At 56.7% G+C, this 56015-nt stretch carries 54 protein-coding genes, 4 tRNA genes and 1 riboswitch (1 of these 59 running past the window's edge); of the genes, 23 read left to right on the plus strand and 35 right to left on the minus strand.

Annotated elements, in window-relative coordinates:
- Nucleotides 1-615 precede the first annotated feature (615 nt).
- A tRNA-Arg gene (locus ASC74_RS11070) sits at nt 616-692 on the minus strand.
- Between the two features lie 292 nt (nt 693-984).
- Between ASC74_RS11070 and ASC74_RS11075 the strand changes: the two genes are divergently transcribed.
- Nucleotides 985-1218: a hypothetical protein gene (locus tag ASC74_RS11075; protein ID WP_056741413.1), complete on the plus strand. Its 234-nt coding sequence runs from the start codon at nt 985-987 to the stop codon at nt 1216-1218.
- Between the two features lie 22 nt (nt 1219-1240).
- Nucleotides 1241-1420: a PA3371 family protein gene (locus ASC74_RS11080; RefSeq protein ID WP_056741414.1), complete on the plus strand. Its 180-nt coding sequence runs from the start codon at nt 1241-1243 to the stop codon at nt 1418-1420.
- On the opposite strand, the gene phnN is transcribed toward ASC74_RS11080, so the two are convergent.
- Together phnN and ASC74_RS32060 are read right to left on the minus strand one after the other, a co-directional pair.
- On the minus strand, nt 1395-1967 hold the full coding sequence (gene phnN, locus ASC74_RS11085) for a phosphonate metabolism protein/1,5-bisphosphokinase (PRPP-forming) PhnN (RefSeq protein WP_056741415.1): 573 nt from the start codon (nt 1965-1967) through the stop codon (nt 1395-1397). The two genes, ASC74_RS11080 and phnN, sit on opposite strands and share 26 nt — an antisense overlap.
- A gap of 120 nt (nt 1968-2087) precedes the next feature.
- The gene (locus ASC74_RS32060) at nt 2088-2243 is read right to left on the minus strand and encodes a hypothetical protein (RefSeq protein ID WP_236713269.1); all 156 of its coding nucleotides are present in this window, start codon (nt 2241-2243) and stop codon (nt 2088-2090) included.
- A gap of 110 nt (nt 2244-2353) precedes the next feature.
- On the opposite strand from ASC74_RS32060, the gene ASC74_RS11090 reads away from it, so the two are divergent.
- The gene (locus ASC74_RS11090; protein WP_003178899.1) at nt 2354-2680 is read left to right on the plus strand and encodes an Arc family DNA-binding protein; all 327 of its coding nucleotides are present in this window, start codon (nt 2354-2356) and stop codon (nt 2678-2680) included.
- A gap of 105 nt (nt 2681-2785) precedes the next feature.
- Here the strand turns inward: ASC74_RS11090 and mgtE are convergent, their stop codons facing one another.
- A complete protein-coding gene (gene mgtE / locus ASC74_RS11095; protein ID WP_056741416.1) occupies nt 2786-4228 on the minus strand; it encodes a magnesium transporter in 1443 nt (480 codons plus the stop codon).
- 320 nt (nt 4229-4548) lie between these two features.
- On the opposite strand from mgtE, the gene ASC74_RS11100 reads away from it, so the two are divergent.
- Nucleotides 4549-5067: a hypothetical protein gene (locus ASC74_RS11100; RefSeq protein ID WP_056741417.1), complete on the plus strand. Its 519-nt coding sequence runs from the start codon at nt 4549-4551 to the stop codon at nt 5065-5067.
- 19 nt (nt 5068-5086) lie between these two features.
- Here the strand turns inward: ASC74_RS11100 and ASC74_RS11105 are convergent.
- The 7 genes from ASC74_RS11105 to ltaE all read right to left on the minus strand — a co-directional run bounded on the left by ASC74_RS11105 (nt 5087) and on the right by ltaE (nt 11058).
- Nucleotides 5087-5163: transfer RNA gene (locus ASC74_RS11105), tRNA-Arg, on the minus strand.
- A gap of 71 nt (nt 5164-5234) precedes the next feature.
- A tRNA-Arg gene (locus ASC74_RS11110) sits at nt 5235-5311 on the minus strand.
- Between the two features lie 107 nt (nt 5312-5418).
- Nucleotides 5419-5509: transfer RNA gene (locus ASC74_RS11115), tRNA-Ser, on the minus strand.
- A gap of 62 nt (nt 5510-5571) precedes the next feature.
- Nucleotides 5572-5760 carry a carbon storage regulator CsrA gene (gene csrA / locus ASC74_RS11120; RefSeq protein ID WP_002554426.1) on the minus strand — a complete coding sequence of 63 codons (189 nt, stop codon included), beginning with the start codon at nt 5758-5760 and terminating at the stop codon, nt 5572-5574.
- 187 nt (nt 5761-5947) lie between these two features.
- Nucleotides 5948-7189 carry an aspartate kinase gene (locus tag ASC74_RS11125; protein ID WP_046045479.1) on the minus strand — a complete coding sequence of 414 codons (1242 nt, stop codon included), beginning with the start codon at nt 7187-7189 and terminating at the stop codon, nt 5948-5950.
- A 93-nt stretch (nt 7190-7282) separates the two neighbouring features.
- Entirely contained in the window at nt 7283-9907 is a 2625-nt protein-coding gene (alaS, locus tag ASC74_RS11130) for an alanine--tRNA ligase (protein ID WP_056741418.1), read from the minus strand.
- Between the two features lie 146 nt (nt 9908-10053).
- Nucleotides 10054-11058 (minus strand): low-specificity L-threonine aldolase, encoded by a 1005-nt coding sequence (ltaE, locus tag ASC74_RS11135; RefSeq protein WP_056741419.1) that lies wholly within the window; start codon nt 11056-11058, stop codon nt 10054-10056.
- A gap of 195 nt (nt 11059-11253) precedes the next feature.
- A riboswitch (FMN riboswitch) is annotated at nt 11254-11424 on the plus strand.
- Nucleotides 11425-11538: 114 nt separating this feature from the next.
- Between ltaE and ASC74_RS11140 the strand changes: the two genes are divergently transcribed.
- Nucleotides 11539-12048, plus strand: a complete 510-nt coding sequence (locus ASC74_RS11140; RefSeq protein ID WP_007943897.1) for a 6,7-dimethyl-8-ribityllumazine synthase — start codon at nt 11539-11541, stop codon at nt 12046-12048.
- A gap of 151 nt (nt 12049-12199) precedes the next feature.
- On the opposite strand, the gene astE is transcribed toward ASC74_RS11140, so the two are convergent.
- The 7 genes from astE to ASC74_RS11175 all read right to left on the minus strand — a co-directional run bounded on the left by astE (nt 12200) and on the right by ASC74_RS11175 (nt 20068).
- Complete coding sequence (astE, locus tag ASC74_RS11145) at nt 12200-13210, minus strand: succinylglutamate desuccinylase (protein ID WP_056741420.1); 1011 nt, start codon at nt 13208-13210, stop codon at nt 12200-12202.
- Between the two features lie 12 nt (nt 13211-13222).
- A complete protein-coding gene (locus ASC74_RS11150; RefSeq protein WP_033056735.1) occupies nt 13223-13510 on the minus strand; it encodes a hypothetical protein in 288 nt (95 codons plus the stop codon).
- 19 nt (nt 13511-13529) lie between these two features.
- Entirely contained in the window at nt 13530-14876 is a 1347-nt protein-coding gene (astB, locus tag ASC74_RS11155; protein WP_056741421.1) for an N-succinylarginine dihydrolase, read from the minus strand.
- Between the two features lie 139 nt (nt 14877-15015).
- Complete coding sequence (gene astD / locus ASC74_RS11160; RefSeq protein ID WP_177338850.1) at nt 15016-16485, minus strand: succinylglutamate-semialdehyde dehydrogenase; 1470 nt, start codon at nt 16483-16485, stop codon at nt 15016-15018.
- Nucleotides 16482-17507, minus strand: a complete 1026-nt coding sequence (gene astA, locus ASC74_RS11165; RefSeq protein WP_008154313.1) for an arginine N-succinyltransferase — start codon at nt 17505-17507, stop codon at nt 16482-16484. The genes astD and astA overlap by 4 nt, the downstream gene beginning before the upstream one ends.
- Before the next feature lie 95 nt (nt 17508-17602).
- Complete coding sequence (gene aruF, locus ASC74_RS11170; protein ID WP_056741423.1) at nt 17603-18622, minus strand: arginine/ornithine succinyltransferase subunit alpha; 1020 nt, start codon at nt 18620-18622, stop codon at nt 17603-17605.
- A gap of 225 nt (nt 18623-18847) precedes the next feature.
- Nucleotides 18848-20068 carry an aspartate aminotransferase family protein gene (locus ASC74_RS11175; RefSeq protein WP_056741424.1) on the minus strand — a complete coding sequence of 407 codons (1221 nt, stop codon included), beginning with the start codon at nt 20066-20068 and terminating at the stop codon, nt 18848-18850.
- A 287-nt stretch (nt 20069-20355) separates the two neighbouring features.
- On the opposite strand from ASC74_RS11175, the gene ASC74_RS11180 reads away from it, so the two are divergent.
- Nucleotides 20356-25221 (plus strand): leucine-rich repeat domain-containing protein, encoded by a 4866-nt coding sequence (locus ASC74_RS11180; RefSeq protein WP_056741425.1) that lies wholly within the window; start codon nt 20356-20358, stop codon nt 25219-25221.
- A 31-nt stretch (nt 25222-25252) separates the two neighbouring features.
- On the opposite strand, the gene argR is transcribed toward ASC74_RS11180, so the two are convergent.
- From argR to acs, 7 genes are all read right to left on the minus strand, one after another.
- Entirely contained in the window at nt 25253-26233 is a 981-nt protein-coding gene (gene argR, locus ASC74_RS11185; protein WP_056741426.1) for a transcriptional regulator ArgR, read from the minus strand.
- A 113-nt stretch (nt 26234-26346) separates the two neighbouring features.
- A complete protein-coding gene (locus ASC74_RS11190; protein ID WP_056741427.1) occupies nt 26347-27111 on the minus strand; it encodes an ABC transporter ATP-binding protein in 765 nt (254 codons plus the stop codon).
- 27 nt (nt 27112-27138) lie between these two features.
- On the minus strand, nt 27139-28251 hold the full coding sequence (locus ASC74_RS11195; protein ID WP_056741428.1) for a M14 family metallopeptidase: 1113 nt from the start codon (nt 28249-28251) through the stop codon (nt 27139-27141).
- A 1-nt stretch (nt 28252) separates the two neighbouring features.
- Nucleotides 28253-28951 carry an ABC transporter permease gene (locus ASC74_RS11200; protein ID WP_056741429.1) on the minus strand — a complete coding sequence of 233 codons (699 nt, stop codon included), beginning with the start codon at nt 28949-28951 and terminating at the stop codon, nt 28253-28255.
- Entirely contained in the window at nt 28948-29637 is a 690-nt protein-coding gene (locus ASC74_RS11205) for an ABC transporter permease (RefSeq protein WP_008154330.1), read from the minus strand. Before ASC74_RS11205 ends, ASC74_RS11200 begins: the two co-directional genes overlap by 4 nt.
- A 91-nt stretch (nt 29638-29728) precedes the next feature.
- Nucleotides 29729-30502, minus strand: a complete 774-nt coding sequence (locus ASC74_RS11210; RefSeq protein ID WP_008154331.1) for an ABC transporter substrate-binding protein — start codon at nt 30500-30502, stop codon at nt 29729-29731.
- Between the two features lie 730 nt (nt 30503-31232).
- Nucleotides 31233-33188 (minus strand): acetate--CoA ligase, encoded by a 1956-nt coding sequence (acs, locus tag ASC74_RS11215; RefSeq protein WP_056741430.1) that lies wholly within the window; start codon nt 33186-33188, stop codon nt 31233-31235.
- Nucleotides 33189-33635: 447 nt separating this feature from the next.
- Here acs and ASC74_RS11220 point away from each other — a divergent pair, with 447 nt between their 5' ends.
- From ASC74_RS11220 to ASC74_RS11230, 3 genes are all read left to right on the plus strand, one after another.
- The gene (locus tag ASC74_RS11220) at nt 33636-33899 is read left to right on the plus strand and encodes a DUF2790 domain-containing protein (protein ID WP_056741431.1); all 264 of its coding nucleotides are present in this window, start codon (nt 33636-33638) and stop codon (nt 33897-33899) included.
- 188 nt (nt 33900-34087) lie between these two features.
- A complete protein-coding gene (locus ASC74_RS11225; protein WP_046045455.1) occupies nt 34088-34363 on the plus strand; it encodes a hypothetical protein in 276 nt (91 codons plus the stop codon).
- Between the two features lie 517 nt (nt 34364-34880).
- Entirely contained in the window at nt 34881-36131 is a 1251-nt protein-coding gene (locus ASC74_RS11230; protein ID WP_008034875.1) for a ribonucleotide-diphosphate reductase subunit beta, read from the plus strand.
- Nucleotides 36132-36279: 148 nt separating this feature from the next.
- Here the strand turns inward: ASC74_RS11230 and ASC74_RS11235 are convergent, their stop codons facing one another.
- Genes ASC74_RS11235 through ASC74_RS30980 form a run of 3 tightly spaced genes read right to left on the minus strand, consistent with a single transcriptional unit; the run spans nt 36280 to nt 39581 of the window.
- Nucleotides 36280-37353, minus strand: a complete 1074-nt coding sequence (locus ASC74_RS11235; protein WP_056741432.1) for a serine/threonine-protein kinase — start codon at nt 37351-37353, stop codon at nt 36280-36282.
- On the minus strand, nt 37350-38432 hold the full coding sequence (locus ASC74_RS11240) for a serine/threonine-protein kinase (protein WP_056741433.1): 1083 nt from the start codon (nt 38430-38432) through the stop codon (nt 37350-37352). The genes ASC74_RS11235 and ASC74_RS11240 overlap by 4 nt, the downstream gene beginning before the upstream one ends.
- A 3-nt stretch (nt 38433-38435) precedes the next feature.
- On the minus strand, nt 38436-39581 hold the full coding sequence (locus ASC74_RS30980) for a PP2C family protein-serine/threonine phosphatase (RefSeq protein WP_082555798.1): 1146 nt from the start codon (nt 39579-39581) through the stop codon (nt 38436-38438).
- Nucleotides 39582-40104: 523 nt separating this feature from the next.
- Between ASC74_RS30980 and ASC74_RS11245 the strand changes: the two genes are divergently transcribed.
- The 3 genes from ASC74_RS11245 (at nt 40105) to ASC74_RS11255 (ending at nt 42780) form a co-directional block, all read left to right on the plus strand.
- Nucleotides 40105-40638, plus strand: a complete 534-nt coding sequence (locus ASC74_RS11245; RefSeq protein WP_056741434.1) for a BRO-N domain-containing protein — start codon at nt 40105-40107, stop codon at nt 40636-40638.
- Nucleotides 40639-40758: 120 nt separating this feature from the next.
- Nucleotides 40759-41472 carry an HNH endonuclease signature motif containing protein gene (locus ASC74_RS11250; protein WP_056741435.1) on the plus strand — a complete coding sequence of 238 codons (714 nt, stop codon included), beginning with the start codon at nt 40759-40761 and terminating at the stop codon, nt 41470-41472.
- Nucleotides 41473-41790: 318 nt separating this feature from the next.
- On the plus strand, nt 41791-42780 hold the full coding sequence (locus tag ASC74_RS11255) for a hypothetical protein (protein WP_056741436.1): 990 nt from the start codon (nt 41791-41793) through the stop codon (nt 42778-42780).
- A gap of 14 nt (nt 42781-42794) precedes the next feature.
- Here the strand turns inward: ASC74_RS11255 and ASC74_RS11260 are convergent, their stop codons facing one another.
- From ASC74_RS11260 to ASC74_RS11270, 3 genes are all read right to left on the minus strand, one after another.
- Entirely contained in the window at nt 42795-43499 is a 705-nt protein-coding gene (locus ASC74_RS11260) for a DUF6933 domain-containing protein (protein ID WP_056741437.1), read from the minus strand.
- 33 nt (nt 43500-43532) lie between these two features.
- Entirely contained in the window at nt 43533-43901 is a 369-nt protein-coding gene (locus ASC74_RS11265) for a hypothetical protein (RefSeq protein WP_056741438.1), read from the minus strand.
- A gap of 71 nt (nt 43902-43972) precedes the next feature.
- Nucleotides 43973-44788 (minus strand): sulfite exporter TauE/SafE family protein, encoded by an 816-nt coding sequence (locus ASC74_RS11270; protein WP_056741439.1) that lies wholly within the window; start codon nt 44786-44788, stop codon nt 43973-43975.
- A gap of 110 nt (nt 44789-44898) precedes the next feature.
- Between ASC74_RS11270 and ASC74_RS11275 the strand changes: the two genes are divergently transcribed.
- The 3 genes from ASC74_RS11275 (at nt 44899) to ASC74_RS11285 (ending at nt 46349) form a co-directional block, all read left to right on the plus strand.
- Nucleotides 44899-45666, plus strand: coding sequence for an AraC family transcriptional regulator (locus ASC74_RS11275; protein WP_056741440.1), 768 nt, complete (start codon nt 44899-44901; stop codon nt 45664-45666).
- 93 nt (nt 45667-45759) lie between these two features.
- Nucleotides 45760-46077 (plus strand): helix-turn-helix transcriptional regulator, encoded by a 318-nt coding sequence (locus tag ASC74_RS11280; protein WP_046045462.1) that lies wholly within the window; start codon nt 45760-45762, stop codon nt 46075-46077.
- Nucleotides 46078-46088: 11 nt separating this feature from the next.
- Nucleotides 46089-46349, plus strand: a complete 261-nt coding sequence (locus tag ASC74_RS11285) for an XRE family transcriptional regulator (protein WP_082555799.1) — start codon at nt 46089-46091, stop codon at nt 46347-46349.
- A 51-nt stretch (nt 46350-46400) separates the two neighbouring features.
- Here ASC74_RS11285 and ASC74_RS11290 read toward each other — a convergent pair whose 3' ends face one another.
- Complete coding sequence (locus ASC74_RS11290; protein WP_056741441.1) at nt 46401-47459, minus strand: MBL fold metallo-hydrolase; 1059 nt, start codon at nt 47457-47459, stop codon at nt 46401-46403.
- Between the two features lie 213 nt (nt 47460-47672).
- On the opposite strand from ASC74_RS11290, the gene ASC74_RS11295 reads away from it, so the two are divergent.
- Both ASC74_RS11295 and ASC74_RS11300 read left to right on the plus strand, forming a co-directional pair.
- The gene (locus ASC74_RS11295) at nt 47673-48284 is read left to right on the plus strand and encodes a TetR/AcrR family transcriptional regulator (RefSeq protein ID WP_056741442.1); all 612 of its coding nucleotides are present in this window, start codon (nt 47673-47675) and stop codon (nt 48282-48284) included.
- 124 nt (nt 48285-48408) lie between these two features.
- Complete coding sequence (locus tag ASC74_RS11300) at nt 48409-48948, plus strand: DUF1003 domain-containing protein (protein WP_056741443.1); 540 nt, start codon at nt 48409-48411, stop codon at nt 48946-48948.
- A 7-nt stretch (nt 48949-48955) separates the two neighbouring features.
- Here ASC74_RS11300 and ASC74_RS11305 read toward each other — a convergent pair whose 3' ends face one another.
- Complete coding sequence (locus tag ASC74_RS11305) at nt 48956-49897, minus strand: LysR family transcriptional regulator (RefSeq protein ID WP_082555800.1); 942 nt, start codon at nt 49895-49897, stop codon at nt 48956-48958.
- A gap of 15 nt (nt 49898-49912) precedes the next feature.
- Between ASC74_RS11305 and ASC74_RS11310 the strand changes: the two genes are divergently transcribed.
- Nucleotides 49913-50620, plus strand: a complete 708-nt coding sequence (locus ASC74_RS11310) for a CTP synthase C-terminal region-related (seleno)protein (RefSeq protein ID WP_056741445.1) — start codon at nt 49913-49915, stop codon at nt 50618-50620.
- Nucleotides 50617-50940, plus strand: a complete 324-nt coding sequence (locus tag ASC74_RS11315) for an antibiotic biosynthesis monooxygenase family protein (protein ID WP_056741446.1) — start codon at nt 50617-50619, stop codon at nt 50938-50940. The genes ASC74_RS11310 and ASC74_RS11315 overlap by 4 nt, the downstream gene beginning before the upstream one ends.
- Nucleotides 50941-51066: 126 nt before the next feature.
- Here ASC74_RS11315 and ASC74_RS11320 read toward each other — a convergent pair whose 3' ends face one another.
- Nucleotides 51067-51393, minus strand: coding sequence for a DUF2025 family protein (locus ASC74_RS11320; protein ID WP_056741447.1), 327 nt, complete (start codon nt 51391-51393; stop codon nt 51067-51069).
- A gap of 234 nt (nt 51394-51627) precedes the next feature.
- Here ASC74_RS11320 and ASC74_RS11325 point away from each other — a divergent pair, with 234 nt between their 5' ends.
- The 3 genes from ASC74_RS11325 (at nt 51628) to ASC74_RS11335 (ending at nt 54483) form a co-directional block, all read left to right on the plus strand.
- A complete protein-coding gene (locus ASC74_RS11325) occupies nt 51628-52755 on the plus strand; it encodes a glycerophosphodiester phosphodiesterase (protein ID WP_056741448.1) in 1128 nt (375 codons plus the stop codon).
- 109 nt (nt 52756-52864) lie between these two features.
- Complete coding sequence (locus ASC74_RS11330) at nt 52865-53170, plus strand: PepSY domain-containing protein (RefSeq protein WP_056741449.1); 306 nt, start codon at nt 52865-52867, stop codon at nt 53168-53170.
- A 134-nt stretch (nt 53171-53304) separates the two neighbouring features.
- Nucleotides 53305-54483: a GAF domain-containing sensor histidine kinase gene (locus ASC74_RS11335; protein ID WP_056741450.1), complete on the plus strand. Its 1179-nt coding sequence runs from the start codon at nt 53305-53307 to the stop codon at nt 54481-54483.
- Here ASC74_RS11335 and ASC74_RS11340 read toward each other — a convergent pair.
- Complete coding sequence (locus ASC74_RS11340; protein WP_056741451.1) at nt 54480-54917, minus strand: hypothetical protein; 438 nt, start codon at nt 54915-54917, stop codon at nt 54480-54482. The two genes, ASC74_RS11335 and ASC74_RS11340, sit on opposite strands and share 4 nt — an antisense overlap.
- Before the next feature lie 386 nt (nt 54918-55303).
- Here ASC74_RS11340 and ASC74_RS11345 point away from each other — a divergent pair, with 386 nt between their 5' ends.
- Nucleotides 55304-56015, plus strand: partial view of a transporter gene (locus ASC74_RS11345; protein WP_008145929.1) — the 5' portion only. 311 nt of this gene lie beyond the right edge of the window; only the first 712 of its 1023 coding nucleotides appear in the window; its start codon is at nt 55304-55306; its stop codon lies beyond the right edge, outside the window.

Below are 56015 nucleotides of genomic sequence, written 5' to 3' on the forward strand. Positions count from 1 at the left end.
TCTCGCGGAGTAACTTGCGATGCTGATAATCTTGTTGACTATCAGTCTGACTCCACAAGCACCCACACGAATTGCTTGATTCAGTTGTTAAAGAGCGGCTGGTTAAGATCTTTCGTCTCAACCGAGGAGCGTACTCTACAGCACACATCCCTAAGTAGCAACCTTAAAAGTTTCTGATTTTTTAACAAAATCAATTACTTAGACTAAAAGCAACATCGTGCTGCTCGTTAGCGGGAGGCGAATAGTACAGGATTAAAATACGCGGTCAACCCCCGTCTCAAAATTCTTTTCCTTATAAAGGAGCCTAGGGTGCCACTATGAAAACGCCCAAGGCCTGATGCTAACGTTCAGGCGCTCCACTACCCCAGGCCCCGAACAACCATTCAAGGATGGCCAATAGAACAGCACTGCCCCCGGCAGACGCAATTGTGGCCAGAGCGAACTCATCAGCGCATCCATACCTCTCCTTAATAGAAGGGAACGGTTATGAAAAAGCCCCGCCAGATATTTATCTGAGCGAGGCTTTTTTATACCTGAAGCAATCCGCTTGCACCCACGCTGTACCCATGAGGGTTTACCGGAGGGGTCATGAATTTCTAGAGGCCTTGAGTTATATGGTGTCCCAGGGCAGGTTCGAACTGCCAACCTTCCCCTTAGGAGGGGGATGCTCTATCCAATTGAGCTACTGAGACACAGATCGACCACGAAGAAGCGCGATGCGATGGACGGCGTGCATGGTAACGGGCAGGCCTGCTTTTGTCATGTCGTCCGTTGGGCTTTTTAAGTGTAGGCAGACGCCTCGCAGGAGCGTGGCTTTGTTTACCGTGCAAATTGCATCACCGCAAAAAGCCATCATTGCAAAATGCAATGCAGGCACCTCGATTAAATATCTTAATTCATTGTTTTTAAAGGATTTAATTACCGTTAGACTCTTGGCATGCCGGCTGCTTTAGCTGTTCTCGAAGAACAACGGAGGCCAGCCTCATGAACAGCGCCCTTTTACTCTCGATCGCGATCGCTCTGGCGATTATGTTGGGCTTTCATTTTGTCCCCGAGAGCGGTGTAGATCCGGTTGCTCAACAAATGCCTCATTATCTTCAGGTGCAAAGAGCGCCTCAACTGGCGGTAATGAGCGATCAGCGCAGCTTTGTCAGCCAAGAGGTGAGCCAGGAGGGCATCCTGCTGCCGGCTCAGTCTTCAGAACGTTTGGTATTTTGAATCACCCCATCAGGAGCACCGCATGTCCAAATCAGCCGCAGGGTTTTTCATCCTCGCCTTACTGAGCGGCATTCTTCATCTATCAGTGGTCCAGGATACGGTCCTCACCCTGCCTTTGATCGCCAGCGGTGTGTTCGGTGCGCTGTTTGTGCTGGCGCTGATTGCCGGGCGCAAGATCAAGTTCGATCCGGTACTGCGTTAATCCTCAACAGGTCCAGCAAATTGGCAACTGTGGTGGACAGTTCGCCTGAATTGTCGAGTCGATGGATCTGCGTGTCACCGATTGAACCCGCGGCCGTGAATAACCCATTGCGATGCAGCCTTGCTTCAATCTCAGCAAAACTCTCGCGACCACGGCGCAGCAGGCGCTCTCGCAGAACTTCATCCTTGACCGTCAAAAGAACCGGCAACAGTGCTGGATACCTGTGCAGCGCTTCAGCCAGATGGCCGCGAGAACCGTTGACCAAGACATGCCGACCGTCATTGAGCCATTGATCTATTTCGATCGGAATACCGTAATCCAGGCCATTGGCGTTCCAGCACAGCGCGAAATCGCCCTGGACTCTGTGTTGCTCGAACTCTTCCCGCGAAACGCCAATCGCATCTTCGCCCACTGATTCGGCCGAACGCGTGATGACCCGACGCACCACTTCGCAATTGAGCGTCTGCAACGGCACTCGAGCGGCTTCGATAAGGCTGTCCTTGCCGGACCCAGAAGGCCCCATCAAGTAAATCAGCCTGCCATCCATCTTGAAATCACCTCGCACTGCACGTCTTCCCCTAGTAAATCGGCCAATTGCCACTATCCTGTACAAGTAAGGAACACTGATCGAATCTGCACAGCATGCGCCTTCAGGCGTCCCAGGGCATCACCTGCCGGGCAAGAGGAGGCGGTCAGCAATACGGACCTGGACAAGCTTTTCAAACCAGTCCGCATTTCTGATAATTGGTGCTGGCATAACGCCTTTATCCAGTTCAATATTTGTCACAGAATTGACGCCAATGAACTGGCTGCTTTGAGGCATGATGCGAGCCTCTATCAATTCAGGTTGAACATTTGGCCAGACCGCTTGTCCTATCAGACATCCTGCGGCCAATCCCGAGAACCGCTCCCCTGAACTAACCGGTTAAATATATGCGCCCATTGAAACAGGCAATTTATTCCAGCCGTACGGCTGACAAGTTCGTCGTACGTCTGCCAGACGGAATGCGTGAACGCATTGCCGAGGTGGCTCGCAATCATCATCGCAGCATGAACTCCGAAATCATCGCGCGCCTCGAGCAGAGCCTTATTCAGGAAGGCGCGCTGGGCGAAGAATTGAGCATGCGCCTGGACAGCCCGGAGCTGTCATTACACGAACGCGAACTACTGCAACGCTTCCGCCAACTCTCCCACCGTCAGCAGAACGCTCTTGTTTCGCTGATTGCGCATGATGCCGAAATGGCCGCAGACGCTTCCTGATTTCATCCGAAAGTTCAAGCCAGCTTAATCGCTGGCTTTTTTTTGCCTGAAATTCGGGCATAAAAAAACCCGCCGATTGATTGGCGGGTTTTTAATGTCGGTAAGTCAGAGCAGGAAGATCGTTGCCAGCCCAAGAAAGATGAAGAACCCGCCGCTGTCCGTCATGGCGGTGATCATCACGCTGGCGCCCATCGCAGGATCGCGCCCAAGCCGCGCCAGGGTCATGGGAATCAACACCCCCGCCAATGCCGCCAGCAACAGGTTGAGCGTCATGGCAGCGGTCATCACTACCCCCAGAGACCAACTGCCATATAGCAGATAGGCGACGACACCGATTACACCACCCCAGACCAGGCCATTGATCAAGCCTACCGCCAATTCCTTGCGCATCAGGCGCGAAGTATTGCCGGTGCTGACCTGATCCAGCGCCATGGCCCGAACGATCATGGTGATCGTCTGGTTACCCGAGTTACCACCGATACCCGCCACGATTGGCATCAGTGCCGCCAACGCCACCAATTTCTCGATGGAGCCTTCGAAAAGACCAATCACCCGGGATGCGATGAATGCGGTGATCAGGTTAACTGCCAGCCAGGCCCAACGGTTACGCAGGGATTTCCAGACTGACGCAAAAATATCTTCCTCTTCACGCAGACCCGCCATGTTGAGAACTTCGTTTTCGCTCTCTTCACGAATCAGGTCGACCATTTCATCGATGGTCAGACGGCCGATCAGCTTGCCGTTCTTATCGACCACAGGCGCCGAGATCAAGTCGTAACGTTCGAACGCCTGAGCAGCGTCATAGGCGTCTTCATCCGGATGAAAACTCACCGGGTCGCTGGCCATGACTTCCGAAACCTGTTTTTCCGGGTCGTTGACCAGCAAACGCTTGATCGGCAACACACCCTTGAGCACGCCGTCGTAATCGACCACGAACAGTTTGTCCGTGTGGCTAGGCAACTCCTTGAGGCGCCGCAGGTAACGCAAAACCACTTCGAGACTGACGTCCTCACGGATCGTCACCATCTCGAAGTCCATCAGCGCACCGACCTGCTCCTCGTCGTAGGACAACGCAGAGCGGACGCGCTCACGCTGTTGACCGTCGAGGGTTTCCATCAGCTCGTGGACGACGTCTCGCGGCAGCTCGGAGGCCAGGTCAGCAAGTTCGTCGGCGTCCATGTCCTTGGCTGCAGCCAAGAGCTCGTGATCGTCCATGTCGGCGATCAGCGTTTCACGAACCGAATCGGATACTTCGAGCAGAATGTCGCCGTCGCGATCGGCCTTGACCAATTGCCAGAGCGTCAGACGATCGCCCAGCGGCAAGGCTTCAAGGATGTAGGCGACGTCGGCGGAGTGCAGATCATCGAGCTTGCGTTGCAACTCGACGAGGTTTTGCCGGTGAACCAGGTTCTCGACCCGGTCGTGATGCGGACCTTCCTGGCGGTGAGTCAGGTCTTCGACCACCCGCTGACGTTGCAGCAGCTCAACAACTTGAGCGAGGCGGTCCTGCAAGCTTTCCTGCGTTTTCTTTACTTCAACTTCAGACATAGGCGAACTCCACTCCCAGCAGCGGGGCACGCCGGAAGGATCAATCAGTCAATTCATGATTGGAAAAACGGGGTACTGAGTAACTACTGGGTAAGTCCATGGAGGTATTCCACAAGCCCCGGCGGGGCTGACGGGCGCAATGATACACCGCCCGACGGTTTTAAACGTTAAAAAATCGTGGCTGAAACAAGCGCTTGCAAGACAAACCTGAGCACCGCCCTGATCCATGAAACTGCGACGACTCATCCTGAAAAGAAAACACACCACGGCCGAAAAATGTAACGACTACCCTTCAGATGGACCGTCATGGAGGACGTTTGATGCCATCGAATGCACATTGTTTTTTGTTGATCACCCTGCTCTGCCCGTCGCCCTGGGCGCTTGCGACGACCGTTCACCGCTGTGAGGCGGCCGATGGGCGCACTACCTTCACTACGTTGAGTTGTGCGGCCGGAGACAGCCTTTCGCTTCAGGATGTCCGCACCTTCACCCCGGGCAGCACGACCGCTCTCATGCCAGAAGCCGAGAATCGCGAAACATCGGGTATGAAAATCAAAAGGAGAGATCCGACTGTCGTCGGCAAGACCGAGGACAAATGTGGAAACCTGATCAGCGCCAAAGAACGCCGCGAAGCGATCATCAATCAGCGGGTTGTTGCCGGCATGAGTCAACAGGATGTCGAGAGCGCCCTTGGCAAGCCAGACAAGATCAATATTCGCAATTCGGCCACGAGCTACCGTTACGACACCAAGCGAGGTCGTAGCGCACACGTTGAATTCGATGAGAGAGGATGCACCAAAGGAAAAGCCAAATCCCAGACGGCAAAAAGCCCGCGTTAAACGCGGGCTTTTTGTTGTTTGGTGCACTCGACAGGATTCGAACCTGTGACCGCTCGGTTCGTAGCCGAGTACTCTATCCAGCTGAGCTACGAGTGCATTTGTGTTTTTATACCAGATCACAACTGGTTGAAGCCAAGTCATTCACATTACTGCAGATGACTCTTAAATGGTGCACTCGACAGGATTCGAACCTGTGACCGCTCGGTTCGTAGCCGAGTACTCTATCCAGCTGAGCTACGAGTGCATTTGTTGCCGCGCATTATAGGCCGTCTAATCTCTATGTCAAACACTTTTTCTAGTAATTTCAACAACTTACCGAAGAAGCCAGATTACAACGTACTACGCAAATAATGGCGGAGAACGGGGGATTCGAACCCCCGACACCCTTTTGAGGTGTACTCCCTTAGCAGGGGAGCGCCTTCGGCCACTCGGCCAGCTCTCCGCAACACGGGGCGTATATTAACCAGCTTCTTCCCCGTTTGCAAACATAAAAAACGATAAAAATTAATGGCTTGGTTCTTCGTCCTTCTCTTTCTTTATACGCAGGTAAATTTCCTCACGGTGGACCGCAACCTCTTTCGGGGCGTTGACACCGATACGCACTTGATTTCCTTTGACGCCGAGCACGGTCACGGTGATTTCGCCATCACCAATAATCAGGCTTTCTGCGCACCGACGAGTCAGAATCAGCATACCTTTCTCCTCACGCATTTCATTTCAGGGACAACAGTCTGCAAAAAAAAGGCACTCGACCTACAACCGGAGCGATCGCAGCCCTACATGCCTGAGTATTGACTAGCGCGAGCAAAAGAACAGCCTCAGGTCGCACCATTCAAAAAAACAAAAGGGCGCGGTCAGACCGCGCCCTTCGGCAAACGCATCACTCGCCCTGACGGACCGGTGCGTCCAGTTCGAAAGCCGTGTGCAGAGCGCGCACAGCCAGTTCCAGGTACTTCTCTTCGATCACTACGGAGACTTTGATTTCCGAAGTCGAGATCATCTGGATGTTGATGCTTTCTTTCGCCAACGATTCGAACATGCGGCTGGCCACGCCTGCGTGGGAGCGCATGCCGACACCGACGATCGACACCTTGGCAATCTTGATGTCGCCAACGACTTCACGGGCACCGATCTCGCGAGCGGTGTTTTCCAGCACGGTTTGCGCGGCCTGGAAGTCATTGCGATGCACGGTGAAGGTGAAGTCGGTGGTGTTATCGTGCGCAACGTTCTGCACGATCATGTCAACTTCGATGTTCGCGGCGCTGATAGGGCCGAGAATCTTGAATGCAACGCCCGGGGTGTCTGGCACGCCACGGATGGTCAGCTTGGCTTCATCGCGGTTGAAAGCGATGCCGGAAATGATCGGCTGTTCCATGGTTTCCTCTTCATCAATAGTAATGAGGGTGCCCGGACCCTCCTTGAAGCTGTGCAGTACGCGCAGCGGAACGTTGTACTTGCCGGCGAATTCCACCGCACGGATCTGCAACACCTTGGAACCGAGGCTGGCCATTTCCAGCATCTCTTCGAAGGTAATCTTGTCCAGGCGCTGAGCCACGGACACCACTCGCGGGTCGGTGGTGTAGACGCCATCGACATCGGTGTAGATCTGGCATTCATCAGCCTTCAGGGCTGCTGCCAGCGCCACGCCGGTGGTATCGGAACCGCCACGACCGAGGGTGGTGATGTTGCCGTGCTCGTCGACGCCCTGGAAGCCGGCGACAACAACCACACGACCGGCCTTCAGGTCGCCACGAATCTTCTGGTCATCAATCTGCAAGATACGCGCTTTATTGTGCGCACTGTCCGTCAGAATCCGCACCTGGTTGCCGGTGTAGGACACCGCTGGCACGCCACGCTTGATCAGCGCCATGGCCAACAGTGCAATCGTCACCTGCTCACCGGTGGAGACGATCACGTCCAGTTCACGAGGAACTGGCTGACCGTCGCCACTGATTTTCTTGGCCAGATCGATCAGACGGTTGGTTTCGCCGCTCATTGCAGACAGCACAACCACCAGGTCATCGCCGGCTTCGCGGAATTTCTTAACCTTGTCGGCGACCTGCTCGATTCTCTCGACAGTGCCGACCGAGGTGCCTCCAAATTTCTGTACGATCAAAGCCATTTCAAAGCCGCCTCTGCCCATGAAGGGCGCCCAAATAATCACTCAAACAGCGTTCGGGCCCGCCACTAGACTGCGGGCCGGACACACACTGCCTTATAAACCCTGCTCTACAAATGGAACAGTCAGGGCCAATGCCGCATCCAGTGCGCCAGCGTCAGTACCACCGCCTTGCGCCATGTCTGGACGACCACCGCCCTTCCCGCCCACTGCCGCAGCGGCTTGCTTCATCAAATCACCGGCTTTGAGTTGGCCAGTCAGGTCTTTGGTTACGCCTGCAACCAGAACGACCTTTTCCTCATGGACACTGCCGAGCAGGATCACTGCGCGGCCGAGTTTGTTTTTCAGTTGATCGACCAGCGCCAGCAGCGCCTTGCCGTCCTGACCGTCCAGACGCACAGCCAGCACCTTCACGCCTTTGACATCCAGGGCAGAAGCCGACAGATCGTCGCCCGCCGCGCTGGCAGCCTTGGCCTGCAACTGCTCGAGTTGCTTCTCCAGCAGACGGTTGCGCTCCAGCACAGCCGACAGCTTGTCGATCAGGTTGTCGCGGCTACCCTTTACCAGGTTGGCCGCTTCCTTGAGTTGTTCTTCAGCAGCGTTCAAGTATGCCAGCGCCGCGGCGCCGGTGACCGCTTCGATACGACGCACGCCGGAAGCCACACCGCCTTCGCTGATAATCTTCAGCAGGCCGATGTCGCCGGTACGGTTGGCGTGGATACCGCCGCACAGTTCGACGGAGAAATCACCGCCCATGCTCAGTACGCGCACGCTGTCGCCGTATTTTTCGCCGAACAGCGCCATGGCGCCCTTCTGCTTGGCGGTTTCGATATCAGTTTCTTCGGTTTCAACTTCGGAGTTCTTGCGAATCTCGGCGTTGACGATGTCTTCCAGCGCCTTCAACTGCTCAGGCTTGATGGCTTCGAAGTGGCTGAAGTCAAAGCGCAGGCGCTGACTGTCGACCAACGAGCCTTTCTGCTGAACGTGGTCGCCCAGCACCTGGCGCAATGCGGCGTGCAGCAAGTGAGTTGCCGAGTGGTTCAGCGAAGTCGCGTGACGCACTTCGGCATCAACATGAGTTTCTACCGGCGCGCCGATGGTCAGGCTGCCCGACGCCAGCACGCCGTGGTGCAAGAAGGCGCCACCGGTTTTGGTGGTGTCGCGTACGTCAAAGCGCGCGTTGCCGACCTGAAGGAAACCGCAGTCGCCAATCTGACCGCCGGATTCAGCGTAGAACGGCGTCTGGTTCAGTACGACCACACCCTCTTCGCCTTCACTGAGCACGTCGACCGACTGGCCATCTTTATAGAGACCAACAACTTTCGCCGAACCTTTAGTCGCTTCATAGCCGGTGAATTCGGTGGCCACATCAACCTTGACCAGGCTGTTGTAGTCCATGCCGAAGGAGCTGGCGGAACGGGCACGGACGCGCTGGGCTTCCATTTCGCGCTCGAAGCCTTCTTCGTCGATGGTCAGGCTGCGTTCGCGAGCGATGTCGCCGGTCAGGTCCATCGGGAAACCGTAGGTGTCGTAGAGTTTGAACACTACGTCGCCCGGCACCACGTCGCCTTTGAGTTCGGCCAGATCCTGCTCGAGGATTTTCAGGCCCTGCTCCAGGGTCTTGGCGAACTGCTCTTCTTCAGCTTTCAGTACGCGCTCGATGTGCGCTTGCTGGGATTTCAGCTCAGGGAAGGCTTCGCCCATCTCGGCGACCAGTGCCGCAACGATCTGGTAGAAGAAGCTGCCCTTGGCGCCCAGCTTGTTGCCGTGACGGCAGGCGCGACGAATGATCCGGCGCAGCACGTAGCCGCGGCCTTCGTTGGACGGCAGCACGCCGTCGGCAATCAGGAAACCGCACGAACGAATGTGGTCGGCGACGACTTTCAGCGAAGCCTGAGCGTCGTTGGTGCAACCGATGGCCTTGGCCGATGCAATCAGCAGGCTCTGGAACAGGTCGATTTCATAGTTCGAGTGAACGTGCTGCAGCACGGCACTGATCCGCTCCAGGCCCATGCCGGTATCGACCGACGGCGCTGGCAACGGGTGCAACACGCCATCGGCGGTGCGGTTGAACTGCATGAACACGTTGTTCCAGATTTCAATGTAACGGTCACCGTCTTCTTCCGGCGAACCCGGAGGGCCGCCCCAGATGTCGGCGCCGTGATCGTAGAAAATCTCGGTGCAAGGACCGCACGGGCCGGTATCGCCCATGGTCCAGAAGTTGTCGGACGCGTACGGCGCGCCTTTGTTGTCGCCGATACGAACCATGCGCTCGGCCGGAACACCGATTTCCTTGGTCCAGATGTCGTACGCCTCGTCATCGCTGGCGTAGACGGTGACCCAGAGCTTTTCTTTCGGCAGGTTCAGCCACTTGTCGGACGTCAGGAAGTTCCAGGCGTAGGTGATCGCATCGCGCTTGAAGTAATCACCGAAGCTGAAGTTACCCAGCATTTCGAAGAATGTGTGGTGACGGGCGGTATAACCGACGTTTTCCAGGTCGTTGTGCTTGCCGCCGGCGCGCACGCATTTCTGGCTGCTGACCGCGCGGGTGTACGCGCGCTTTTCCTGGCCCAGGAAACAGTCCTTGAACTGGTTCATCCCCGCGTTAGTGAACAGCAGGGTTGGGTCGTTGCCCGGAATCAAAGAGCTGGAGGCTACACGGGTGTGGCCTTGCTCTTCGAAGAAGCGAAGGAAGGCTTCACGGATTTCTGCGCTTTTCATTAGGTTCTTCCACGGAGGCTGCGGCCAAAGGCCTGTGCGAAACGTCAACAGACGAAGCGACGGCAAAGGGCCGCATTATATCGGCCCTGCGCGCGGGGTACAGCGTGTTTATACGATAGAAACGGTCAATTGGACCGCTAACGCTATCAGTTGCGCGAAAACTCGACGAATGTCGCGACGACCTGCTCGATTTGAGCGCGGCTGACGTCCATGTGCGTGACCATGCGCAGACGTCCGGCAGCGCTCAGCTTGATCCCGCGTTCGGCGGCAAACGCCTTGATGGCCTCGGCCTTGTCGCCCATCTGCACGTAAACCATGTTGGTCTGCACCGGCTCGACCTCATAACCCGCGGCTCGCAAGCCTTCGGCCAGCAACTGGGCATTGGCGTGGTCGTCAGCCAGGCGCTGAACATGGTTATCAAGTGCGTACAAACCTGCTGCCGCCAGGATCCCGGCCTGGCGCATGCCGCCGCCGACCATCTTGCGCAGGCGTCGCGCCTTAGCGATCAATTCGACCGAGCCACACAACACCGAACCGATCGGCGCGCCCAGGCCTTTGGACAGGCAGACCGATACGGAATCAAAGTGCTGAGTAATCTCCCGGGCATCGACACCCAATTTGACCGCCGCGTTGTACAGCCGCGCGCCGTCCAGGTGCAGCTGCACCCCCTGTTCACGGGTAAAGCTTCGAGCCCGCGCCAGATACTCCAGCGGCAAAACCTTGCCCTGCATGGTGTTTTCCAGCGCCAGCAAACGGGTGCGGGCGAAGTGGAAGTCATCCGGTTTGATCGCCGCCGCGACGTGCGCCAGGTCCAGCGAGCCGTCGGCCTGCACTTCCAGCGGTTGAGGCTGGATCGAACCGAGCACGGCCGCGCCGCCACCTTCGTACTTATAGGTGTGAGCCTGCTGGCCGACGATGTATTCGTCACCGCGTTCGCAGTGGGCCATCAAGCCCAGCAGATTGCTCATGGTGCCCGTCGGAACAAACAGCGCCGCAGCAAAGCCCAACTGATTCGCAAGCTCAGCTTCCAGACGATTAACCGTCGGATCTTCGCCGTAAACGTCATCGCCGGTGGCTGCTGTGGCCATCGCGTCGAGCATCCCTGCGGTCGGTTGGGTGACGGTGTCGCTGCGAAGATCAATAACGCTCATGAATCTGGCCTCGGTAAGCAGGGAAAATCCCTTTCAGTCAGGAATTACTGCGGTCATGCAGACGAATAATCAACCCTTGAGCAGGAAAAGGCTTCCTGAACCGACGAAAAAGTCGATAGCAATCATCAAATAGCAGCAATGCACAGGTGAGAAATATGTGTTAAAAACGCTTCGCCGCCAAACAATCTGGCGGCAAAACGTTCTCAGGGCGGGGTGCAACTCCCCACCGGCGGTAATTGCGCGCAATGCGCATAGCCCGCGAGCGCTTGGCGACAGGCACGGCAATGGCTGTGATGGCGACAAGGTCAGCAGACCCGGTGTGATCCCGGGGCCGACGGTCATAGTCCGGATGAAGAGAGAACGGGATTGGCGCCGCCTAGGCTCTGTACCAAAGCGCCGTCCGTAGGCATTTGTGCCCGCGTACCCTTAAATCCCATTCGATTCATATGCCCTGTTTTTTACATAAACAGGAGTCAGAACATGCAACCCACCGCAATCGATAGCAAAAGCAAAAACCATCAGGGCGAGCGCGTAGCGTTCATCCAGGCCTGCTGGCACAAGGAAATCGTCGATCAGAGCCGTAAGGGCTTTGTGGCCGAAATGATTGCTCAGGGTTATCAGGAATCGGAAATCGATTTCTTCGAAGTCGGCGGCGCCTTTGAAATTCCGCTGCACGCCAAGCTGCTGGCAAAATCCGGTCGTTATGCCGGCATTGTCGCGGCGGGCCTGGTGGTCGACGGCGGGATCTACCGCCACGAATTCGTCGCCCAGTCGGTGATCAGCGGCTTGATGCAAGTTCAGCTGGAAACCGAAGTACCGGTGTTCTCGGTAGTCCTGACCCCGCACCACTTCCATGCAGGTGAAGAACATCAGAAGTTCTTCTTCGAACACTTTGTGCATAAAGGCCAGGAAGCGGCGAAGACGTGCGCGGATACGTTGCACAAGATGCGTGCGCTGCGTCGTAGCGAGCCACGTGCGGTAGCCGTCTAAAACACCTCTGGCCTGAGTGAAGTCTCTGGCTTCACTCAAATCAATGTGGGAGCGGGCTTGCTCGCGAAAGCGGTTTAACATTCAACGCATTTGTTGACTGTCAGTCCGCTTTCGCGAGCAAGCCCGCTCCCACATTTGTTATGCGTTGCTCTCAGGCGAGGTTTTCGTCGGTAGTCGGCACAATCAGGATGCCGGCGCGCAGGCCGTTCTTGACCTTGGGGTTCGGGAAGATGATCCGGGCACCCTCCTCCTCAATGATCCACCGGGTCTGGGCAATGTCTTCGGCCAGCAGGTAACCCACTTCCAACTCCGAAAAGTTCTCGATGTCCGCTGGCAGGTTCAAGCGGAAGCTATCGCTGTGCTTGATGATTTCTCGCGCCACGCTAAACAGCTGCAAACCGTCCAGCGCCTCTTCGGTCTGGGCCGGCTCGCTGCCTTCGATAATCTGTTTGAGGCGAGTTTCCAATAGATCGACGTTGACCCCATCGTTCTGCCCGAATGGTCGCGCCTTACCCAACTCGAGGGTAAAGGACTCCGCACCGAGCTTGTCGTAGGTATAGGAGCTGAAAACGATGGACGGCTTGTTTTGCAGTAACACTGCTTCCATGCCGGCAGCGCGCAAGCGCGCCAGTTCCAGGCGTGAATGCTGACGGCCTTCTTTCCAGGGATACAGCGCGAACTGTTCGATTTTCGAACCGCGAATCGCGGTGTGAAGGTCGTAGTGCAGACGGTTGCGATCCGGCAGGCTGAAGAAACTCGCCGCCAGCCGCTCCAGTTCACACGCGCGCAGGGCTTCGGAGCCGCTGCTTTGTTCGTGACGGCCGTTGAACAGCCGATTGACGTCCTGCTCGATGAAACGCTCGCCTTTGCGAATCGCTTCCGGGTTGCCGAACAAGAACAGAATACGTGCGCGCGGCTTGAGATCGCCACGGGCAATGTCGTGCAACAGACGATCGAGCAACTCGATCGGCGCTGTTTCGTTGCCGTGGATGCCGGCCGATAGCAGCAGGTCCAGGCCGTTGTCGCGGGCTTCAGGTGGCCGGACTTCCAGCGCACCTTCGCTCAACCAGCGCATGCGCACGCCTTCGACAGTCAGTTGAGTCTTCTCCGCCGGTTCGCGGCCGGCGAGGGTCAGTTCAAGCAGTTTGCCGAGGGCGAGCATAGAGCGGTTTCCTTAGTGGTCGTGTGCGCAATCCGGGCCGTGCACGTGGTCTTCGTCACCGACTTCAGCCGGTTCCATTTCCAGTTGCAGACTTACCAGATTAGTCGCCAATGGGCGCAGCAGCAGGTTTGCGTATTCAGCGTCACCTTCTTCGACGTCCACGCCGATCAGCAATTGGCCACGGCCGTCCTGCTGGATCCACAGCTCTTTGCCTTGCCACATGACCGCGACGCGGGTGCAGGAAGTTTCCAGTTGCGTGCCGTCGGTGTCTTCAAGGATCAGCTGCAGGGTATCGCTCATGTTTTTACGCTCTCGACGTTCAATTGATCTGGAATGGATAAACCGCGCCCAGTTTAAGGATTTGCGTCAGTTCATCCAGTGCCGTCCGGCACTCAAGCAGCAATTGCGGGTCCGCGAGATCGTTTTCGGTCATGCGGTCGCGGTAGTGCTTGTCGACCCATTCGGTCAGCGTGCCGTACAACGGTGCCGTCATGATAACCCCTGGGTTGACGGCCGCCAGTTCGGTTTCGTTGAGCGCGACGCGCAGTCGCAGGCAAGCCGGGCCGCCGCCGTTCTGCATGCTCTGCTTCAAATCGAACACTTTCACTTCGCGGATCAGGCCGCCGGAGCTGGTCAAACCTTGCAGGTACTGCCAGACACGTTCGTTGCCACGGCATTCTTCCGGCACGATCAACAGCATCGAGCCGTCAGGACGCGACAGCAGTTGGCTATTGAACAGGTAGGAACGAACGGCGTCTTCCACGGTGACCGCGGAACGCGGTACGCAGATCGACTGAAATTTCCCACCGACTTTGGCGAGTTTGCTCTGCAATTCGGCCAGCATCTGCTCGGTCTCGAGGAACGCGTCCTCGTGATAGAACAGCACCTCGCCATTACCCACCGCGATCACATCGTTGTGGAACACGCCCTGATCGATCACCGAAGGGTTCTGCTGAGCGTAGACCACGCCGTCATCGCTCAAACCGTGCAGGCGGGCAACCGCCTGGGAGGCTTCGAGCGTCTGACGGGCCGGGTATTTCTGCGGTGCCGGGTAACGGGTGTCGAACGCGCTGCGACCGAACACGAAGAACTCGACGCCCGCTTCGCCATATTCACGGCAGAAACGGGTGTGGTTGGCTGCGCCTTCGTCCCCGAACTGCGCCACGGCCGGCAATGCAGTGTGGTGAGCGAAGTGTTTCTGGTCAGCGAACATCGCCCCCAGCACGCGACTGGTGGTCGGGTGTTCAATGCTGCGGTGATATTTGCAGTTCAGGTTGGCTGCGGTGAAATGCACACGGCCATCCGCAGTGTCGGCGCTAGGGCTGACGGTGGCGGCGTTGGCCACCCACATGCTCGACGCCGAGCAACTGGCGACCAGCAACGGCATCGCATCTTTAGCCGCCTGCTCGATCACCTGAGCGTCGGTGCCGCCGAAACCCAAGCGACGCAGGGCTGCCACGTCCGGGCGTTCCTGTGGTGCCAGCACGCCCTGTTGAAAGCCCATTTCCATCAGCGATTTCATTTTCGCCAGGCCTTGCAGCGCGGCTTCCTTCGGGTTCGAAGACTGCTGGCTGTTGCTCTGGGACGCGACGTTGCCGTAGGACAAACCGCCGTAGTTATGGGTCGGCCCCACTAGACCGTCAAAATTGACTTCATAGGATTTCATCAGCGAGGCTCCACGAGAATCTGTTGTTATAGACATCTGGTAACTGTTCTTTGAGACCGAGGCGCGGCCTTCGCGAGCAAGCCCGCTCCCACATTGGAATGCATTTCCCTGTGGGAGCGGGCTTGCTCGCGAATGGGCGCTACGACATCTTCACGCCAGGCGTGAGAGTCGCCGGCAAGGTCAGGCTCGGCGTTTCCAGCGAAGCAACCGGGTACGCGCAGTAGTCTGCCGCGTAGTAGGCGCTGGCGCGGTGGTTGCCCGAAGCGCCGACACCGCCGAATGGCGCGCTGCTCGCAGCACCGGTCAGCTGTTTGTTCCAGTTGACGATGCCCGCACGGCTTTCCAGCCAGAACTGCTGATAACGCGCTTCGGAATCCGACAGCAGACCGGCCGCCAGGCCATAGTCGGTGTCGTTGGCTTCAGCGATCGCCGCCTCAAAATCAGCGTAGCGGATCACTTGCAGCAGCGGGCCGAACAGCTCTTCGTCAGGGCGATCAGCCACTGCTGTGACGTCCAGAATGCCTGGGGTCAGCAAGGCAGCTTGAGCTTGTGGCTGAGTCATTTCCAGCAGCGCGACGGCGCCGTTGCCCAGCAGATGCTCTTGCGCATCCATCAGTGCTTTCGCAGCGCCGAGAGAAATCACCGAGCCCATGAACGGTGCCGGTTGCTGATCAAACGCGCCGACCTCAATCGTACGGCTGACCGCCACCAGACGCGCCAGCAGTGTGTCGCCCCAGGCGCCCTGTGGCACCAGCAAGCGGCGGGCACAGGTGCAACGCTGACCGGCGGAAATGAACGCCGACTGGATGATGGTGTAAACGGCAGCATCGAGGTCTGCAACCTGATCAACGACCAGCGGGTTGTTACCGCCCATTTCCAGCGCGAGGATCTTGTCCGGACGACCGGCAAACTGTTGATGCAGGTGATTGCCGGTGCGGCTGGAACCGGTGAAGAACAAGCCATCGATGCCCGGGTTCGCCGCCAGGGCGATACCGGTTTCGCGAGCGCCTTGCAGCAGGTTCAACACGCCTGCCGGCAGACCGGCTTCGATCCAGCACTTGACCGTCAGCTCGGCGACTTTCGGTGTCAGCTCGCTGGGTTTGAACAGCACGCTATTACCGGCCAGCAGCGCCGGCACGATGTGACCGTTCGGCAGGTGACCAGGGAAGTTGTAAGGCCCGAACACCGCGACCACACCGTGTGGCTTGTGGCGCAACACGGCGGTGGCGTCGCCCAACGGGCCGCTCTTCTCGCCGGTACGTTCGCGGTAGCTCTGCACCGAGATCGCAATCTTGTTGACCATGCTAGTGACTTCGGTCGCCGCTTCCCACAAAGGTTTGCCGGTTTCCTCACCGATGGTGCGAGCCAGTTCGTCAGCATTGTTCTTCAGCGCGGCGGCAAAGGCCTCCAGCACGGTGATGCGCTCTTCCAGGGTACGTCGGGCCCAGCTCGGGAATGCCTGGCGTGCGGCTTGCACGGCCGATTCAACCTGAGCAGTGGTAGCGCCTTCGCCGGCCCACAGCACTTGTTGGGTGACCGGGTTCAGCGACTGAAAGGCGTCACCCTGGCCGGCCAGCCATTCACCTGCGATGTATAGCGAATTCATTATTTCGACTCCCTGGCAGCGGACAACGGAACGGCGCGCACTTGATCGCCGGCGTTGAGTTGAAGACGTTTGGCAGTCAGTGGATCGACCACCAGCGTACCGGCGGCGAAACGTGCAGGAGCAGCAGTGATCCGGCAGTCTTCGCGCTTGCGGTTATGAATCAGGAACGGAGTGGCGTCGTCACCCGGCGTGCCGATGGCCAGCACCAGTGCCTGGCTGTCGCGCACCGCGCGGATCTTGCCGGTTTCACACTCAACAGCCGGACCGGCGTCGAAGATGTCGACGTAGCCCTGATAGCTGAAGCCTTCGCTTTTAAGCATGGCCAACGCCGGCTCGGTGTCCGGATGAACCTGGCCGATCACGTTGCGCGCATCTTCCGACAGGAAGCAGGTGTACAACGGGAATTTCGGCATCAGTTCGGCGATGAACGCCTTGTTGCCCACACCGGTCAGGTAGTCAGCCTGGCTGAATTCCATTTTGAAGAAGTGACGCCCCAGGCTTTCCCAGAACGGCGAACGCCCGGCTTCGTCGGACATACCGCGCATCTCGGCGATGATCTTGTTGCCGAACAGTTGCGGGAACTCGGCGATGAACAGCATCCGCGCCTTGGCCAGCATGCGACCGTTGAGGCCCGTGCGGTAGTCGGCGTGCAGGAACAGCGAGCACAGCTCGGAGTTACCGGTCAGGTCGTTGGCCAGGAACAGCGTCGGGATTTCGCGGTAGATGTTCAACTCTTGCGAAGCGCTGACGGTCAAGCCAACCCGGAAGTTGTACCAAGGCTCACGCAGACCGACGGCGCCGGCAATGGCGGAAATACCCACCACGCGGCCGTCATCGTCTTCGAGCACGAACAGGTAGTCCGCATCGCCCCGCCCGGCTTCGCCACGGAAGGTCTTCTCGGCCCAGCCGACCCGATGGGCCAGACGCTCTTCGTTGGCCGGCAAGGTGGTCAGGCCGGTGCCGGTGCTGCGGGCCAGGTCGATCAGAGCGGGTAAATCGCTGCTGCGTACGGGACGAACGATCATGCTATCTCCTCAAACGGGCCGCTTGCGCCACCCGTGAAACTCGCTGCTTTTTAGGCATTCTTTCCAAGCAATCTTTCCAGGCGTAGCAGCAGGCGTTAAACCGCCACCAGGCGCACGCTGGCACCTTCACCGACACCCAGGGCTTCGGCCGCTTCAAGATCCAGAGTCACGGGTTTGCCCGGCGCGTAATCGAGCTCAAGCAAAACGGCGCGGTAATCCTGCAACTGGGCGTTGGCCACCAGGTACTGGCGACCGGCGCCTTTGACCGGCTCACCGATTTTCACCGGGACTACTCGGCTCTGGGCGATCGAACGGATCCCCGATACACGGGCGTGCAGAGTCGGCCCACCGTCGAAAATGTCGATGTAGTGATCGGTCTCGAAGCCTTCGCGCATCAGGATGTCGAAGGTGATCTGCGCCCGTGGGTGCACCTGGCCCATCGCCTCTTGAGCGGAGTCCGGCAGCAGCGGCACATAGATCGGGTAATGCGGCATCAGTTCGGCCAGGAACGTCCGGCTCTTCAGACCGCACAGACGCTCGGCAGCGGCGTAGTTGAGGTCGAAGAAATTACGACCGATGGCATCCCAGAATGGCGAATCACCATTTTCATCGCTGTAACCGACGATCTCGGTCACCACAGAATCGGCAAAACGCTCCGGATGGCTGGCCACGAACAGCAAGCGACCACGGGAGTTGAGTTCCGACCAGGCCGACCCCACCAGCTCCGGCAGCACGTAGAAACTGGTCAGCAAGCTGTTGCCGGTCAGGTCGTGGCACTGGGAGAGCACGTGGATCTTGTTGTGAATTTTCAGCTCGCGGGAAGCGTGCACAAAGGTTTCATTACGGAAGCTGTAGAACGGCTCGGAATAACCGGCCGACGCAACGATGGCCGAACAGCCCACCAGTTTGCCGGTGGCGGTGTCTTCGAGGACGAAGAAATAGCTCTCTTCACCGTTGAAGCTGACTTCGGCGGAGAACGAGGCTTCGCTTGCTGCGATCTTGTCGCTCAGGCGTTCAACGTCATCCGGTAAGGAAGTGACACCAATCGGGCTGTCCGCAGCCAGACGCTGTACCTCGCCCAGATCAGCCATTTGCGCGGGGCGCATCACCAGCATGGTGTCACTCCTTTCTCGAAAAACTCTTTGAGGAAAAATAACCGGGCCAGTCCTGAAACCACTCAGAGTCAACTGTGGGAGCGAGCTTGCTCGCGATGAGGCCCTGCCAGTCGCCATCAATGTCGACTGTCAGATAGCTATCGCGAGCAAGCTCGCTCCCACATTGAATCTGGCCCGGCATAAAAATTGGGTTCGACACCTGAAAGTCAGGCGTCGAATTAACTATCAGGCTTGAGTCAGTTTCGCCGCGGCGCGCTCGAAACGATCCAGACCGGCATCGATATCAGCGTCTTCAACCACCAGGCTTGGCGCGAAACGAACCACGTCCGGGCCGGCTTGCAGAATCATCAGGCCTTCTTTTTCAGCGGCGTTGAAGATGTCCTTGGCCTTGCCTTTCCAGGCATCGTTCAGCACGCAACCGATCAACAGGCCCATACCACGGACCTGAGTGAACAGGCCGTACTTCTCGCCGATCTGCTCCAGGCGAGCCTTGAACTTTTCGTGCTTGGCGTTGACGCCGGCCAGCACTTCAGGGGTATTAACGATGTCGATCACGGCTTCAGCGACAGCACACGCCAGCGGATTGCCGCCGTAAGTGGTGCCGTGAGTGCCGACGACCAGGTGTTTGGCCAGGTCTTCGGTGGTCAGCATCGCGGCGATCGGGAAACCACCGCCCAGGCTCTTGGCGCTGGTCAGGATGTCCGGGGTCACGCCGTAATGCTGGTAGGCGAACAGCTTGCCGCTGCGGCCCATACCGGTTTGCACTTCGTCGAAAATTAGCAGCGCGTTGTGTGCGGTGCACAGTTCACGGGCGCCTTGCAGGTACTCGAGTTCGGCCGGGATCACGCCGCTCTCGCCCTGGATCGGTTCCAGAACCACAGCGCACGTCTTGTCGGAAATAGCGGCTTTCAGCGCAGCCAGATCGTTGTACGGCACGTGGGTGATACCGGTGATCTTCGGACCGAAGCCATCGGAATACTTCGACTGGCCACCGACGTTCACGGTGAACAGTGTACGACCGTGGAAGCTGTTGAGCGCGGCGATGATTTCGTACTTCTCGCTGCCGAAACGATCGAAACCGACGCGACGGGCCAGCTTGAAGGCGGCCTCGTTGGCTTCGGCGCCGGAGTTGCAGAAGAACGCGCGATCGGCAAACGTGGCGTCGACCAGCTTATGGGCCAGGCGCAAGGCCGGCTCATTGGTGAAGACGTTGGACACGTGCCACAGCTTGTTCGCCTGCTCGGTCAAGGCAGCGACCAGCGCCGGGTGCGCATGGCCCAATACGTTAACGGCAATCCCGCCGGCGAAGTCGATCAGCTCGCGGCCAGACTGGTCCCAGACGCGGGAGCCGGCGCCACGAACAGGAATGAAAGCGGCAGGCGCGTAGTTGGGAACCATTACCTGGTCGAAATCGGCGCGTTGTACCGCAGCGTGCTCAACGGACATCGGAGTCTCCTGATGAGGAACACCCGCCTGAAACTGGCGAGCGATGGGGGGATTGTAAGGACAGTTTTCAGCCCGGCCTTGCCGCCAAGCGACAACTTCTTATAGCGCAAACCCCGGTTTCAGCCGGGTTTACGGCAATGCGACATATAGCGTCGCAAAGGCGCAGTTTAAACTGCCGGCACAGGTTATAGGCAGGGTTGTCGAGCGGTGCGGTAAATATGTACCGCACGGAACCGATCATCGTCTGTTTTGCTGGCGGCTCATTCAAAACGCTAAGGGAATAGCGCATGAGCCGATACGAGAACGATCGCCTTTCCACTACTGGAGGCAGTGAATCCGCTACGCAACCGGACGATCACTACCATCACCTGTTCAACAATCTGCCAGTCTGGGTATTAGAAGCATCGTCCAGTACACACCGAGCTCTCAAGAACGCCACGCTTATGACGCCGCACTGGCATGGCACCGCAACACCGCTGCAGCACCAGTCGCTGAAAAAGATCAGTCAGGAACACTGGACTCATCGAAATCGTCTGGACTCAATGCTGTCGAAGCTGCAAAGCGCACAAGCCTTTGCCGAACCGCTGCTGAGGGACGCCCTGAAAACCCGATTCAACCTGGATCTGGACGTCAAAACTACCTTCCTGCGCCTGTACATCCCTCAAACCGTGCCGCTTTTCGGAATCAAGACTGGCGCCGCGCGCACGTGGACCGTGTCGATGCTCGACGCCGTCCTGCATAACTTTCAGGAATCGGAAACAGCGGCAGGGGCTTACGAGTCAGCCTCGACGTTCATCACCAAACCTTCGCCCACAGGGCAGTTCGATACGCTGCCGGCGGTCAAGCAAAAGCTCACTATCCCGGCCTTTGCCCGGTTATGCCGGGAACTGGATATCGGTGCCCGGTACAACGTTTACCTCAAAGACAATCTGGGGCTCTCCAACCCGGTGGCCGGCGCGGTGTTGAAACCGAAGGTGATCGGCTCGCACAAAACAGCACTCAAATCTGCGCTGCAGATGGCACAAATCCGAAAGGATATTCCAGCGGATGCCCATCTCTCGATCCAGCGCATTCTGGAAGGGCGTTCGGGTGTTCGACTGGATGGGCAGCCGCTGCAGGGTCACGACCTGACAATGATGTCCTCCTCGCTGACCGGCATTGTCATTTTCGCGGCGAGCCTGGAACGCGCACGCACGGCAACACGGATCATTGCCTACATTCCCGATGATCCAGAGCATCCTCTCAAGGAATACCCGAACACATTGGCGTTCATGGCCGAGCTGACCCGCAAACTGCGCTCGCCCGCTTATCAAACGTTCTTCAGTCGCTTCGTCGACCACAAGGAAAGAGGACATTTTTTCGCGGACCTCAACCGTCGCCTCCAGCGCGTGACCTGGCATCAACACCGACAGGGCGACCCACTGCCGAGCTGGCGCGAAACGCCCGTCGACAAGCCTGATTTGCGCTTTTCGGCGACCCCGTTCAGAGCGGACCTGTGGAACCATCTCTATCAGCGACAGCTGAACAAGATCCTCAACGATGCAAGCACACTCGCCGTCTCCACCGCCACTGCCGACAGCAACGCGCGATGGGCATTGTGGAATGCCTTCAGCAAAGTGGCCTCGACAATCCTTGAAATCGCGACGTTCGTTGCGTTGCCTTTCGTCCCGTTTCTCGGCGAATTGATGCTGGGCTACATGGCCTACCAGTTACTCGACGAAACCTTCGAAGGCATAGTGGACCTGGCTGAAGGGCTGAAAACAGAAGCGTTCGGGCATCTGATGACGTTCGTCGAAACGGTGGTTCAGGTGGGGACATTTGCGGTGGGCGGCGCCATCGCTGCCCGGACCCTCAGCCGCCTGCTCTCTCGTGAAGCTATTGCGCTTGTCGACCCACTCAAACCCGTCACAACGCCCAAAGGAAAAATCCGCTACTGGAAGCCGGATCTCAAGCCTTACGAACAAGCACTCATTTTGCCCGAAGGAGCAAAACCCGATCATCTCGGCCTCTATCAATACGAGGGCAAGACGCTGCTGCCACTGGAGGAAAAACTGTATGCCGTGAAGCCCGACCGCGTGCCAGGCACGTTTCAGATTAAGCATCCGAACCGAACTGATGCTTATCAGCCGCCTCTGCTGCATAACAACCACGGCGCCTGGCACACAGAACTGGAGCAACCGCTGAACTGGGACCGGGAAAAAGTCATGCGTCGCCTCGGCCATAGCGTCGAGTCATTCAGCAGCGTTGAGCGCGAACAGATCTTGCGGGTCAGCGGTTACCACGACGACGTAGTGCGCGAAATGCATGTCGAACATTATCGTCCGCCTTCGCTGCTGACAGACACGATCAAGCGTTTCAGGATCAACCGGGACATTGAAACTTTTATCGAACAGATCGGCAGCGAGCAGCCCGAGCGCTATCGCAAGGCCGATCTGATCCTGCAACATCAATTACTGACCGGCTACGACGATTGGCCTGTCGACACGCCAATGCCGGCACCGGAAACCCAAACGAAAGCCTTCAGAAAACAAACGGCCGAACTTGCCCTGAAGCATCACAAATCGCTGTTCGATACACGCTATCGCGCGCAGGAGAAAACCGACAACGTGCAGGTCCAGCGATTGCTCGACGACGTGCATGGATTGCCGACCGATGTCGCGCAAGAGCTGGTGAGCAATGCAACCGGGACCGAGTTACGTCAGCTGCACAACGGTCGCGCGCCCCAACGGCTCAAGGAAGCAGCACTAAAAGCCATGGAGGCCGTACGCGCAGCCCGAGCCTGTGAAGGCCTTTATTCCGACGCTCTGGACAACACCGACACCCACCGACTGGCCTTGCAAAGCCTGAATTCGCTGCCCGGTTTTCCCGCCGAGCTACGTATTGAAGTGAGGGATTACGCCCATGACGGACGTGTGCGCGACAGCATTGGCCAGCTCAATGCACCGACTGTGAAAACACTGGTACGCGCTGAAGTTGGTACTTACCAGGTATATCAAGACAGCGAATCGGCGCCCGGTGATTTTTATCAGTGCCTTTTTCAGGCGCTGCCGCAAGCACAGCGCAACGCGTTGAGCCCATCGATCGCAAATGCTCAGGCACTCAGACTACACATCGCCGAACATGCACTGAACCAACCGGCACTACGCAAGCTGTTTGCAAAAAATCCCAATCGAAAACCGTTCTACGATCCGACGACCATGCGCTTGCCTGGCGGCTCGGATGGATACCGACGCAGTTACTTCCCGACGCCGTCCCTCACCGACCGTGTTCGCGAGGTTTACCCCAGCCTTTCCGAGGAGCAACTCCAGTCTGTTGTTCTCCAGTTACAAACACATCCCGATGGCGCTCGCATGGAGCTCTCACGCCTGTCCAGCGAACTCTCGCGACTGAATCAGGACCTGAACACCTGGATAAATGACTCGCCCACTGCTCACCCGCAAACTCGAGTCCCCCTGAGCGAATTGGAACGACAGGCCGCTCGACACAATCGCAGGCTGCTGGCCCAGGAAATCCAGCGAACCTGGCGTCGACAATCAGAGCGGGACTTCAATGGCCCGGATGACACGCCACGCTATGCACTCAGATTTTCCGAGCCGATTCTTGGCGATCTACCCACGCTGACGGCCGATTTCCCCCATGTGTCATTGCTGTCCCTTGAAGGGAATCATGCTGTGCAGGGTGTTCCCGAGTTTCTTCAGCGCTTCACCAGCTTGCGCCGCCTCGATTTAAAACGCTTTTCCCTGACCGCCCTCCCCGAGGCCATTCCTCGAATGACGGACCTTGATGCGCTGGTGTTAAGCGATTGCGGAATCAGGTTCGATGCCGCCAACTGGGCGAAACTGTCTTCATTGAACAAGCTGGTCATGCTGGATCTGTACCAGAACCCGTTCACTATGGTGCCCAGTGTCGAATCCATGCCTGAGCTTGTTCACCTGGACCTGAGCCGTACCGGCCTGACCGACATTCCCGACAGCGTAGTTCGCCACCCCAAACTTGATACCGCCAAGCTGCTACACAACAGGATCAGTGAGCTGCCTTCGCAATTATTCGAAAGCCCGGTGTACGCCAAACGCGCAATACACCTGACGCACAATCCGCTTTCGGATAACGCCCGACAACTGATCAAGCATCACTACTTCGACAGCTCATACGATTTGGGTATTTATGCCCCAGAGGCGGACATCAACCGAGTCAGGGCGCTGTACCCGAACCTGGAGGTTGAACAGGCGAGCGAGTTTGTCTATGAACTGGCAGGCACACTGGCAGACGGCCGGATCGAGCTGACAAACCTTGAAGCAGAGTTGGCACAACTGAGCAACGACTTGGCGGCATGGACCGCCGACCTTCCGGCCCAACACCCGTTGACGGGCGAACCGTTCACCGCCCAACAACAGCTTGTCGAGCACATGAACCGCGACCAGTTCAAACAGACACTGGAGCAGTGCTGGCGGCATGAAAGCGAACTGGATGACTTCAATGAGGCGCTGGAGCCCACCTATGATCTCGTTTTCGAATCCTACATCAACGGTGACCTGCCTACCCTGAACGCCGACTTCAGTCATGTGACATCGCTGGAGTTACGCAGCGCCGACGGAGTGACCCGCGCCGGGCATTTTCTGGTGTCTTTCCCCAAACTCAAAAGACTCAAACTGCGCGACTGTAATCTGGGCAACATTCCCGATGCGGTGTTCAAGATGGGTCAACTGCGGGCGCTGTCGCTCCCTGAATGCCGCGTCACGCTGTCAGCGGAATCGGCAAGTGCGCTGGCGGGAATGGAACAGCTCGATTATCTCGATCTGGCCCACAACCCCCTGGGGCAAACGCCTGACCTGAGTCAGATGATGGAGCTCGCGACCGTACTGCTGAATGACACCGGCATCACCGAAATACCGCACGGTCTGCTGCAAATGACAGAGCTGGACTGGGCCGACCTCAGTGGCAACGCCATCACCGAAGTCCCCAGCGACGTGCTGGAACTGCCGGTGGGAATCGCTGAAAACATCAGCTTTCGAGGTAATCGGTTTTCCGGGGAGAGCCTGCTACGGCTGATCGATTACTTCGAACGGACGGGCATGGACTTTGGCGTGGAAGAGGTGATCAATCGAGGTGAGATGGATATCTCGACTTCTGAAGGCTCCGACATGGAGGAGTAAATCAGCCTCAGCAGATGACGTGGTTGCTCTGTCACCCACGCTCCGAGGGCACCGACGACAATTCGAACGGGCTGCTGCTGCGCCGCTGGTTGCGATCTTCCCGCGGCGTGGCGCCGAAGAAGTTGCGGTAGGCGCTGGAGAAATGCGGCCCCGAGGAGAAGCCACACGACAGGCCGATCTGGATGATCGACTTGCTGGTTTGCATCAACATCTGCCGGGCCTTGTTCAGGCGCAGTTCCAGGTAATACTGGCTCGGCACACGGTTGAGGTATTGCTTGAAGATCCGCTCCAGCTGCCGACGGGACACGCACACATGCTGGGCGATTTCGTCGGTGGTCAGCGGCTCTTCGATGTTGGCTTCCATCAGCAACACGGCTTGCGTGAGCTTTGGATGACTGGAACCCAGGCGGTTTTGCAGCGGAATGCGCTGGCGCTCGCCGCCTTCGCGGATGCGCTCGACCACCAGTTCTTCGGATACCGCACCGGCCAGTTCGGCGCCGTGATCACGAGCCAGCACGGCCAGCAGCAAGTCGAGTACCGACAGGCCGCCGCACGCGGTCAGACGATCGCGATCCCAGTCGAACAGATGGCTGGTAGCAATGACTTTCGGGAAACGTTCGGTGAAGTCGTCCTGCCAGCGCCAATGCACGGCAGCGCGATAACCGTCGAGCAAACCCAGTTGCGCCAACGGGTAAACACCGGCCGACAAACCACCGATCACGCAGCCAGCACGCACCAGTTGTTTCAGCGCACTGCTGAGCGCCGGCGCGAGTGTGATGGGTGGCTCATCGGCGAGCAGAAACAATTTCTGGAAGTTTTCGAGCTTCCCGGCCCACGGCTCACCCGGTAATTGCCAGGCGCCTTCGGTCGGCGGTTCGGCCTGCAAAAACGACAGTTCGTAGACAACGTCCGGATGCACACGCTGGGCAACACGCAAGGCCTCCTCAGCCAGCGCAAGCGTCAGTGCTTTAGTGCTGGGCCAAATCAGGAAACCAATTCGATGGGCAGTCATGGCGGGCAATCCGAAACGAAAACAGTGTTAGAAGCCGAAAGCGGCTGCAACCAAATTAGACCATCTGGCGCGCGGTGCGCAGCATGACCTAATTTGGTGCGTAACGGGAGCGATTACTTCAGGCTGCCCGAGAGGAATTGTTGCAGGCGTTCGGACTGTGGATTGACCAGCACCTCACGCGGGTTGCCGCATTCTTCGACGACACCTTTGTGCAGGAACACCAGCTGGTTCGACACTTCACGGGCGAAGCCCATTTCGTGTGTCACCACCACCATGGTCCGGCCTTCCAGCGCCAGGGCCTGCATGACTTTCAGCACGTCGCCGACCAGTTCCGGGTCGAGTGCCGACGTCGGTTCGTCGAACAGCATCACCTCAGGCTCCATCGCCAGCGCACGAGCAATCGCCACACGCTGCTGCTCGCCGCCGGACATGTGGCCCGGGTAAGCATCTTTGCGATGGGCCACACCGACCTTATTCAGGTAGTGCTCGGCCTTCTCGCGGGCTTCGGCCTTGGACATGCCGAGCACGTGGACCGGCGCTTCCATGATGTTTTCCAGCGCGGTCATGTGCGACCACAGGTTGAAATGCTGGAACACCATCGACAGGCGCGAACGCATGCGTTGCAGCTGCTTCGGGTCGGCCGCTTTGAGCGCGCCGTCCTTGTTGGCAACCAGTTTCAGCTCTTCGTTGTTGAGCAGAATCTTGCCCGCGTGCGGCTGCTCCAGCAGGTTGATGCAGCGCAGGAAGGTACTTTTGCCGGAGCCACTGGAGCCGATGATGCTGATCACATCGCCAGCCGCCGCTTTCAGGGACACGCCCTTGAGCACTTCGTGACTGCCATAGCGTTTATGCAGGTCTTGGACTTCAAGTTTGTACATGCGGTCGGTTCTCACAAAAACAGTCAGTCAGTCGTTGAGCAAGCGCCCGTGACGCAGCGCTTCGCGCCCCGCCACCTTGGCCAGCCAGAAACCGGGTTGGGCATAACGCAGCCGTTCAATGGCAAACAGCACCCCGGACGTACCAGCACACACCGTGCTGACCCGATCCGATAACGGATCGATCACTTCGAAAATCTCATCGCCGGCTTCAATCCATTCACCGGGTTTACGCAAGAAACTGATCACGCCAGGGTGTGGCGCGAACAGTAATTCGGTGCCTTCGAACGGCATGCCTTCGCAAGCATCTTGCGCAGGTTTTGGCCATTCGCCGCTGATCAAGCCTTGCTCGGCGAGGAACGCCAAAATGCCTTCGGCGTAAGCGCAGGCTTCGGCGCGACCGGTATCGGCCTGACCGCCTAATTCAATGGTAGTCGCCAGGCAGGCCAGGGGAATCTGCGCATCAGGAAACAGACGCGACAGACGCAACCACGGCAGCGAACACGCTTCATCAAACGAACTGCCACCGGAATCTTCCGCCAGCAGCCCCACCTTCACGTCCAGGTGCGCGGCCAACGAACGCCATTGCGGCCAGTGTTGCGGCAAGGCGTACATGTGCAGCGCCGCTTCGGCATCGCAATGCAGATCCAGCACCACGTCAGCGGTGCAGGCATGACTGAGCAAAATGCGCTGCATGCCTTGCAACTGACTTGTAGCTGGCGGCAATGCGGCGAGCACATCGCTCATGGCCTGACGGATCAGACGGATATTGGCGTGAGGATCATCACCCAGGTGCCCTTCCAGCTCGGCGGCCACTGGCGCGCTCAGCTCGACGAAATCCCGGTTGAAGTTCTTGCCGCTGCCCGCCTCAAAACGCCCTTGATGATTGCCCTGAAGCAGTTGACCGAGGCCCAGTGGATTGGCCACCGGCACCAGTTCGATCACACCGTTGAGCAAGCCTTGGGCTTCAAGTTCGGTCAGGCGCTTTTTCAGCTCCCAAGCCGTACGCATGCCCGGCAATTCATCGGCGTGCAGGCTGGCCTGGATGTAGGCCTTGCGCTCGCCAGCGCCGAAGCGGAACACCGAAATCTGACGTTCGCTGCCCAAGTGGCTCCACGGCAATGAATGATCGATGCGTTCCATGTCAGTGCTTCCGCGGGGCCAGATAGCCCAGCCAGCGGCGCTCGGCCAGTTTGAACAGCTTCACCAGAATGAACGTCAGGCACAGGTAGAACACGCCGGCGGTGATGTAGGCTTCGAACGGCAGGTAGAACTGAGCGTTGACCGTGCGCGCGGCACCGGTGATGTCGATCAGGGTCACGATGGACGCCAGACTGGTGGTCTGCAGCATCATGATCACTTCGTTGCTGTATTGCGGCAGCGCCCGGCGCAGAGCCGACGGCAGCAGAATTCGCTTGTACAACTTGTAGCGCGACATGCCCATCGCCTTGGCCGCTTCGATCTCACCATTCGGCGTAGCGCGCAGGCTGCCGGCGATGATTTCAGCGGTGTAGGCGCTGGTGTTGATCGCAAAGGCCAGGCACGCACAGAACGTCGCGCTGGACAGCCACGGCCAGAGGAAACTTTCACGTACCGCTTCGAACTGCGCCAGACCGTAGTAGATCAAGAACAGCTGCACCAGCATCGGTGTACCGCGGATCACGTAGGTGTAGAGCCAGGCGCTCATGTTGACGGCCGCGTTTTTCGAGACGCGCATCAAGCCCAGCGGCAACGCGCACAGCAGGCCGAAGAACAGCGACAGCGCGAGCAATTTGAGGGTGGTCACCAGGCCGCCGAAATACAGCGGCAGGGCCTCCCAAATGACGTTGTAGTCGAAGATCATAGATCAGCCGCCCTTACGCCTACCGAGTAGCGCTTCTCAAGGTGACGCAATGCCAACAACGAGACGCTGGTGATCACCAGGTACATCGCCGCCACTGCGAGGAAGAAGGTGAAAGGCTCGCGGGTGGCATCTGCCGCCTGCTTGGCCTTGAACATCATGTCTTGCAGACCCACCACCGAAATCAGCGCGGTGGCCTTGGTCAGTACCAGCCAGTTGTTGGTGAAACCCGGAATCGCCAGACGAATCATCTGCGGCACCAACACCCGGAAGAACACCTGAAAACTGCTCATGCCGTACGCCATACCGGCTTCTGCCTGACCTTTCGGGATGGCCATGAAGGCACCACGGAAGGTTTCGGACAGGTACGCACCGAAGATGAAGCCCAGGGTGCCGATACCGGCGGCCAACGGGTTCAGGTCGATGTAGTCGTCAAAACCGAGCATCGGCGCGACGCGGTTGAGCAGGTCCTGACCACCGTAGAAAATCAGCAGGATCAGCACCAGATCGGGAATACCGCGGATCACCGTGGAATACAGGTCGCCCAGCCAGGCCAGCCAGCGAATCGGGGACAGACGCAGCGCAACGCCGATCAGACCCAGAACAATGGCCAAGACCATGGACGACAAGGCGAGCTGAAGCGTCAGCCATGCGCCATCGAGGATGACAGCCCCGTAGCCTTTCAACATGATTCAGGTCCTCGAAAAGGGGGATGAAAAAATGGCGCAAACCTCAGAGATCCTGTTGCTTGCGCCATTTCGGACTTGTCGCCGGGACGTATTACTTGCCGTAGATATCGAAGGCGAAGTACTTGTCCTGGATTTGCTTGTACTTGCCGTTCTCGCGAATGGCGGTGATCGCGGTGTTGATCTTGTCTTTCAGCGCGTCACCCTTGCGAACCGCGATACCCACGCCGTCGCCGAAATATTTGACGTCGGTGAAGGCCGGGCCAACGAAGGCAAACCCTTTGCCGGCGTCGGTTTTCAGGAAACCGTCATCCAGCAGCGTTGCGTCTGCCACGGTGCCGTCGAGGCGGCCAGCAGCCACGTCGAGGTAGATTTCGTTTTGCGAGCCGTATGGCTTGATCTCGGCACCCAGCGGGGCCAGCACTTCGCGGGCGAAACGCTCGTGGATCGAACCACGTTGCACGCCGATGTTCTTGCCCTTGAGCTCAGCCAGGCTGTCGCTGACTGGAGTGCCGGCCTTCATGACCAGGCGAGCCGGGGTGTTGTAGTACTTGTTGGTGAAGTCCACGGACTTCTTGCGGTCTTCAGTGATCGACATGGACGACAGGATCGCGTCGATCTTGCGCACTTTGAGTGCCGGGATCAGACCGTCGAACTCTTGCTCGACCCAGACGCACTTGACCTTCATCTCTTCGCACAGAGCGTTGCCGATGTCGTAGTCGAAACCAACGATGCTGCCGTCCGGCGCTTTGGAAGCGAACGGAGGGTAAGCCGCTTCGATACCAATTTTCAGAGGCTTTTCATCGGCGAAAGTCGGCAGGGACAGCACGGACAGTGCCAGGGCGCCAAGCAGCACGAGTTTCTTCATCTTGGGACTCCATCGGTAAAGGGCTAAAACGGCAGAGTGAGCGACAGCCCAATATGCGAATGAGTGGAACCGCAAAGCGGTGCTGCGCTGTAGGAATCGCGCGCTTTTTTCAACGCGAGCAACAACGAGCGAGTGATCGGCATTCTAACGACAGGCCCGAAGCCGATATTTCTTCAATGCGACAACTAATTACAGAAGCACCGAGAAAGCCGCTTGGGCGCGTTGACAGCCTTGCAAATTCATGCAATAGCAAAAGACAGTGAACCGATCTATGCTGCAAATTGCGGGCCTATTATTGGCAAACCCTTCTAATCCGGCAAGCGTAGCGTTGTGTCTTATTTGTTGCAGGGCCTGAAGAGACCCGATGACGGGGCTTTGCGTTTCCCCACGCCCCGTATGGGAGCGAGCGGTTACACATTCAGTTACTTGAACGGTGGCGGGTAACAGTGGGAAAGCGCCTACAAGTGAAGCCGATAATTATTGGCCGTTGTGGATGTGGTGTCTGACAGGACGCCTTCGCGAGCAAGTCGAATCGTCGCACCGCCGCTCCCACATTGATCTTCAGTGAACACTGAATTTGTGACCGACTCAGATTCAATGTGGGAGCGGCGGTGCGACGATTCGACTTGCTCGCGAAGAGGCCCGGACTGCCGACACAAAAACATCAGACAGTAAAAAGCCCCGCCAGGCGCAATGCCGGGCGGGGCTTCGATGACTCAGGAACGGCGGGTTATGCGACGTTCATGATCTTGTGTTCATCAATCAAGTGCTGCACCACACCCGGATCGGCCAGGGTGGAGATATCCCCCAACCCATCGTATTCGGCCGTAGCAATCTTGCGCAGGATACGGCGCATGATTTTGCCCGAACGGGTTTTCGGCAGGCCCGGCGCCCACTGGATGACATCCGGCGAAGCAATCGGACCGATCTCTTTACGGACCCAGTTTTTCAGCTCCAGACGCAGTTGCTCGCTCGGCTCTTCGCCACCGATCAACGTGACATAGACATAGATGCCCTGCCCTTTGATGTCGTGCGGCACACCGACCACGGCCGCTTCGGCGACTTTCGGGTGGGCGACCATCGCGCTTTCAATCTCGGCAGTCCCCATGCGGTGGCCGGACACGTTGAGCACATCATCCACGCGACCGGTAATCCAGTAGTAACCGTCTTCGTCACGACGCGCACCGTCACCGGTGAAGTACATGCCGCGGAACGTCTTGAAGTAGGTATCGACGAAACGGTCATGGTCGCCATACAGCGTGCGCGCCTGGCCCGGCCACGAATCGAGAATCACCAGGTTGCCCTCGGCAACGCCTTCGATGATGTTGCCCAGGTTGTCCACCAACGCCGGCACTACACCGAAGAACGGACGTGCCGCAGAACCCGGCTTGAGCGCATGCGCACCCGGCAGCGGGCTCATCATGTTGCCGCCGGTTTCGGTCTGCCACCAAGTGTCGACGATCGGGCAACGGGATTGGCCGACGTTCTTGTAGTACCAATCCCACGCTTCCGGGTTGATCGGCTCACCGACCGAACCCAACAGACGCAAGCTGCTGCCATCAGCGCCTTCAACGGCGGCCTTGCCCGACGCCATCATCGCGCGGATGGCGGTGGGCGCGGTGTAAAGGATGTTGACCTTGTGCTTGTCGACGATTTTCGCCACCCGGGTGATGTCCGGATAGTTCGGCACACCTTCGAACAGCAGCGTGGTCGCGCCATTGGCCAGCGGGCCGTAGACGATGTAACTGTGGCCGGTGACCCAACCGACGTCGGCGGTGCACCAGTAGACTTCGCCCGGACGGTAGTCGAACACGCGCTCGTGAGTCATCGCCGCGTACAACAGGTAGCCGGCGGTGGTGTGCTGCACGCCCTTCGGCTTGCCGGTCGAGCCGGAGGTATAAAGGATGAACAGCGCTTCTTCAGCACCCATCTCTTTCGGCGCGCAGACACTGCCCGCCACTTTCATCAGGTCTTCGTACCAGATGTCGCGATGCTGGTTCCACTTGATGTTGCCACCGGTGCGCTTGCACACGATGACTTTCTGGATGCTGCTGGTTTCCGGGTTGGTCAGCGCGTCGTCGACGTTGGTCTTGAGTGGAATCTTTTTGCCGGCACGAACGCCTTCATCAGCCGTGATCACCACTTTGGATTTGCAGTCGATGATCCGACCCGCCAGGGCTTCCGGCGAGAAACCACCAAACACCACCGAGTGAATCGCGCCGATCCGGGTACACGCCAGCATGGCGACCACGGCTTCGGGGATCATCGGCATATAGATAGTCACCACGTCGCCGCGGTGCACATCCTGGCCGCGCAGAGCGTTGGCGAACTTGCAGACTTGTTCGTGCAGCTCGCGGTAGGTGATGTTGCGGCTTTCGGCAGGGTCATCCCCTTCCCAAATAATCGCGACTTGATCGCCGCGCTCGGCCAGATGACGGTCGAGGCAGTTGTAGGAAACGTTCAGGGTGCCATCGGCGAACCATTTGATGTCGACATGGTGATCGTCGAAAGAAGTCTGTTTCACCGTGGTGAAAGGCTTGATCCAGTCGAGGCGCTTGGCTTGCTCGCGCCAGAAGCCGTCCGGGTTAACGACGGACTGCTGGTACATGGCCTTGTAGGTCGCCTCGTCAGTCAGCGTGTTGGCCAAAACCTCGGGACGAACGGGATACAGAGAAGCCGCACTCATCTTTGTTACCTCGGTGGAATAGTTGTTTTTGTATGACCCAGTTGTAGCCGGGCCGGGCCTATAGAACCATTCGACGATGGTAGTAACAAGCCCCTACAAAATGTGGCTATACCCCGATGAGGCGCTCAAACCCGGCTATTTAGGGTCCCTGTAGGAGCTGCCGAAGGCTGCGATCTTTTGATCTTGGCGGCCGTTTGAAGATCAAAAGATCGCAGCCTTCGGCAGCTCCTACAAGGATTGTTACGAAATTCGCCAAAGGTGTTTATCAAAAGCACGCCTATATGAATGTAAACCCCACGCCTAAAATCAGCCTCGCCAACCAGGCAACGTGATTAACCAAGTTGCAGCCCCCACGAAGGCAGTTAATCCAAAACCAGTACTTAAGTTCTACACGCAACCCCAAAAAGGTTGCGTGACCCCATTCGACCTCTAAAAGGTAAATCTGAAATGAAAGCTTTATTAGTTCTGGCCCTCAGCAGCCTGTGCGCAACCGCCATGGCAGACGAGGTCCCGACTGATGTCGCGCAGCAGCAACCCGCCATCGAGGATTACACTTACTCCACTCACCTGGACATCGCCAAAGTTATCTCCATGAGCGAAATCCCGAATGTGTGTGAAGTTGTTCCGGCGAAAATGGAATACGACGACTCTAAAGGCCAACGCCACATTCTTCGTTACAGCGTCATGGGTAACGGTTGCTCTAACGGCTAATCACCCGCTCTCACCCTCCCAAGGTTCGACCCACCTGCCTGCTATTTAAGGCAGATGAAGCGCCGAACCTTAAATATCGACTAACTCGATTAGTTTAAGCGTTTATTTACGCTTTTTAATCAAATTAACTGGCCTTAGTATGAATTCCACACCCAAGGCACAAAACGCCAACGAACCTGGAGCCACTCATGAAAACCAAATTGATCCTCGCCCTGACCCTCTCTGTCCTGGCCGCTAACACCTTCGCCGCTGACGGCTACGACCGCACTGGCTCGGCTGCTTACACCACTGAAGCGGCTGTCGCTTCTGACGGTTACGACCATACCGGTTCGGCGTCTTTCGCCTCCGACGGTTCCGATCACACGGGCGCTGCCAAACTCGCTTCTGACGGTTTTGATCACACCGGCGCTGCCAAAGTCGCTGCCGATGGCGCAGATCACGTGGGCGCCGCTCGCCTCAGCTGATCATCAAGCGTGACTTTACAGCCCGGCTTCGGTCGGGCTTAGTTGTGTCTGGGGGCATCGAAAAGTGACTCAAAACACAACATGTAGTGAAAAACGCAGTTTTCTGGCTATTTTTTGAACAAAAAAATTGCCCACCAAAATTTATGAAAAAAAATCTGCACCCGCGACATCCAGCCAAAGCCCTGTAAACCCTCGCTCCAACCGAAAAACACTCCTTCTCGACCGCTCCATGCGCGGATTCGCCCCACCACGGCCGCAAAAATTTCCCTATAATGCCGCCTTAACGGGCCTGCAATATTCCCTTACAGGGATAACAGCCAGTCTGAAGCCCACGCCGAAGTCTTCACCGATTTCTGCGCCCCTCAGAGGCTCTCGGAACCCCGTACAAAATTATGTTTATTTGCCTGCGTGTACCGCTGCAAAAAACGCTATCCAACGCGGCCAGTACGGCCGTGTGAAAAACCAACCTATCAGTTTTCACACGGGCATCTGGCCCTCACGCAGGAGACGACACGTCATGCTGAGCTGGGACGAATTCGACAAAGAAGACAGCGGCGAAACCGTTGTAAAAGGCGCCAACGCTGGGCACGCAACTGAAGCCAACATGGACCGCCTCGACACCGCTGGTGGCGTCGCGGCTCAAGAAGCCCGCGCTGTAACCGCGTCCGACTCCGCCGCAATCGCCCGTGCAAAAGCTGCCCTGGACAACCTCGACATCGCCGAAGGCCTCGCCGAACTCGAAGGCGCCTCCGCCCGTGTGGCTGTCGACGAAAAGCGCATGATCAACTGCCGCGCCGACCTCAACCAGCTCGTTCCTTTCAAGTACGACTGGGCCTGGCAGAAGTACCTGGACGGTTGCGCAAACCACTGGATGCCGCAAGAAGTCAACATGACCGCCGACATCGCCCTCTGGAAAGACCCGGAAGGCCTGACCGACGACGAGCGCCGCATCGTCATGCGCAACCTCGGCTTCTTCTCCACCGCCGACTCCCTGGTTGCCAACAACCTGGTCCTGGCCGTGTACCGCCTGATCACCAACCCGGAATGCCGCCAGTACATCCTGCGCCAGGCGTTCGAAGAGGCGATCCACACCCACGCCTACCAGTACTGCATCGAATCGTTGGCCATGGATGAAGGCGAGATCTTCAACATGTACCACGAGATCCCATCGGTCGCGAAAAAAGCCACCTGGGGCCTCAAATACACCCGTTCGATCTCCGATCCGAAGTTCGAAACCGGCACCGTCGAAACCGACAAAGAACTGCTGCGCAACCTGATCGCCTACTACTGCGTTCTGGAAGGCATCTTCTTCTACTGCGGCTTCACCCAGATCCTCTCCATGGGCCGCCGCAACAAAATGACCGGCGTCGCCGAGCAGTTCCAATACATCCTGCGCGACGAATCCATGCACCTGAACTTCGGCATCGACGTGATCAACCAGATCAAAATCGAAAACCCACACTTGTGGGATGCTGAAATGAAGGAAGAAGCTTCGCAGATGATTCTGCAGGGCACTCAGCTGGAAATCGAATACGCGCGTGACACCATGCCTCGTGGGGTGTTGGGGATGAATGCGGCGATGATGGAAGACTATCTGAAGTTCATCGCTAACCGTCGTCTGTCGCAGATCGGTTTGAAAGAAGAGTATCCGGGGACTACGAATCCGTTCCCTTGGATGAGCGAGATTATGGACTTGAAGAAAGAGAAGAATTTCTTTGAGACTCGGGTTATTGAGTATCAAACCGGCGGTGCGCTTAGCTGGGATTGATTCGATAACTGCCTAGAATTTTATAAAACACGACATATAAAAAAGCCCTGAGAACCCAGGGCTTTTTTATGGAAAAACTCACACAAAATTCGATACGAAATAAACGGCTTATACTAAATTCTTAAAAAAACTTAAAAACCTACTATCACTAGTCATTGAGAATGACCACTGGGTGAGCCCTATCAGCCCCGCCGCCAGAATAAGAAGAAAACAAGACTTTTGAACCATCAACAATTGGCTTCGGCCCATAAACACTCGACCGATGAAAAAACACCCTAGGCCGATCAGAGTTGATGTAGCCCCAGGCCTTATAGTTATACTCACTAATAACCCCTTCTGCACGAACACTTCTTGCATAGCAGAGGCGGCCGCACGACCTTACCAGATCATCTGCAGTAGGCCTTGCTGCTGAATCTTTATTCATACATGCAATTGCAATACTTAACAAATCATTGGCAAGAGGACTGAATTGCGGGTTTGCCAAAACAAATACTGGAACAGCAGATGGCGGTTCTCGGAGAATTCTTAATACAGCCTTTAACCCGCTACCAAAAGGCAATTGCCCGGTGACGAGTTGAAAAATCATTGCGCCTATCGACCAAACGTCAGCTGGAGGCCCAACTTCTCTTGGTTTTTCAATTGCCTCAGGCGCCATATACGGCAGCGCACCAACCGCAGTCTGAGAGGTCGTCATAGTTGACTCTCCACCTTCGGCGGCATCAATCAACTCTTCATCCGCCATCTTAGCGATACCAAAATCGGTGATTTTTACTTCACTAAGAGAGTACCCTCCTCCTATCATGATATTAGTAGGCTTTAAATCTCTATGCACAACGTTCGCATGATGAGCAGCAGCTAATCCTTTAGCAAGATAATGGAAAATTCTCGCCGCAAGATAAGGATCAATGAAAGAATTATTGTTGAGCAATGCTTCTTGCAAATCACTCCCCTCAACAAACTCCTCAATCAAATACCTATTATCCCCTTCTCTGACATAATCTAGTGTTTTGGCTACATTATGGTGATTCACTTTAGCTGCAACAATAGCACTACGTTTAAACCGCTTAGTGGCTGAACTATTTTTAGGTGTCTTTAAAGCGACCTCACGCAACATAACCGTATCGATTGCTTTATAAACATATTGCATACCTCCCTGCCCTACAAACCCCAATACCTGATACCGCCCACCAATAACGTCTCCTTTCTTATGTGGACCACTCATAAAACAATCTCCGGATGCGAAAGATCAAAAGTAATAAATGCACGATTGAAGCTCTCTCGCTGTGAGTTTCCCAATCCAACAACACAGCTACCAGGTAGTTCTCCATCGACCTGAACAGGTGAATTATTTATAAATACTTCACCCGACACTTTAGTAACATAGAATCTTAACCCATCGTACTCAATTGTCACATTTCCAATTTGATTCGTAGTTCCGCGCTCATTCAAATTCAACGTTATTGTACGCTGCTTAAACCCCAGATACTTAGCCTGCCCCTTATAAACAACTAACGCCTGATGTGTATCATGCAATATATGCTTTGCGAGTTCATCGCGCACCGCTGCCATATTTGGTCTAAGCTCAGCATTCGGATGCAAGCACTGATTTAATAAATCAACTAATTGCGGAGCTATAAAAAATGGAAGGCTTGAAAAAAAATCCGAGTTTTCAACACGACTATATGAATGATGCAGTATTTTCGGGAGCTTCCCGAGGCCCAAATATAACGCAGTAGCACCGAAAGCATATATATCCACGGCATTTGTAAACTCTGCAGCGGGCTTGTATAACTCTGGTGCAGCAAACCCATGGGTTCCAATAAAACCTAAAGTACATGCCTCTGGACCATCATTCCTAGCCAAACCAAAATCGAATATTTTGAAAACACCTTCAGGATCAATCTTAATATTATTTGGTTTTATATCACGATGGATAACTCCTACACTGTGTATATCACTTATCCCTGACGCTATCTGCCAAATATCTTTATAGAAATTACTTGTATTCTGAATCCGACCCTCTAAAGCTTCAAAAAGATCATCGCCTTTTATACACTCTTGAACAATACCCAATCCACGCTCATTGAGATCTAAAAAATCGTAAACCTGAACAACATGTTTCGAACGAATCTGCATCAATGCCGCCAACTCATCTAACATCCGTCTATGGTCAGCTTTATTTTTGATAAATTTTATTGCGACAGTTCGTTCCAGCACCATATCATCACAAAAAATTACCGTCCCCATCCCTCCGTCAGAAGAATCCCCCACCTCTTTATAACGCTCCGGCAGTTGAAGCATATGCTAATCCTTGCTTGGAAAAGAAATTTTTAATTGTGGAGGTGTCTTTTCTGAAACTTTTACTGGATTATTTTTTTCTGTATTCGAAACAGTCTCAATATAAACATTCTTATGTTTTTCAGTTAACAAATATTCCCAGGGAGTTAGTATTTTTTTTCCCGACAATGAGCCCTTTGCTTTTACTTTTGACCGAGATTTTGACTTACCTCCCTTTAAGGTCTCTCCGACACCGACGTCTTTAAATTTACTACTTAGCATTCCATAATTTTTTTCTTCGAAAGAAAACTGCAGATCTCCAAAAGAGTCCCAAACTTCGCACACGCCGTGACCGATGAAATCGTTGTGAGGAAGAAGGTTTTCACTTATGGAAAACATAACAGCACTACAATTATCTTTTCCGCCGCACCATTTGGAGATATCCACCAATCTCTTCAGACAAGTTCCGGGATCGGGGGAGTTAACAGTTATGCTACCCATTAATTTTTCGTCAAGATAATGGATACCATCGGTAGTCATCAAAAAATGACTGGCATCGCCAAGACTAAACGCTGAGTAGTGAGGTTCAAGCTCTTCCCCCATACCTACAAACTGCAAAAGCTCAGATCTATTTTTTAAGCCACTAAACTCTTCACCAAGTTGACCTGCAATAGTATCATCAGTTGTAAACTGCAGTATTCCATCACTGCGCACACCGTAAATTCGACTATCACCAATATTAAGCCAGATACAACTACCATCCTCCCTAATCAGCAAAGCAGAGAGAGTTGCTCCGCCTCTACCGCCAAAAAGTTTATGAACAGCTTGATTAGCATCTAGAGCAGACTCAACAATACCCTCATCGAATCTAACACCTGCTCTACCTCTAACAATAAACGAAGTGAAAAAAGCTGCAAGCGTAGTAGCGGCACAAACACCACCCGCCTGCATGCCTCCCATCCCGTCACTTATTGCCACTAATGTGTAAACAACCCCATCAATATCACTAGTTCGAATAATTGCCGCGCGATCTTGATTCTCTTCTCTAGAAACGCCTATATCTGATGCTATCGCGCCAGACATTGTCGACAATCGCCGAACCCCACTGGAGGGCGTTTTTCTAAGAAACCAAGCCTTTAGCCGCTCGAAGCTCACATATGATTCGACTTCCATATATCTCACTCAAATCATTCATATAATCGATCAGTTAATTGCTAGAAACAAATCCAAAAATTTAATAAACAACCACATTCTTTAAACATTTTATAAAATCGTTTGAAAATATTTCCAACATTTACCCCGATCTTAGCAAGCCAACCCTACAACCAATCCCAGCATTCCACAATGCTCTACCTCTTGACCATCGTAGTGCATTTCTCTAGCCTTTGCTTCGAGCCTAAGAAACTCTAAAAACCAGAGCGGTTCTCCGCACCCGATAGCCATGCGTTTTTTCGCCAGCGGTTTTTCAACGCCTGTGAAAAATCCCCGATATGTCGGGAGTGGGCGAATAAAAGACCCGAAAGGGGAATATGTCCGGCCCGTCTCTGGTGGGTTTCTTAGCTCCCGACACCCATAACGAATGCCCTAAGAAAGCAACCAGAGGTAACGGATATGCCTAATCACTTGCCCTTCCCTACGATGGCGTTTTGTTACGCCTGGCTCACTAGTCATGCTCTCCGTTCGCGGGAGGTTCACCATGATTGATCCCTACGCTCCCACTGTCTTCACCCGCCACAACCTCAAACTCCACGCCCTCCTCCTAGAAAATCAGCCATGGTTCTGTGCCCTCGATCTGGGTCGCTTAATGGGTTTCCATCTCAGTGATCGCGTGGTTAGCAAACTGGACGAGGATCAACGGCATACATTGCTGATCGACTACCACGGGCAACCGGAAAAACGACTGATGCTCAGCGAGTCAGGCGTGTATGCGTTGCTGGTCTATCACTACGCGCCGGGGAATCGGCTGTTGCGCGAGTGGCTGACTCATCAAGTAGTGCCAGCCTTGCGCGACGCGGGGCAGTCAAAGAATGCAGATCGGCCGATGTTGAGTTTGCTGGATTGGCCGGAGATGTCGTTGAGTCTGTTGCATTGGCAGGATGAAGGTTGGATACGGCTGCGGGACATGCCTTATCTGTTGCTGAATCGCACGCGACGGCGGGTGCCTGTGGTTAAGCCTTGGTGGCGGAAGGTTTTGGAGGTGTTTCAGTCTTCGAAGCATTCGGTGGGTTAGAGCGACGGTGTATTTGTAGGATCGCTTGAGCGATACGTCGGTCTTTTCTGTAGGAATTTTCGTAGACAGTAGTAATGGCCACTCAGTATTGTCCGAGGGTTTTCAACCCTCGGCGATTGTATGGACATGGAAAAGGGCAACAGCGACTGGAGTGACGTGGAGATTCAGGCTGCGGTCGATGCCTATCTCAGCATGCTGTCACGCGAGCAGAGCGGTCAGAAGGTCAATAAGGCTCATGAAAATCGCGTCTTGCGTGAAGGTGCCCTCGCCGGTCGCACCAAAGGCTCGGTTGAGTTTCGGATGCAGAACATTTCTACCGTGTTGGAAGAGCTGAAGCGTGATCGCATTCAGGGGTACAAACCTGCCAAGAATGTCGGCGCGAATGTAGTTCGCAGCATTCGCGACGCGCTGAATGCTCCAAGCACTTTGACTCCTGAAGACTTTGCACCGACCGCTGACGAAGCAACGCTAGAACGACGTGCCGCCAAGCTTGAGAAGCAATCGTTCAAGAGTGAGCCGAAAGGGATTTTGAAACCACAGCAGTTGCCCGCCTCTGGAGACGCCTATGTCCGCGATCCTGAGGTAAGAGCTTGGGTACGGAAGGAGGCCAAGGGTATCTGCGAAGGTTGTGGCCAGCCTGCTCCGTTTGAAAAGGATGGCAGGCCGTATCTTGAGGTTCATCACGTTAAGCATTTGGCGCAGGAAGGGTCGGATCGTCCTAGCAATGCCGTGGCGCTTTGCCCGAATTGTCATCGACGTTGTCACCATTCAAGCGATAAGGATGAATTCACTTCCTCGCTCTATAAGAAGGTGAAGCGGTTGAAAACCGAATAATTGGGTTGAATGAAATCTGTGGCGAGGGGGTTTACCCCCGTTCCGGCTGCGGAGCAGTCGCCAAGAAAAAACTGGTCATGCCTGACATTCCGCGTTTGCTGGTTTTAGGACTGCTGCGCAGCCCAACGGGGGTAAACCCCCTCGCCACAGGTTGTGCGCCAGGCGTAGGTAATGCAGTGATATTGGAAATCGCGAGCAAGCTCGCTCCCACAGGTTTGGTGTGTTGCCGCAAGTTTCGCGGAGTGTTGAAAACAGTCAGTGCAACCCGCCCCGCCTCCCGCTATTAATACCCTTCCCCACTCAAGGACCCGAGCCCCCATGAAATTCGACCTCGCCTACTGCCTCAGCCTCGACGACAAGCTGTCGATCTATGACGTGCGCGATTTGAATTTCGACGAAACCATGGAGTTCGATTCCGCCAAGGAACACTTCCAGTGCCCCAACGATGCCTGTCGTTTGGCATTCGATGCGGCAAATGTGTTGACGACGTTCAACGCCAAAAACGTGAATTACGTGCGCACCCCGCATTTCAAGAACACGCCCAGCACCCGGCATGTGGCGGATTGTCCTTATGTCAGTCTCAAGGCGTCGGCGTCAGGTGTGGACGCGGACGGTGCGGAAACGGATGACAGTCGCGAGGAGCATTTCCCGTCGGAGTTGTTGCTGACGCGGCGTGAGTATGTGCGTAAGCCGTCGAACCCGGCGGTGGCGGCTGACGTGATGCGGGACGATCCGAAACCCTCTTCAGCGGCCAGTGACGTCGAACACCCGAGCCGCGAATCAGCACCGGACAAGACCAGTGTCTTCGCCCATCCGGTGGAATGTTTTGTGTCGAACTTCGAGGATAAGGAGCTGCTCAAGCGCATGCCGCTGAAGATTGGCGAGCACACGGCGCCTTATGGGTCGTTCTTCAAGAAGATCGAGTATCTGCAGGACAACAAGGGGCTGATTTACTGGGGCAAGATCAAGGAGATCAAGGATTACACGCAGAGTTTTCGCATCGACTTCGAACAAAAGGTCTGGTTCAAGCAAGCGGACGAGGCGAAGAAGAAGCCTTATTCAGTCAACGTTTACCTGAGCAAAAAGCTGATCGACAACTACCGCAAGCGCAAAGCGTTTCTGGAAGAGATCAAGCACGCCAGTGAGAGCGGGAAAGAGTTGTTTTGCTTCTTTTATGGTGTGACGCCGGAGTTGAAGCAGGTGCCAAGCAAGAAAAACCCCGAGCAAACGTTCGGGGTGTTCAGCGCGAATATTGAGAACCTGGATCACTTTATTGTTCGGGAAGCGCCGGGGTTGGCGGATAAGTAACTTGCTTCATAGCATTATTGCGGTGGCTGGCCCTGCTTCGCGTAGGCCGCTTCCAGCTCTCGTATTTCTCGTTTGACTTCATCACGTCGATTGCGTGCGGCCTGGATGCCAGGCTCGTCGAGTCCACAGTACTGACGCATCCAGTGAGCCATCATCTCCTCATCCGGCACTAAATAGCCTTTGACGTTTTTGCTGCCTCTAATGAAGTGGTTCATCTTCGCGTCAACGCGACCAGCCATGATCTCGTCAGGCGGCAAACAACCCCACTCTGCGGCGTAATCCTCAAAGATCCAGGCGATTTCGCCTATATGGCCTTGCGCACTGCGATGACCGCGTTTGTAGAGCCTGTATTGGCGGCAGCTTTCATTGAATCTTTCAAGCATGGAGTCATGACCAACCCATTGCAGGACATCATGGTGCAGTGCATCACGCATCAGTCCGTTCATCCAACGATCAGAAAACCGCTGAATGAAACCTTTAACGTCGGCCTTCTTCGCATCCGCAAAAATCATGCAGTAGCGGGTTTGCATGTGAATGACGAACAGCACGTGTTTGCGTTGCACGGTGATGGCATGGACCAGCCACTGTTCGGTGAGCTCACCTTGTTCATCGTCCTCGATAACGGGCGATGGCGGTTTCTCCACCGGGGTCATTTTCTTACCCTTGTGGACGCGGCTGAAAAGGTTGCTGGCTGCTTCGGTGCAGTTGAAGATCAACATGCATTGTCCTTTTATGACATCTGTATACGACTGTCAGTCCTGTCTCACGATCTCTTCGACCCACTCAAGCTCATAGGGCCGGCGACCAACATCCGAGATGTAGTCCAACGCATCCTCGCTGAGTACTGATATCTCTGCGTCGGTCAGCAAGTCATGCATGACCATCAAGCGCAAGCCGGTGAGCGCACTGGAACGGGATTGACTGTTATGGTCAAAGGCGCGGGCCATGTCCTTGTTCCGGTCATGCATCAGACCGTAGAGCATTCCATAGCGAGCATGCGCAGAAAGTGCACCATGTTGTGCAATAGCCTTGGCATCGGCGAGCACTCCTTGGCAAAAACGATCGAGCGCGATCTTGCGCAGTTCCTTGAATTTCTTCCAGTCGCTTTCGAGGATCGACATGACGTTCTCCTGCGTGAAATCTTGATCAATGCAAAGACTTATTCTTGCGAAAAAACCTCCTGATTCCAACCCTACTTGACCCACATACCAAGCATCACCAGCACCAGTAAAGCGATATACACCCGCGCATGGGTTCGGTCCGGTATCCGCCCGATCCAAGGCGTAGCCAATCGAATCCCCACCAGCGACCCCACCGTCAACACCGCAAACGCCAGCAGATCCACATAACCGACAAACCACGGCCCAAGATCAAACTCGGTGAAACCAGCCATGACCATGTAAGTCAGCGTCCCGGCCAGCGCCATGGGCAAACTGAGCGGATTGGCCATGGACGTCGCTTGGGACATGCTCAACCCACAACGCCGCAACAACGGCACGGTCATGACGCTGCCGCCTACGCCGAGAAACGTGGCGATGGTGCCGATTCCTACGCCGCCACCAGACACTTCTACCCTTCCCAATCGCCGTGGGATGGCGGTGTCGGACGCTGTAAGAAAGCCGCGTCGCAACAGGCAATCCGCGATGGTCACGCCCAGGTACGCGATGAAGGCATAGCGAATCACCTCGCCACTCACCCACATCGCGGCCACTGCGCCGATGATCGCGCCCACGCCGATAAACCCACCCAGCGGCCACAGGTAATGGCGAATGAGATTACCGGCGCGTCGGTGTTTTCCAGTGGCGATCGTTGCGTTGACGATCATCACGCAGGTCGAGGTTGCCACAGCAATGTGCATCGCCGATTGGCTGACGGGATCGTCTGTGCCGTGGCTGGTCATGAGCATGCGGTAGAGCAATGGCACGACGACGAAGCCACCGCCGAAACCGAACAGCACCGCGGTGATGCCGGTCATGCAGCCGAAGAGTGCCAGCAGGAGATAGAACATCGGTGTCGTCCGTTAGTTGAGAGCGGTCGACGATAGAGCGATGTGTCTTGGCCTGCTTCAGCAAGTCAGCCAATAATGTTCGCGTTTACGCCAATCGCTGAGGCTGCTCGATGCGCAATGTTTCGATTGATCTGCTGGACCACACGCCACGGCCGGTGGTGGCCATCGGTACGGATTATTCCCACGGCCATTTGTTGCCTCGTCATACGCATCGGCGGGCGCAATTGTTGTACGGCGCCACCGGGGTGATGCAGGTCAGCACGCACGACGGCAATTGGGTGGTGCCGCCTCAGCGGGCGGTGTGGATTCCGGCAGGAGTGGCGCATGAAGTGCTGATGCTGGGGGTGAGTACTCGCAGTGTGTATATCGAGCCGGGCGCGGTGGATCTGGGGGATCGCTGCCAGGTGATCAGCGTTTCGCCGTTGATGCGGCACTTGCTGATGGAGGCGGTGGAGATCCCGCTGGTGTATGACGAGCGCGGGCGCGACGGCACGCTGATCGGCTTGCTGCTGCATGAACTGGCGCGCAGCACTCACCTGCCGTTGCACATTCCGCTGCCCGTCGATGCACGGCTGCTCGCGTTGTGCCAGGACTTTGTGCAGCGGCCCGACGCTCACCAGTCGCCACAGCAATGGGCCGATCAGTTGCACATCAGCCTGCGTACTTTCAATCGCCTGTTCCGCCAACAGACGGGTCTGAGTTTCAGCCAATGGCGGCAGCGGGCTTGTGTGGTGCTGGCTCTGGCGCGGCTGGTGGTGGGCGAGCCGGTGACGCGGATTGCCCTGGATTTTGGCTATGACAGCCCGGCGGCGTTCTCCACGATGTTCCGCCGCGTACTGGGACAGGCGCCAACGACCTGGCTGGACGGGACGAGATAGAACCGATCAAAAAATGAGGTTGATCCGCGCTCAAAACAACTGTACAAAAACACAGTATTTTTTGAATCAGCACTCTTGAGCCCGGAGAACACCATGGCCTCTCATGCGATGAAAATCACCCTGGAACGTATCGCCCTTTTCCAATTCACCCCCGCGCATAGCGTTCAGGCCAGAGCGATGCTGGGTTGGAGTGTGGAGGAACTGTCTCGGGAATCCGGGGTTTCGGTGGACGCTATTCAGCGATTTGAGGATGAACGCGATGTGCTGGATGTTACGCGGCTGGCGCTGGCTTATCGGTTTGAATCGGAGGGGTTGGTGTTCTTCCCGGGGTTTGCGCCGGGTCGAGGGATGAATGTGAAAGGGTCTACGCCTGATCCGGTTGGGCGGGCGGATTATGCGATGGTTGAGTGAGGTGTCAGCAAATGAGTGAAGTCAATGGAAGCGACAGCTGTGTTTATGAGGTGCTGGGATATCCCGATGCGGGTGAGATGCGGGCCAAATCTGAGTACGTTATGAAGATTGGCATATTTCTCGAAACCGGTCGTCTGAGTAAGACTGAGGCGGCACAAAAGCTCGGACTGTCTCAGAAGGAGCTGAATGAAATGCTCCGCGGAAAATTTCGCGATTTGACCGTGGCAAAGATCTCGGAATATCTAGACCTGCTACAGGATGAACGCAGCTAGTTTAGTTGCGAATCTCGGGCCGCTCCCGCGGGTCGGCCCGGCGACACATCATCAAGCGTTCTGAGGTTCCACCTGATCGCCAACGTTTTCCATCTCCGACCACCAGGCTCCACCCCGCTGCGGATACATCACATTGAACGCCTGCCCCATCTGCGGCGTGGTGATCGAAACATTCCGCTCCCAGGCCAACGCCAGAATGCGGTCGAAAGGTTCGAACCAGGCGTGCATCGACAAATCGAACGTGCCGTTGTGAATCGGCAATAACCAGCGGCCTTTAAGGTCGATGTGTGCTTGCAGGGTTTGCTCCGGCTGCATGTGAACATGCGGCCACTCGACGTTGTAGGCACCGGTTTCCATGAGCGTCAGGTCGAATGGGCCGTACTGTTCGCCGATGCGTTTGAAGCCGTCGAAATAACCGCTGTCGCCGCTGAAGAAGATCCGCGTGTCGCCGTCGATCATCACCCACGAGGCCCACAGCGTGCTGTTGCCATCGAACAGACCGCGACCGGAAAAGTGTTGCGAAGGCGTGGCGATGAACTGAACACCGTCGACCTCAGTACCTTGCCACCAGTCCAGTTGACGGACCTTGCTGGCGTCGATGCCCCATTTGATCAAGGTGTCGCCCACGCCCAGCGGCGTCAGAAAGTACTTGGCCTTGTCCGCCAGTTTGAGCACCGCTTGATAATCGAGGTGGTCGTAGTGATCGTGGGACAGGATCACCGCTTCAATCGGCGGCAACTCTTCAAGGCTGATCGGCGGCTGGTGGAAGCGCTTGGGGCCGGCCCATTGCACGGGTGAGGCGCGCTCGGCGAAGACCGGGTCGGTGATCCAGAATTTGTCCCGCAGTTTCAGCAGTACGGTGGAATGGCCGAGACGGTAAACGCTGTGGTTGGGGGCGGCGATCAAGGCTGCCTGAGTCAGGGTTTGCACCGGGACAGGCGCCGTCGGGCGGGTGTTACGCGGTTTGTGGAAAATCATGTTCCACATGATGCGCACCATTTTGCGAAAGCCTTCACGTTGCACGGGCGCATGGTTTCGGAAGTGCCCTTCTGCCTGGCGGGATGCTTCAGGCGTGGGGGCGTTGTCCGCAGGGGAAGTTGAAGTGGCCATGACTGAATGACTCCAGGAAAACCGCATGATTCGCGGTTTTCCGCTTGGGACGATAAATGGCCAAGGCACGCACGCATCAGCCGGAGATCTATTGTTCACTGCGCAGGATTAACAAAACATTACACTGCACAGTGTAGTTTCTAGGTTGCATCAAACCCGATCACAAGTAAACTGCCAAGTGTAATTCTCACTTTTTCCTGCCGAAGCGTACTTATGACAGCTCCACAGCGCCTCACCGACCGAAAACGCGAAGCCATCATTCAGGCGGCGATTGCCGAATTCCGTGCCAACGGTTTCGACATCACCAGCATGGACAAGATCGCTGCCACCGCCGGCGTGTCGAAGCGCACGGTGTACAACCACTTCCCCAGCAAGGAAGAGTTGTTCGCCGAAATCCTCAATCAATTGTGGGCGCGGGTGACGTCAGAACAGGAAACGCCCTACCGCCCTGACCTGCCGCTGCGCGATCAGATGCGCCGGATGTTGATGGCGAAATTGCAGATGCTGGGCGATGACAATTTTCTCGACCTGGCGCGGGTAGCCATTGCCGCCACCATCCATTCCCCCGAGCGTGCGCAGAACATGGTCGCCCGAATGGGTGAGCGCGAAGAAGGCCTGACCGTGTGGATCCGCGCCGCTCAGGCCGATGGCCGTTTGAAACCGGTCGCCCCCGAATTCGCTGCACAACAGATTCAGGGAATGCTCAAATCCTTTGCGTTCTGGCCGCAGATTTCCATGGGCTTCCCCGGCCTGTCAGCCGAGATGCAGACCACTGTTGTGGAGTCGGCGCTGGACATGTTTCTGGCCTGCTATCAGCTGCAATAAATGACAATGTCCGCCGCTTTAGCGGTGATCAATAGCGCGGAATAAAACTCCGCAATGTGTTTCAGAATGAAACTGGCGCTGGGGCTATAGTGAGCTTCAGTCCCAGCGCCATGCAGAGAGCACCATGACCACCACGACTTCCGACACTCAACCCGCCCTCCCCGTCGACCATCTGCGCTTTCATCGCGCCCATGCACACTTGGCGCCTACCTTTGGCAACGACAAGTTTGCCCTGCGCGCCGAGGCCTTTGCGCGGTTCTTCGGCACGCCGACCTTTCTCGGTGCGCAGACGCTGATCGTGGTGATATGGGTTTGCCTCAATCTGTTTGGCGTGGCCCATTTCGATCTCTACCCGTTCATCCTGCTCAACCTGGCGTTCAGCCTGCAATCGGCGTATGCCGCGCCGTTGATTCTGCTGGCCCAGACCCGTCAGGCGGCGCGGGATAAAGCCCAGTCCGACGCCGACGCCCTGCACCGCGAAACCCTGGCCGTCGCCAACAGTGAACGTCAGGCACAAGCAGCGCAGAACACCACGCAACTGCTGGAGTTGCTCGAACAAAACACCCGGCTCACCGAAATGACCAAGGCCCTCACCGAACGCATCGAAAGCCTGACCTCGGAAATGCATCAGCACTTCGTGCGCAAGGATCAGCCGAAAGTTTAGCGCTCGGTCAAGGCAATCGAAGCGCCCGCCCCAACTCATCGAACAACGTCACCACCGAGCGCAAGGCGCGGCAGTCCGGGCGGGTCAGCAACCAGAGCGCCGTGTCGTAACCGTGTAACGGCTCGCTCAACGGTTGCAGCCCTTCACCGATGAGGAAGTCCGGCAATGCCGCAACACCGAGCCCGGCCCGTACCAGCTCAGTCACCGACAACATGCTGTTGCAGCGATAACCCGGTGTGACGCCGGGCAACTGCTGACGACGCCACACGACGGTGGGGTGATCAGGCAGGAAGTCGTCCGGGGCAATCCAGGTCAGCGAAGCCAGGTCTTCGGAATCGACCGATTTCAGATACGCCTCGCTGGCACAGACTCGATAGGACACCTCAGCCAATCGCCGGCCGACCAAGTGCTCGGGCGGTGTGCGGGTCAGACGCAAGGCGATATCGGCATCCCGGCGGCTAAGGTTGGCGAAGTCGTTGGACGTACTCAACTCGATGGTCAGCGCCGGATAGCCGGGCATGAACTTCGCCAACGCTGGCAGCAGCAAGCCTTGCAAGACCGAATCGGTGCAGGTCAGGCGCACCGTGCCGCTGATGACTTCACCGCCCTGCTCCACACCAATGCGCGCCACCTCCAGCGCCTGTTCGGCCCGTTCAGCTTGCTCGGCCAGGGTCTGCGCCAAGGTGGTGGGCAAGTAGCCGGCGCGGCTCTTTTCGAACAGTTGCTGGCCCAGCGCGGCTTCCAATCGGCGCACGGCGCGAAATACGGTCGAGACGTCGACCTTCAACAGCGTCGACGCCCGGGCCAGAGAGCCGCCGCGCACCAGCGCGAGGATCAGGGACAGGTCGGGGTAATCCAGTCGATAGTGCGTTGATGCATTGATCAATTGGGATAACGCCAATATTGAGTGCGTGAACGCCAATCTATAGTGGGTGCCAGGAATCAACAAGCGTGGAGCGCACTCATGGAAACCCGCCCAATCCGCATCGCCCTGATCGGCGATTACGACCCGCATGTCACCGCTCACCAAGCCATCCCCATCGCCCTCGACATGGCCGCTGAACGGGCGAACGCAGACGTGCAGTTCCAATGGTTGGCCACCGACCGCATCAGCGCCGATGCGCCATTGGCTGATTTCGACGGTTTCTGGTGCGTGCCCGCCAGCCCTTACCGCGATAGGGACGGTGCGTTGCGGGCGATTCGTTTTGCCCGTGAACAGCAACGGCCGTTCCTTGGCACCTGCGGCGGCTTTCAACACGCCGTACTCGAATACGCCCGACATGTTCTGGGCTGGGACGATGCCGAACATGGCGAGACATCGCCCGATGCGGCGCGAGCGCTGCTCACGCCACTGACCTGTTCGCTGGTGGAGGCCGTCGACAGCATTCATCTGGTGGAAGGCTCGTTGATCGCCCAGGCGTACGAAAGCGCTGAGATTGTCGAAGGCTATCACTGCCGCTACGGCATTAATCCCGCGTTCGAACGTGAGTTGTTGAGCCAACAGCTGTGCGCCGTTGGACACGACTCAACCGGCGACTTGCGGGTGGTGGAACTCAAAGGACATCCGTTCTTCGTCGCGACGCTGTTCCAACCTGAACGCGCAGCGCTCAAGGGCAAGCTGCCGCCGCTGGTCCGTGCGTTGATCGCAGCCTGCAAGAGGCAGAAGTCATGATCGCCAAGACTCCGCCAGCGCCTTACTACGCGGTGATTTTTACCTCCCTGCGCACCGACGGTGATCACGGTTACGAGCAGGCCGCCACGCGCATGCTCGAACTGGCCCGTGAGCAACCTGGTTTTCTGGGTGTGGAATCGGCTCGGGGTGAAGACGGGCTCGGGATTACGGTGTCCTACTGGGCCAGCGAAGCGGCGATCCTGGCGTGGAAACATCAACCCGAGCACAGTGAGATTCGCGAACGCGGGCGGTCGACCTGGTATTCGTCTTGCCATACGCGGGTGTGCAAGGTTGAGCGGGCGTATGCGTTCAAGCTGTAAATAATGCTGCGCTCTTCAGGCCGTCTTCGCGAGCAAGCCCGCTCCCACATTGGATTTGTGTTGATGCACAGATCAAATGTGGGAGCGGGCTTGCTCGCGAAGAGGCCCGCACAGTCACCGCAAAACTCAGCCCTGCACCAAACTGCGAACCGCCGAAATCTCCGGCACTTCCCGGCGATTCATGTACACCCGCAACGGCTCGGTGATGTTGATCCGGTCATCGATGTTCTGATCCAGCAACAACTGAATCAACTCACGCTTGAGCGTCATGGCCTGCGCGGAACCTGGGGCCCAGACGAATTCGCTGGTGGGAATAATGCCGTCGTCAGCCACGTCCATGCCGAAGGAGTCTTCGCTGAAACGAACGATGTACTGGCCGGTCTTGCGATTGAGGCCGACGAAGCCTTTGAGTTGGTCGGCGGCCTGGCAGATGAGCTCGGAAGTGATGCGCATGATAAACCTCACAGAAGGTCGCAAAGGACCGGTGATCGATGGTTTACACGCAGGGCAAGCGAATGGGCGTTCCCTCTGCCGGGGTAACTGCCGGGGCCAAGAGTACTGCAAAGAAGCGCACAAAAGCGCTGAAAAAATCTGCTTTAAACACGTTTATGTCGGTCTGGCGATAGCGCAAGCGGCGCTCAGTTGTTAAAAGATACGTCTTTGAAAATCTGCGAAAGGACCTCGACCATGCCCGTTCCCTTTACCAAGAGCGCCCTGCTTCTGAGTCTGATGCTGGGTCTCGGCCACGCACAGGCCGCCAGCGAACCAAGCCCCACCGCATTGGCAACCCGCACGGGCATCCCGCATCCGGCCGTGATCGCTCACCGTGGCGCGTCCTTCGATGCACCGGAATCCACTGCCGCGGCCTACAAACTGGCCCGCGACCTGGGTGCCGACTACTTGGAACTGGACGTGCAACGCAGCAAGGATGGCGTGCTGTTCGCCCTGCATGACAACAACCTGCAACGCACCACCGACGTCGCCAGTAAATTCCCTGAGCGCAAGGACCGCCCGGCCAACGAGTTCACTATCGCCGAGCTGAAAACCCTGGATGCCGGTAGCTGGTTCAACACCGCCTACCCGGACCGCGCGCGTCCTGCGTACGTCGGTCTGAAAATTCAGACCCTCGACGAAATCATCGACATTGCCCAAGGCAATCCGCTGCACAAGCCCGGCCTGTACATCGAAACCAAAGAACCGAAGCAATTTCCCGGGATCGAGCGCGACCTCAAGGAAAAACTCCAGGACCGCGGCTGGTTGAGCCCGGCAGGTTCGAAACTGGCGAAGAGCGATCTGGCGGTTGGCCAGGGCAAAGGTAAAGTCGTGCTGCAAACCTTCGAGAAGAGCAGCCTCGAACTGCTCGAGAAGGAAATGCCGAAAGTGCCGAAAATCCTCCTGTTGTGGGTCGGTGAAGGCAGCATCGAGCCGAAATCCAAGGTGACGTTTGCCGAGTCCGGCGACAAGGACAAAGCCACTTACTACGCCAAACAGCAACCGAAAGACAAAGCCGAATTCCAGCAATGGGTCGAGTACGCCAAAGCCCAGGGCGCGATCGGCACCGGCCCTTCAGCCGCGCTGACCAAGGGTGGCGATCAGAGCTATTCGGACCTGGTGCAACCGTGGATGAACCAGTACACCCACGATCAGGGCTTGTTGGTGCACGTCTACACCATCGACGATGCCGTGGATTACCAGAAAGTCATGGACGCCGGCGTCGACGGCATCTTCACCAACCGCGCCAGCGAACTGCTCAAGTTCTACAAACGCCCGGCGGCGGCCAGCGTTGCGCAGTTGCTGCAGAACAACGGTTACTGATGAACGAGGGAACGATCGTCACTCAGTCGCGGTTGGAGAATTAAGGGTGGATTAAGTTGCGCCGGATAACCTGATCCCACTTAAACAGATCACCCAAGGATAGAACCTCATGAAAACCCTGACTGCCCTGTTCACTGCTGCTGCCCTGACCCTCACCGCGGGCCTGGCTCAGGCTGATGTCCGCGTCGACCAGATCCCTGAGCTGGTCAAAAGCGGCAAGATCAAGCCATTGGAAGAAATGAATCAGGCTGCTCTGAAGTTGCATCCGGGTGCGACCATCACTGACACGGATCTGGATAATCACTTCAACGGCTACGAGTACGAAGTCGAACTGAAAACCGCTGACGGCAAAGAGTTTGACGTGGACTTCGATGCCGCCACCGGCAAAGTACTGAGCAACAAACAAGACACCTGATGCACAAACACCAAGCCGCACGATCTTCGGATCGTGCGGCTTTTTTGCACGTCAAATTCAGACAATGAAGTCGCGCCAACGCCGCGCCAGCCCGCTAGAATCCCACCACACCGTTCATACAGGGATAGATTGAAATGGGGCAAGCAGCGGCAGCAGACATCGCCACGATCGGTCGGATCAGTGCGGTGCCGGCGATTCTTCAAGTGATCCATGAACTGACGGGACTGCGCTTCGTCGCCGTGGCCCGGGTCACCGAAGAATCGTGGACGGCGTGTGCGGTGCTCGATCAGCTGAATTTCGGTTTGCAGGTCGGCGGTGAGCTGGATCTTGTCACGACCCTGTGCCACGAAATTCGTCGGTCGCATCATTCGGTGGTCATCGAAAAAGCCAGTGAAGACCCGCTTTACCGCGATCACCACACCCCTCGCCTCTATCAGTTCGAAAGCTACATATCCGTGCCGGTTTTCCGCACCGACGGACGCTTTTTCGGCACCCTCTGCGCCCTTGATCCCAACCCTGCGCCCCTCAAATCCAGCACGATCCAGAGCACCATGGAATCCTTCGCCCGGATGCTGGCGCTGCAGATCGAAGCCGAAGAAATCCTGCAAAAGACCGAAGCAGCGCTGAAGCAGGAACGGGAAACCGCCGAACTGCGCGAACAGTTCATCGCCGTGCTCGGGCATGATCTGCGCAATCCCTTGTTCGCCATCAGCGCCGGCGCCGAAATGTTCCTGCGCAAACTACCCGATCCGGCGAATCAGCAACGGGCCCGGCACATCCTCACCAGTGCCCGTCGTGCGACCAAACTGGTCGATGACGTTCTGGATTTCGCTCGCGGCTCTTTGGGCCGTGGCATTCCCGTGAACATCGAGCCGTGCCCGGATCTCGAGGATGCGTTGCGGCATGTGATTTCAGAGGTTCAGAGCGTCCATCCCGACCGTACCATTCAATCGTCCATCGGTGACCTGCACAGCGTTCATTGCGATCGCGAACGGGTCGCACAGTTACTCTCCAATCTGGTGGCGAACGCGGTTGCTCATGGCGATCCCGACGGCCCGATCGATATCAGCGCGCAGATCAATGAAGGACAGTTCGTGCTGAGCGTGAACAATCAGGGGCTGATTGCCGAGGATGTGCTGCCCCATCTGTTCCGACCCTACTCGCGATCGGCCAGCGGAACACCGCAGACCGGTCTCGGGTTAGGGTTGTACATTGCCCGTCAGATTGCGCAGTCCCATGGCGGAAAACTGGACGTGGCCTCGACCGAGCAACAGGGCACGACGTTCACCTTCAGTCTTCCAGCACTGAGTTAAGCAGTCGTACTGACCAAGGAACCGGAAGTACTGCCCCCCTCATCCTGCAACGCCTGCAACAACGCCGCCGTCGCGGTCTGCAACGAACCCGAAGTCGTCGCAATCTGCGACTGAGCCGCCGCGACGTCTGCCGCTTTGGCTTCGGCGCTTTCCTGCCTGGCTTGGGCCGCTTGCAGTTGCTGCTGTTGTTCCTGCAATTGCTTTTGCAGCTCGGCGATCTGCTTGCGCAGCTCTTTCACCGTATCGGATTCTTCGCTGCTGCTGGAGCTGCTGCCGCTCGCCGCGGGGGCGCCGCCGGCGGATACCTTGGTGGTGTCACTGGACGCCTCGGCGGTTGCCGTGACTGAGGTGTCTTCGGTGCTCTCACTGACGGCAGTCTTGTTCGAAGCAGTCGTGGCCGTCGGGGTGATCGAAACGGAAGTGATGCTGACCATGGCGGTTTTCCATTGGGATTTGGGATTACCGTGGTCATCGACATCGACACTGCGGACTTGAGATCGACTGTGTACCGACTCAGTCTCAGCGCCGATACAAAGGCCTTTCGCCAACCGACTAACCGTCACAAAACCGTCAAAAATCCTTGCGATGATGCGGCTCAAGTGAACCTGTGAAACCCGCCGTAACGCGACCTGTAGCAGCTGGCGAAGCCTGCGTTCGGTTCGGGCCGCGTTCGGACGTAGCAGTCGTGAAATTAGACGATGCGGTGTTTCAGAAAAACCTCGCACTCAGGTTTTACGACTGCTGCGCAGCCGAACGCAGCCTCGCAAGCTCGACAGCTGCTACACAAAGCGACCGACCGCACCTCCCTCAGTGAGACCTCATGAACCACAGCATCGACCAAAGTCATCGCGACACGGACCTGTTCGGTCTGCTGTACGGTTTCAGTTTTCGCCCCGGTGAGCGCGGCCGCGAGCTCGATTCGGCCAAGGCCTTGCAGTGCCTGCAACAACCCGGCGACAACGACGAATTTCTCTGGCTGCACCTGAACCTGGCCCACGCCGCATGCGAGCGCTGGATGAAAAGCCATCTGGAATTGCCCGACGAATTTTTCGAAGCGCTGCATGAGGGCTCTCGTTCGACGCGTATCGAGCATGTGGATTCGGCGTTGCTAGCGGTGGTCAACGACGTGGTGTTCAACCTCAGCAGCATGGTTTCTTCAGATGTTTCGACGCTGTGGGTTTGCGCCCGCAGTCGGCTGATCGTCAGCGCACGCCTGCAACCGCTGCACTCGGTGGACAAACTGCGCTCATCGGTGAAGGCCGGTGAGTGCTTTCGCTCGCCGCTGGAGTTACTGGTGCATCTGCTGCGCGATCAGGGCGAAGTGCTGACCCAGATCGTGCGCAAGACCAGCCTCAGTGTCGATCAGATCGAGGATGAGTTGCTGTCCTCGCGGCTGTCGACCAACCGGGCTGAGCTGGGTGCCAACCGACGGGTACTGGTGCGCCTGCAACGCTTGTTGGCGCTGGAACCGGGCTCGTTGCTGCGCCTGCTCAATCGCCCGCCGCAGTGGTTGCAGAAGGAAGACGTCAAGG

Origin of the sequence: Pseudomonas sp. Root329 (genome assembly GCF_001424925.1) — a bacterium.
In the GTDB taxonomy this organism is placed as follows: Bacteria; Pseudomonadota; Gammaproteobacteria; order Pseudomonadales; family Pseudomonadaceae; genus Aquipseudomonas; species Aquipseudomonas arabinosi.

Excerpts from the sequence above, each read along its gene's own strand:
- csrA (WP_002554426.1), bottom strand. The coding sequence starts at position 5,760 with ATGCTGATTCTGACTCGTCGGTGCGCAGAAAGCCTGATTATTGGTGAT.
- ASC74_RS11125 (WP_046045479.1), bottom strand. The coding sequence starts at position 7,189 with ATGGCTTTGATCGTACAGAAATTTGGAGGCACCTCGGTCGGCACTGTC.
- ASC74_RS11100 (WP_056741417.1), top strand. The coding sequence starts at position 4,549 with ATGCCATCGAATGCACATTGTTTTTTGTTGATCACCCTGCTCTGCCCG.
- ASC74_RS11240 (WP_056741433.1), bottom strand. The coding sequence starts at position 38,432 with ATGCTTCAACTGCCGGAGCGTTATAAAGAGGTGGGGGATTCTTCTGAC.
- ASC74_RS11220 (WP_056741431.1), top strand. The coding sequence starts at position 33,636 with ATGAAAGCTTTATTAGTTCTGGCCCTCAGCAGCCTGTGCGCAACCGCC.
- ASC74_RS11320 (WP_056741447.1), bottom strand. The coding sequence starts at position 51,393 with ATGCGCATCACTTCCGAGCTCATCTGCCAGGCCGCCGACCAACTCAAA.
- ASC74_RS11190 (WP_056741427.1), bottom strand. The coding sequence starts at position 27,111 with ATGTACAAACTTGAAGTCCAAGACCTGCATAAACGCTATGGCAGTCAC.
- argR (WP_056741426.1), bottom strand. The coding sequence starts at position 26,233 with ATGACTGCCCATCGAATTGGTTTCCTGATTTGGCCCAGCACTAAAGCA.
- ASC74_RS11315 (WP_056741446.1), top strand. The coding sequence starts at position 50,617 with ATGATCGCCAAGACTCCGCCAGCGCCTTACTACGCGGTGATTTTTACC.
- ASC74_RS11270 (WP_056741439.1), bottom strand. The coding sequence starts at position 44,788 with ATGTTCTATCTCCTGCTGGCACTCTTCGGCTGCATGACCGGCATCACC.
- ASC74_RS11200 (WP_056741429.1), bottom strand. The coding sequence starts at position 28,951 with ATGATCTTCGACTACAACGTCATTTGGGAGGCCCTGCCGCTGTATTTC.
- ASC74_RS11260 (WP_056741437.1), bottom strand. The coding sequence starts at position 43,499 with ATGTTGATCTTCAACTGCACCGAAGCAGCCAGCAACCTTTTCAGCCGC.
- mgtE (WP_056741416.1), bottom strand. The coding sequence starts at position 4,228 with ATGTCTGAAGTTGAAGTAAAGAAAACGCAGGAAAGCTTGCAGGACCGC.
- aruF (WP_056741423.1), bottom strand. The coding sequence starts at position 18,622 with ATGCTGGTGATGCGCCCCGCGCAAATGGCTGATCTGGGCGAGGTACAG.
- ASC74_RS11075 (WP_056741413.1), top strand. The coding sequence starts at position 985 with ATGAACAGCGCCCTTTTACTCTCGATCGCGATCGCTCTGGCGATTATG.
- ASC74_RS11285 (WP_082555799.1), top strand. The coding sequence starts at position 46,089 with ATGAGTGAAGTCAATGGAAGCGACAGCTGTGTTTATGAGGTGCTGGGA.
- ASC74_RS11195 (WP_056741428.1), bottom strand. The coding sequence starts at position 28,251 with ATGGAACGCATCGATCATTCATTGCCGTGGAGCCACTTGGGCAGCGAA.
- acs (WP_056741430.1), bottom strand. The coding sequence starts at position 33,188 with ATGAGTGCGGCTTCTCTGTATCCCGTTCGTCCCGAGGTTTTGGCCAAC.
- astB (WP_056741421.1), bottom strand. The coding sequence starts at position 14,876 with ATGAAATCCTATGAAGTCAATTTTGACGGTCTAGTGGGGCCGACCCAT.
- ASC74_RS11325 (WP_056741448.1), top strand. The coding sequence starts at position 51,628 with ATGCCCGTTCCCTTTACCAAGAGCGCCCTGCTTCTGAGTCTGATGCTG.
- ASC74_RS11210 (WP_008154331.1), bottom strand. The coding sequence starts at position 30,502 with ATGAAGAAACTCGTGCTGCTTGGCGCCCTGGCACTGTCCGTGCTGTCC.
- ASC74_RS11310 (WP_056741445.1), top strand. The coding sequence starts at position 49,913 with ATGGAAACCCGCCCAATCCGCATCGCCCTGATCGGCGATTACGACCCG.
- ASC74_RS11250 (WP_056741435.1), top strand. The coding sequence starts at position 40,759 with ATGGACATGGAAAAGGGCAACAGCGACTGGAGTGACGTGGAGATTCAG.
- ASC74_RS11140 (WP_007943897.1), top strand. The coding sequence starts at position 11,539 with ATGCAACCCACCGCAATCGATAGCAAAAGCAAAAACCATCAGGGCGAG.
- ASC74_RS11150 (WP_033056735.1), bottom strand. The coding sequence starts at position 13,510 with ATGAGCGATACCCTGCAGCTGATCCTTGAAGACACCGACGGCACGCAA.
- ASC74_RS11225 (WP_046045455.1), top strand. The coding sequence starts at position 34,088 with ATGAAAACCAAATTGATCCTCGCCCTGACCCTCTCTGTCCTGGCCGCT.
- astA (WP_008154313.1), bottom strand. The coding sequence starts at position 17,507 with ATGATCGTTCGTCCCGTACGCAGCAGCGATTTACCCGCTCTGATCGAC.
- ASC74_RS11275 (WP_056741440.1), top strand. The coding sequence starts at position 44,899 with ATGCGCAATGTTTCGATTGATCTGCTGGACCACACGCCACGGCCGGTG.
- ASC74_RS11265 (WP_056741438.1), bottom strand. The coding sequence starts at position 43,901 with ATGTCGATCCTCGAAAGCGACTGGAAGAAATTCAAGGAACTGCGCAAG.
- ASC74_RS11335 (WP_056741450.1), top strand. The coding sequence starts at position 53,305 with ATGGGGCAAGCAGCGGCAGCAGACATCGCCACGATCGGTCGGATCAGT.
- ASC74_RS11290 (WP_056741441.1), bottom strand. The coding sequence starts at position 47,459 with ATGGCCACTTCAACTTCCCCTGCGGACAACGCCCCCACGCCTGAAGCA.
- phnN (WP_056741415.1), bottom strand. The coding sequence starts at position 1,967 with ATGGATGGCAGGCTGATTTACTTGATGGGGCCTTCTGGGTCCGGCAAG.
- ASC74_RS11235 (WP_056741432.1), bottom strand. The coding sequence starts at position 37,353 with ATGAGTGGTCCACATAAGAAAGGAGACGTTATTGGTGGGCGGTATCAG.
- ASC74_RS11255 (WP_056741436.1), top strand. The coding sequence starts at position 41,791 with ATGAAATTCGACCTCGCCTACTGCCTCAGCCTCGACGACAAGCTGTCG.
- ASC74_RS11205 (WP_008154330.1), bottom strand. The coding sequence starts at position 29,637 with ATGTTGAAAGGCTACGGGGCTGTCATCCTCGATGGCGCATGGCTGACG.
- ASC74_RS32060 (WP_236713269.1), bottom strand. The coding sequence starts at position 2,243 with ATGCCTCAAAGCAGCCAGTTCATTGGCGTCAATTCTGTGACAAATATT.
- ASC74_RS11330 (WP_056741449.1), top strand. The coding sequence starts at position 52,865 with ATGAAAACCCTGACTGCCCTGTTCACTGCTGCTGCCCTGACCCTCACC.
- ASC74_RS11295 (WP_056741442.1), top strand. The coding sequence starts at position 47,673 with ATGACAGCTCCACAGCGCCTCACCGACCGAAAACGCGAAGCCATCATT.
- ASC74_RS11300 (WP_056741443.1), top strand. The coding sequence starts at position 48,409 with ATGACCACCACGACTTCCGACACTCAACCCGCCCTCCCCGTCGACCAT.
- ASC74_RS11180 (WP_056741425.1), top strand. The coding sequence starts at position 20,356 with ATGAGCCGATACGAGAACGATCGCCTTTCCACTACTGGAGGCAGTGAA.
- ASC74_RS11080 (WP_056741414.1), top strand. The coding sequence starts at position 1,241 with ATGTCCAAATCAGCCGCAGGGTTTTTCATCCTCGCCTTACTGAGCGGC.
- ltaE (WP_056741419.1), bottom strand. The coding sequence starts at position 11,058 with ATGAGCGTTATTGATCTTCGCAGCGACACCGTCACCCAACCGACCGCA.
- alaS (WP_056741418.1), bottom strand. The coding sequence starts at position 9,907 with ATGAAAAGCGCAGAAATCCGTGAAGCCTTCCTTCGCTTCTTCGAAGAG.
- ASC74_RS11090 (WP_003178899.1), top strand. The coding sequence starts at position 2,354 with ATGCGCCCATTGAAACAGGCAATTTATTCCAGCCGTACGGCTGACAAG.
- ASC74_RS11175 (WP_056741424.1), bottom strand. The coding sequence starts at position 20,068 with ATGTCCGTTGAGCACGCTGCGGTACAACGCGCCGATTTCGACCAGGTA.
- astE (WP_056741420.1), bottom strand. The coding sequence starts at position 13,210 with ATGCTCGCCCTCGGCAAACTGCTTGAACTGACCCTCGCCGGCCGCGAA.
- ASC74_RS30980 (WP_082555798.1), bottom strand. The coding sequence starts at position 39,581 with ATGGAAGTCGAATCATATGTGAGCTTCGAGCGGCTAAAGGCTTGGTTT.
- ASC74_RS11340 (WP_056741451.1), bottom strand. The coding sequence starts at position 54,917 with ATGGTCAGCATCACTTCCGTTTCGATCACCCCGACGGCCACGACTGCT.
- ASC74_RS11245 (WP_056741434.1), top strand. The coding sequence starts at position 40,105 with ATGATTGATCCCTACGCTCCCACTGTCTTCACCCGCCACAACCTCAAA.
- ASC74_RS11230 (WP_008034875.1), top strand. The coding sequence starts at position 34,881 with ATGCTGAGCTGGGACGAATTCGACAAAGAAGACAGCGGCGAAACCGTT.
- ASC74_RS11280 (WP_046045462.1), top strand. The coding sequence starts at position 45,760 with ATGGCCTCTCATGCGATGAAAATCACCCTGGAACGTATCGCCCTTTTC.